The sequence below is a fragment of the Streptomyces sp. NPDC104367 genome (genome assembly GCF_055583825.1).
In genome coordinates, this window is record NZ_JBVJND010000048.1 from 1 (window position 1) to 56,809 (window position 56,809).

At 69.1% G+C, this 56,809-nt stretch carries 55 protein-coding genes and 1 pseudogene (1 of these 56 cut by a window edge); 8 read left to right on the plus strand and 48 right to left on the minus strand.

Annotated features, from left to right (window positions below; translation table 11 throughout):
- Window positions 1-517 precede the first annotated feature (517 nt).
- Window positions 518-1,960 (plus strand): DNA phosphorothioation-associated putative methyltransferase, encoded by a 1,443-nt coding sequence (locus ACZ619_RS41635; protein ID WP_469610960.1) that lies wholly within the window; start codon window positions 518-520, stop codon window positions 1,958-1,960.
- Between the two features lie 58 nt (window positions 1,961-2,018).
- Window positions 2,019-2,870, plus strand: a complete 852-nt coding sequence (locus ACZ619_RS41640) for a hypothetical protein (protein ID WP_469610866.1) — start codon at window positions 2,019-2,021, stop codon at window positions 2,868-2,870.
- A gap of 112 nt (window positions 2,871-2,982) precedes the next feature.
- Here the strand turns inward: ACZ619_RS41640 and ACZ619_RS41645 are convergent, their stop codons facing one another.
- From ACZ619_RS41645 to ACZ619_RS41665, 5 genes are all read right to left on the minus strand, one after another.
- Entirely contained in the window at window positions 2,983-3,783 is an 801-nt protein-coding gene (locus ACZ619_RS41645; protein ID WP_469610962.1) for an adenine nucleotide alpha hydrolase family protein, read from the minus strand.
- Window positions 3,784-3,995: 212 nt separating this feature from the next.
- Entirely contained in the window at window positions 3,996-4,640 is a 645-nt protein-coding gene (locus tag ACZ619_RS41650; RefSeq protein ID WP_469610868.1) for a hypothetical protein, read from the minus strand.
- A gap of 203 nt (window positions 4,641-4,843) precedes the next feature.
- Complete coding sequence (locus ACZ619_RS41655; RefSeq protein WP_469610870.1) at window positions 4,844-5,746, minus strand: phospholipase D family protein; 903 nt, start codon at window positions 5,744-5,746, stop codon at window positions 4,844-4,846.
- A gap of 2 nt (window positions 5,747-5,748) precedes the next feature.
- Window positions 5,749-7,617 (minus strand): ATP-binding protein, encoded by a 1,869-nt coding sequence (locus ACZ619_RS41660; RefSeq protein ID WP_469610871.1) that lies wholly within the window; start codon window positions 7,615-7,617, stop codon window positions 5,749-5,751.
- Window positions 7,614-9,242 (minus strand): DEAD/DEAH box helicase, encoded by a 1,629-nt coding sequence (locus tag ACZ619_RS41665; RefSeq protein ID WP_469610873.1) that lies wholly within the window; start codon window positions 9,240-9,242, stop codon window positions 7,614-7,616. Before ACZ619_RS41665 ends, ACZ619_RS41660 begins: the two co-directional genes overlap by 4 nt.
- A 453-nt stretch (window positions 9,243-9,695) precedes the next feature.
- Between ACZ619_RS41665 and ACZ619_RS41670 the strand changes: the two genes are divergently transcribed.
- From ACZ619_RS41670 to ACZ619_RS41695, 6 genes are all read left to right on the plus strand, one after another.
- The gene (locus ACZ619_RS41670; protein ID WP_469610875.1) at window positions 9,696-10,871 is read left to right on the plus strand and encodes a cysteine desulfurase family protein; all 1,176 of its coding nucleotides are present in this window, start codon (window positions 9,696-9,698) and stop codon (window positions 10,869-10,871) included.
- A gap of 59 nt (window positions 10,872-10,930) precedes the next feature.
- A complete protein-coding gene (locus ACZ619_RS41675) occupies window positions 10,931-12,043 on the plus strand; it encodes a DUF4007 family protein (RefSeq protein WP_469610877.1) in 1,113 nt (370 codons plus the stop codon).
- On the plus strand, window positions 12,040-15,615 hold the full coding sequence (locus ACZ619_RS41680; protein WP_469610879.1) for an ATP-binding protein: 3,576 nt from the start codon (window positions 12,040-12,042) through the stop codon (window positions 15,613-15,615). Before ACZ619_RS41675 ends, ACZ619_RS41680 begins: the two co-directional genes overlap by 4 nt.
- Window positions 15,612-16,445 (plus strand): phosphoadenosine phosphosulfate reductase domain-containing protein, encoded by an 834-nt coding sequence (locus ACZ619_RS41685; protein WP_469610881.1) that lies wholly within the window; start codon window positions 15,612-15,614, stop codon window positions 16,443-16,445. Before ACZ619_RS41680 ends, ACZ619_RS41685 begins: the two co-directional genes overlap by 4 nt.
- Before the next feature lie 392 nt (window positions 16,446-16,837).
- A complete protein-coding gene (locus ACZ619_RS41690) occupies window positions 16,838-17,017 on the plus strand; it encodes a hypothetical protein (RefSeq protein WP_469610883.1) in 180 nt (59 codons plus the stop codon).
- 48 nt (window positions 17,018-17,065) lie between these two features.
- Window positions 17,066-19,507 carry a DUF262 domain-containing protein gene (locus ACZ619_RS41695; protein WP_469610885.1) on the plus strand — a complete coding sequence of 814 codons (2,442 nt, stop codon included), beginning with the start codon at window positions 17,066-17,068 and terminating at the stop codon, window positions 19,505-19,507.
- Window positions 19,508-20,151: 644 nt separating this feature from the next.
- Here ACZ619_RS41695 and ACZ619_RS41700 read toward each other — a convergent pair.
- The 43 genes and pseudogenes from ACZ619_RS41700 to ACZ619_RS41910 all read right to left on the minus strand — a co-directional run.
- On the minus strand, window positions 20,152-22,212 hold the full coding sequence (locus ACZ619_RS41700; RefSeq protein WP_469610887.1) for a serine/threonine-protein kinase: 2,061 nt from the start codon (window positions 22,210-22,212) through the stop codon (window positions 20,152-20,154).
- Window positions 22,213-22,281: 69 nt separating this feature from the next.
- Window positions 22,282-22,524, minus strand: a pseudogene (locus tag ACZ619_RS41705) (glycosyltransferase); the annotation flags it as partial.
- A gap of 24 nt (window positions 22,525-22,548) precedes the next feature.
- A complete protein-coding gene (locus ACZ619_RS41710; protein ID WP_469610889.1) occupies window positions 22,549-23,922 on the minus strand; it encodes an SPDY domain-containing protein in 1,374 nt (457 codons plus the stop codon).
- A gap of 40 nt (window positions 23,923-23,962) precedes the next feature.
- Complete coding sequence (locus ACZ619_RS41715) at window positions 23,963-25,093, minus strand: DnaB-like helicase N-terminal domain-containing protein (protein ID WP_469610891.1); 1,131 nt, start codon at window positions 25,091-25,093, stop codon at window positions 23,963-23,965.
- Window positions 25,093-26,373, minus strand: a complete 1,281-nt coding sequence (locus ACZ619_RS41720; protein ID WP_469610892.1) for a DNA cytosine methyltransferase — start codon at window positions 26,371-26,373, stop codon at window positions 25,093-25,095. Before ACZ619_RS41720 ends, ACZ619_RS41715 begins: the two co-directional genes overlap by 1 nt.
- Window positions 26,370-26,798 carry a hypothetical protein gene (locus ACZ619_RS41725; RefSeq protein WP_469610894.1) on the minus strand — a complete coding sequence of 143 codons (429 nt, stop codon included), beginning with the start codon at window positions 26,796-26,798 and terminating at the stop codon, window positions 26,370-26,372. Before ACZ619_RS41725 ends, ACZ619_RS41720 begins: the two co-directional genes overlap by 4 nt.
- 120 nt (window positions 26,799-26,918) lie before the next feature.
- Window positions 26,919-27,701, minus strand: a complete 783-nt coding sequence (locus ACZ619_RS41730) for a hypothetical protein (protein WP_469610896.1) — start codon at window positions 27,699-27,701, stop codon at window positions 26,919-26,921.
- Between the two features lie 86 nt (window positions 27,702-27,787).
- Window positions 27,788-28,258, minus strand: a complete 471-nt coding sequence (locus tag ACZ619_RS41735) for a hypothetical protein (RefSeq protein ID WP_469610898.1) — start codon at window positions 28,256-28,258, stop codon at window positions 27,788-27,790.
- 66 nt (window positions 28,259-28,324) lie between these two features.
- A complete protein-coding gene (locus ACZ619_RS41740; protein WP_469610900.1) occupies window positions 28,325-28,828 on the minus strand; it encodes a hypothetical protein in 504 nt (167 codons plus the stop codon).
- Between the two features lie 47 nt (window positions 28,829-28,875).
- Entirely contained in the window at window positions 28,876-30,675 is a 1,800-nt protein-coding gene (locus ACZ619_RS41745; protein WP_469610963.1) for a type IV secretory system conjugative DNA transfer family protein, read from the minus strand.
- Between the two features lie 32 nt (window positions 30,676-30,707).
- Window positions 30,708-31,484 carry an SPDY domain-containing protein gene (locus tag ACZ619_RS41750; RefSeq protein WP_469610902.1) on the minus strand — a complete coding sequence of 259 codons (777 nt, stop codon included), beginning with the start codon at window positions 31,482-31,484 and terminating at the stop codon, window positions 30,708-30,710.
- 5 nt (window positions 31,485-31,489) lie between these two features.
- On the minus strand, window positions 31,490-32,104 hold the full coding sequence (locus ACZ619_RS41755) for a hypothetical protein (protein ID WP_469610904.1): 615 nt from the start codon (window positions 32,102-32,104) through the stop codon (window positions 31,490-31,492).
- A complete protein-coding gene (locus ACZ619_RS41760) occupies window positions 32,101-32,961 on the minus strand; it encodes an SPDY domain-containing protein (RefSeq protein WP_469610965.1) in 861 nt (286 codons plus the stop codon). Before ACZ619_RS41760 ends, ACZ619_RS41755 begins: the two co-directional genes overlap by 4 nt.
- Before the next feature lie 163 nt (window positions 32,962-33,124).
- Window positions 33,125-33,928, minus strand: a complete 804-nt coding sequence (locus ACZ619_RS41765) for an SPDY domain-containing protein (protein WP_469610967.1) — start codon at window positions 33,926-33,928, stop codon at window positions 33,125-33,127.
- The gene (locus ACZ619_RS41770; protein WP_469610906.1) at window positions 33,925-34,311 is read right to left on the minus strand and encodes a hypothetical protein; all 387 of its coding nucleotides are present in this window, start codon (window positions 34,309-34,311) and stop codon (window positions 33,925-33,927) included. The genes ACZ619_RS41765 and ACZ619_RS41770 overlap by 4 nt, the downstream gene beginning before the upstream one ends.
- Window positions 34,312-34,340: 29 nt before the next feature.
- Window positions 34,341-34,499, minus strand: coding sequence for a hypothetical protein (locus tag ACZ619_RS41775; RefSeq protein ID WP_469610908.1), 159 nt, complete (start codon window positions 34,497-34,499; stop codon window positions 34,341-34,343).
- Window positions 34,500-34,611: 112 nt separating this feature from the next.
- The gene (locus ACZ619_RS41780) at window positions 34,612-35,373 is read right to left on the minus strand and encodes an SPDY domain-containing protein (RefSeq protein WP_469610909.1); all 762 of its coding nucleotides are present in this window, start codon (window positions 35,371-35,373) and stop codon (window positions 34,612-34,614) included.
- 11 nt (window positions 35,374-35,384) lie between these two features.
- Complete coding sequence (locus tag ACZ619_RS41785) at window positions 35,385-36,143, minus strand: hypothetical protein (protein WP_469610911.1); 759 nt, start codon at window positions 36,141-36,143, stop codon at window positions 35,385-35,387.
- A gap of 32 nt (window positions 36,144-36,175) precedes the next feature.
- Complete coding sequence (locus ACZ619_RS41790) at window positions 36,176-37,078, minus strand: hypothetical protein (RefSeq protein WP_469610913.1); 903 nt, start codon at window positions 37,076-37,078, stop codon at window positions 36,176-36,178.
- Entirely contained in the window at window positions 37,075-37,851 is a 777-nt protein-coding gene (locus tag ACZ619_RS41795) for a hypothetical protein (protein WP_469610915.1), read from the minus strand. Before ACZ619_RS41795 ends, ACZ619_RS41790 begins: the two co-directional genes overlap by 4 nt.
- Window positions 37,848-38,270, minus strand: a complete 423-nt coding sequence (locus ACZ619_RS41800) for a hypothetical protein (RefSeq protein ID WP_469610917.1) — start codon at window positions 38,268-38,270, stop codon at window positions 37,848-37,850. The genes ACZ619_RS41795 and ACZ619_RS41800 overlap by 4 nt, the downstream gene beginning before the upstream one ends.
- Before the next feature lie 109 nt (window positions 38,271-38,379).
- Window positions 38,380-38,877, minus strand: a complete 498-nt coding sequence (locus tag ACZ619_RS41805; protein ID WP_469610919.1) for a hypothetical protein — start codon at window positions 38,875-38,877, stop codon at window positions 38,380-38,382.
- A 32-nt stretch (window positions 38,878-38,909) separates the two neighbouring features.
- Window positions 38,910-40,712 carry a hypothetical protein gene (locus ACZ619_RS41810; RefSeq protein WP_469610920.1) on the minus strand — a complete coding sequence of 601 codons (1,803 nt, stop codon included), beginning with the start codon at window positions 40,710-40,712 and terminating at the stop codon, window positions 38,910-38,912.
- The gene (locus ACZ619_RS41815; RefSeq protein ID WP_469610969.1) at window positions 40,709-41,851 is read right to left on the minus strand and encodes an AAA family ATPase; all 1,143 of its coding nucleotides are present in this window, start codon (window positions 41,849-41,851) and stop codon (window positions 40,709-40,711) included. The genes ACZ619_RS41810 and ACZ619_RS41815 overlap by 4 nt, the downstream gene beginning before the upstream one ends.
- A gap of 206 nt (window positions 41,852-42,057) precedes the next feature.
- Window positions 42,058-42,279: a hypothetical protein gene (locus tag ACZ619_RS41820; protein ID WP_469610971.1), complete on the minus strand. Its 222-nt coding sequence runs from the start codon at window positions 42,277-42,279 to the stop codon at window positions 42,058-42,060.
- A 289-nt stretch (window positions 42,280-42,568) separates the two neighbouring features.
- Complete coding sequence (locus tag ACZ619_RS41825; RefSeq protein ID WP_469610922.1) at window positions 42,569-42,919, minus strand: hypothetical protein; 351 nt, start codon at window positions 42,917-42,919, stop codon at window positions 42,569-42,571.
- Between the two features lie 128 nt (window positions 42,920-43,047).
- The gene (locus ACZ619_RS41830; RefSeq protein ID WP_469610924.1) at window positions 43,048-43,392 is read right to left on the minus strand and encodes a hypothetical protein; all 345 of its coding nucleotides are present in this window, start codon (window positions 43,390-43,392) and stop codon (window positions 43,048-43,050) included.
- 466 nt (window positions 43,393-43,858) lie between these two features.
- Complete coding sequence (locus ACZ619_RS41835; protein WP_469610926.1) at window positions 43,859-45,046, minus strand: hypothetical protein; 1,188 nt, start codon at window positions 45,044-45,046, stop codon at window positions 43,859-43,861.
- A 23-nt stretch (window positions 45,047-45,069) separates the two neighbouring features.
- Window positions 45,070-45,585 (minus strand): hypothetical protein, encoded by a 516-nt coding sequence (locus tag ACZ619_RS41840; protein WP_469610928.1) that lies wholly within the window; start codon window positions 45,583-45,585, stop codon window positions 45,070-45,072.
- Complete coding sequence (locus ACZ619_RS41845; RefSeq protein WP_469610973.1) at window positions 45,585-46,328, minus strand: glycosyltransferase; 744 nt, start codon at window positions 46,326-46,328, stop codon at window positions 45,585-45,587. The genes ACZ619_RS41840 and ACZ619_RS41845 overlap by 1 nt, the downstream gene beginning before the upstream one ends.
- A 75-nt stretch (window positions 46,329-46,403) precedes the next feature.
- On the minus strand, window positions 46,404-47,111 hold the full coding sequence (locus tag ACZ619_RS41850) for a hypothetical protein (protein ID WP_469610929.1): 708 nt from the start codon (window positions 47,109-47,111) through the stop codon (window positions 46,404-46,406).
- Entirely contained in the window at window positions 47,003-47,509 is a 507-nt protein-coding gene (locus ACZ619_RS41855) for a hypothetical protein (RefSeq protein WP_469610931.1), read from the minus strand. The genes ACZ619_RS41850 and ACZ619_RS41855 overlap by 109 nt, the downstream gene beginning before the upstream one ends.
- Before the next feature lie 84 nt (window positions 47,510-47,593).
- Complete coding sequence (locus tag ACZ619_RS41860) at window positions 47,594-48,127, minus strand: hypothetical protein (RefSeq protein WP_469610933.1); 534 nt, start codon at window positions 48,125-48,127, stop codon at window positions 47,594-47,596.
- The gene (locus tag ACZ619_RS41865) at window positions 48,124-48,867 is read right to left on the minus strand and encodes a hypothetical protein (protein ID WP_469610935.1); all 744 of its coding nucleotides are present in this window, start codon (window positions 48,865-48,867) and stop codon (window positions 48,124-48,126) included. The genes ACZ619_RS41860 and ACZ619_RS41865 overlap by 4 nt, the downstream gene beginning before the upstream one ends.
- Window positions 48,864-49,850 carry a DUF8094 domain-containing protein gene (locus tag ACZ619_RS41870; RefSeq protein WP_469610936.1) on the minus strand — a complete coding sequence of 329 codons (987 nt, stop codon included), beginning with the start codon at window positions 49,848-49,850 and terminating at the stop codon, window positions 48,864-48,866. Before ACZ619_RS41870 ends, ACZ619_RS41865 begins: the two co-directional genes overlap by 4 nt.
- Window positions 49,851-49,920: 70 nt before the next feature.
- The gene (locus ACZ619_RS41875; RefSeq protein WP_469610938.1) at window positions 49,921-50,430 is read right to left on the minus strand and encodes a hypothetical protein; all 510 of its coding nucleotides are present in this window, start codon (window positions 50,428-50,430) and stop codon (window positions 49,921-49,923) included.
- 49 nt (window positions 50,431-50,479) lie between these two features.
- A complete protein-coding gene (locus ACZ619_RS41880; RefSeq protein ID WP_469610940.1) occupies window positions 50,480-50,719 on the minus strand; it encodes a hypothetical protein in 240 nt (79 codons plus the stop codon).
- Window positions 50,720-50,855: 136 nt separating this feature from the next.
- A complete protein-coding gene (locus ACZ619_RS41885; RefSeq protein WP_469610942.1) occupies window positions 50,856-51,008 on the minus strand; it encodes a hypothetical protein in 153 nt (50 codons plus the stop codon).
- 102 nt (window positions 51,009-51,110) lie between these two features.
- A complete protein-coding gene (locus tag ACZ619_RS41890; RefSeq protein WP_469610944.1) occupies window positions 51,111-51,758 on the minus strand; it encodes a hypothetical protein in 648 nt (215 codons plus the stop codon).
- Window positions 51,759-51,776: 18 nt separating this feature from the next.
- On the minus strand, window positions 51,777-53,291 hold the full coding sequence (locus ACZ619_RS41895) for an ATP-binding protein (RefSeq protein WP_469610946.1): 1,515 nt from the start codon (window positions 53,289-53,291) through the stop codon (window positions 51,777-51,779).
- A gap of 167 nt (window positions 53,292-53,458) precedes the next feature.
- Window positions 53,459-53,929 carry a DUF6238 family protein gene (locus tag ACZ619_RS41900; RefSeq protein WP_469610948.1) on the minus strand — a complete coding sequence of 157 codons (471 nt, stop codon included), beginning with the start codon at window positions 53,927-53,929 and terminating at the stop codon, window positions 53,459-53,461.
- 57 nt (window positions 53,930-53,986) lie between these two features.
- On the minus strand, window positions 53,987-55,459 hold the full coding sequence (locus tag ACZ619_RS41905) for an SCO6880 family protein (protein WP_469610950.1): 1,473 nt from the start codon (window positions 55,457-55,459) through the stop codon (window positions 53,987-53,989).
- A gap of 89 nt (window positions 55,460-55,548) precedes the next feature.
- Window positions 55,549-56,809 carry the 3' portion of an SCO6881 family protein gene (locus ACZ619_RS41910; protein ID WP_469610952.1) on the minus strand. Its footprint extends 89 nt past the window's final position, so 1,261 of the gene's 1,350 nt are visible here — the last part of the coding sequence; its start codon lies beyond the right edge, outside the window — the gene reads right to left on this strand; it ends in the stop codon at window positions 55,549-55,551.

Consider the following 56,809-nt stretch of genomic DNA (forward strand, 5'->3'; position numbering starts at 1 on the left):
CGGCCCAGTCCTCCACTTTCAGCACCCTCCAGATCATCAAGGGGGGTTAATTCTGCGGGAGCACCTGGGGGTCATTCTTACGGGAGCAACGACACCATCGTCTTACCCCGTGCCGCGGACGCGTCGGAGGAGGACGAAGAGCAGTGTGAGGGGTGTCTGCCCCTTCTTCGACGTGCGTGGCCAGGTGCCTAGATCCTTGAGGGGCATTGCGACGGGCGCGTCCTGCGATGGAGCCCCGGAGACCGTCGTCTATCCGCGCGGCCTTGTCCGCCTCGTTCGCACGAGATTGACCACCTCGCTGGCTGGGGCCATACGGACCGTATACGGCCGGGTGTCCTGCCTATCCGCGTTGAGAGTTCGGCAGGCTGGTCGTGCCTGGAGCTACGACTCCTGACACAGATCGTGGTCCTGGCCAGTGAGGGGGCGAAGCGCGGCGTCAGCTGCATCTCCGAGGTGGGTGTCCCGTAAGGTTCGGTGCTGTCGCATGCTGACCTGTCCGTGGAATCAGGGGATGCCGATGACACAGCCGCTTTGGAGCAGCCAGAGGCATCGGACTGCCATTGGTCGTGTGGGCCTCTCGCTACCGGCTCGTCGGGCAGTCGGCGATCTCCAGCTGGAACCAGACACGGGAGTGCTGGACTACGGGTGCGGACGTGGCGGCGATGTACGGGCATTTGGGCACCTCGGCCTCGATGCCACAGGGTGGGACCCGGTGCATTTCCCGGACGGGCTCCGCAAGGCGGCCGAGGTGGTCCTGCTCACGTATGTCCTGAACGTCATCGAGGATCCCGCCGAACGACGAGACACGCTCCTGAGTGCCTGGGAACTCACGAAGTCCGTCCTCGTGGTGTCGGCACGGTTGAGGTGGGAGCGCAACCAGATCAAAGGCACGGAGTACGGCGACGGCATCCTCACCCAGCGCCGAACCTTCCAGCACCTCTACGCCGCCGGCGAGCTGCGCGACTACGTCGAGGAGGCAACCGGCGTCCGCTGCGTGTCGGCGGCACCGGGCATCGTCTACGCCTTCAAGGACGATGCGGCCCGCCTGAGTTACCTCGCCCGCCAGGTTGCCCCGGACGGGGGATGGTTGGCGTCCGAGGACACCGCCTCGGCGATCACCTCGGTCGTCGCCCATCTCGAACAGCGGGGCCGGATGCCTCAGCTTGAGGAAATGCCGCAGCCCACCATCCGACTGCTCGGCCACCTGCGCCCCGGTGAACTGAAGCGCCTTGCCGAGCAGGAAGCAGACCCCGTCAAGGTAGAACGGAGCGCCGAACGCGGAGCCCTCGACACACTGCTCTTCCTCGCCCTGGAGTTGTTCCATGGCCGCGGCCCTGTGAGCAGCCTGCCCCTGCCTGTACAGCTGGACATCCGTGCGTTCTTCCCCTCATACACTGAGGCATGCCAGCGCGCCGATCGTCTGCTGTTCAAGCTGCGCGACGACGCCTACATCCGCCGCGCGATGAACGGCTCGATCGCCGGCAAGTTCACCGCGACCGCCCTGTATGTGCACCGTCGGGCACTCCACCGGATCCCGGCCGTGCTGCGTTTGTACGAGCAGTGCGCGAGCGTCGCTGCCGGCCGTCCCGGAGAGTGGTCTGTCGTCAAACTCCGCCACCAGGGCCGTGGTGTCAGCTGGCTCGACTATCCCGAGTTCGACTCGGATCCCCACCCGCGTATCGCGGCCTCGTACGCCGTCGACCTGAAGACCCTCAAGTCCTCCTTCACTTCGTACGCGGACTCCACCAACCGTCCCCTGCTGCACCGCAAACACGAGTTCCTCGCCGAGGATGACCCCGACGCACCCAAGTACCGCAGGCTCACCGACGCCGAGGTGCGCGCCGGCTTGTACGAGAGCCCGCACCTGATCGGCACGGAAGAAGGCTGGGAACGCGAACTCGTACGCTGCGAACGGGAGTTGCGAGGCCACCGGCTCGTCCGGCGCACCACCAGCACCTGAGCATCACACCGGCTCTCGGCATGGAGCGATTGTCAGTGCCGTGTGCCACGCTGCACCCATGACCACTCCCCAGACGGAGGGCCCTTGCCTGCCCTCATATCGCACGCTGCCGACCCTCGCGCTGTCCGAGCCGGAGGACCACGTCCGTGAACTCACCGACTGGGTGGAGCACGCCTCCGCCGTCAATGGAGCCCCCGGGGCGCAGAACAGCTGGGACACGGCCTACAAGTGGCTGCGCCTCGCCCAGGGCCTGCGGACGGTGACGTTCGACATGTCGTACGACGACGGCGGCATGTGCTCGGCGGGCCTCGACTTCGACGCCGTCTGGACGGAGATGATGGAGGAGTGGCAGCAGCACCAGATCCGTCTCGGCTACCTGCGCGCGGCGCTCGAAGGATTCGTCCGGTTGCTGTACCCGGACACGGCAGAGCCGGGGCCGGCCGTCGAGTCGGCCGAGCAGCAGCTGCACCAACACGTCGGTGCCTGGCCTGTACACGCTCGCGCGGTCGCCGACCATCTGCGGACACACGCACCGGACGGTGTATCGGGCGTCGACACGTCGGTGGCGGCAGCGGTGACTCAGGCGATTGCCCTGCACGAGATGGCCGTCCGGGGATCTGCGTCCGTCCCCGAGCCGGACAGCGACGAGGATGGGAAGGTCTTTCCCACAGGGTACGCCGAGGTCTGCGCGGTCAAGGAAGCCTGCACGATGCTGATGCTGGGGATGCAGCTGCTCCTGGCGGCAGCGGTGAAGAAGGACCGCGTCGCTGAGTTCGACGACAAGTACCTCCTCGACGGCATGTGGATTCCCGACGCCTCAGGCGGCAGCCGCTGGGTAGACGGAGAGATGCCCTACGGCGAGTACCTCGCCGTTCTCCACCTGCAGCCCGGCGAGCCGCCCGAGCTCTGATTCCGCCACCTGCAGTGCCCCACGGCGGTATACCGGCAGTCCTGGAGCCAAACGGTGGGTGGGCCCGAAGCCATGGCTTCGGGCCCACCCACCGTGGCCTGCTCGGCACGTATCAGGTCATGCACCAGCCGGAATCGCATGCCCCCTCGTCCTCATCGGCGTCGACTTCCCCGGGATTCTTGTCGGGGATGGCTTGAGCGAGCGGGACCCCGTACCGCGTGAGATACACGGCATCCCGTCCGAGTGCGGCCCGCCGTCGGTTGATCGTCTCCTCCAGCCGGACCGACTGAGAGAACAACTCCGGCTCGTGCCGACGCTGGTGGCGCCAGGCGCCGACGGTACGGAAAGGGCAGAAGAAGCAGGAGCTCTTGGGCGGCACAGGCAGACTGGCCTCAGCGATGACACGCTCGCAGTCGTCCCGGCGAAGCCCGAGGTCGAGGAGAGGGTATTCGATGACCTCGTGTGCTTCCCGCCGCCGACGGTTGGCGCGATGGATTTCGTCGAGCGATATGCCGATGGCCACTGCCGCCGGGTCGTCGGCGGTGGCGCCGTGTTCCCGAAGCCACCGCCCGACTACCTTGATCTTGAAGTCGGCTGTGCAGTTGCGGCGACCAGGTGCGCCGTTGGCCATGCGGACCGGGATGGGAATCGACCGGGTGTCCGGCCGGTTCAGCCGCTGCATGAGCGTTTCAGTGGCCCCGTCGCGTCGGCGTCGCTTGAGCTCGTGGATGTCCAGTCCCACACGTGCCGCGTATGGGATGGCGATGTCGCGAACGTACGCGAGGGTCGCCGGGTGCTCGCTGTCGTCGCCGACGTTGGCGAAGAGGAAAGTGCGGAAGTCGATCTCCCCACGAGCGGCCAACACGAGCAGGGCGGTGCTCTGGACTCCGCCTCCGTAGGAAACGACCTTCATGGGACGGCGATTCAGCTCGGGGGTAGGAGTTTGAGGGGTGGCGTCGGTGGCGTCGTCGCTGTGGGCTCCGGTGGTCTGCTGCAAGATCGACATATGAGAGACAGTATGGACTCGGCCTGATGGAATCAAGTGTTTCTCTCGCAGCTGGCAGCGAACAACGGCAATTGCCGTGCACGGACGTCGGTAATCGCGTGTCGGGAGCGACGATCTAGCTAGCGCTGAGGCTTGATGACGACGGAGTAACCCTGGGCCAGCACTGATACGAGGAACTCGGAGGCGGCGGCCTCGTCGGCAGCGGAAAACGTCCGGGCACCGGGTAGCGGTTGCGGCGGTGGCGTGGCGGGGGCGCTGCGTCTGCGTCCGCGAGGTTTCTGAGGGGCGCGCTGCCCTGCGCGCAACTTGGCAACCTCGCCAAGGTCGATGGTTCGCTGCCGTTGGTGTGCGTCGTCCAGGACGGTCTCAAGGAGCCAGAGAGGGGAACCGGACAGGACCAGGTCGGCCTCGGCGATCTGTCGGCGGTTGCGCCACCGAGAGACGGCCTGCGCGTCTCTACCGAGGACGCGGCCTACCTCCTGGGTGCCGAGGATGACAGGTAGGTGCTCCTTGCCCTGTACGTCATGGCCGTTGGGGAAGCGATCCTTGTAGGACGCGAGTTGTTGATGATCAGCCCGGCGGTCGGTGTCATCGTTGATCTGGAGCACCGTCGTGAGCAACCAGTATGGATTCCCGGAAGCGACCAGGTCAGGCTCGGGAAGCGTGCCTTCTGTACGCCACTTCTGCGACGTCTGACGTTCGACCGTGAAGAGGGAAGCAATCTCAGAGTGCCCGAGCAAGTACGGGACCTGCGCTTGAGACATGAATACCTTCCCCACACCAACGATCCTGTTAGGTGACCGCCACGTGGGCACCGCCTTCTTGCCGGGCTGTCTGCAGAGATCCTAGGCGGGCCTGCCAGCACCCAGGCGTATCCGGTCGGGCGACGGTGGTGGCGCTCGTTGGGAAGCAGAGTGCCGAGGTCGGAGGCCGGCCCCAGAACCGAGGCCGGCGCGATTGCCGACGGTTAGGCCAGCTCTTGTCCGTGCCGGATTTCCCATGTCCCGACGTCGGTGTAGAAGCGACCGAAGTGTCGAAGCCATGCAGCGATGGTCTCGGTGGTCCTTCGGGCCTGCTCGTCGGTCATACCGGTCTGTTCCTGCAGGGCGTGCTGCAACTCCACATTACTCAGGCGGTCACCGGCCACGAGCGGATGGAGAGCGGGGATCTCTCGCAGTCGGCTCTCGACCAAGTCGGAGAACTCCGTCTCGGACAGGCCGGCCGGAATGCCGAGGAACGCGAGGTCCCGCAGGATGGCCGCTTCGACGGAGCGCCCGAACTGTGCACGCCCGCAGTAGTACGGGTAGAGGGCTTCCGGGCGTCGCGTGACGGGGTACCAGCCCTGCTGGGCTTCCGTATTTGGCTGGTCAGGGGCGGTCGGACGTTTTTCCTTGAGTAGATCAGCCTGACTTCTGACCATCGCTGCCATGTGGGGAGTGGCCTCGACCGCGCGAGCCTCGATCTCTGCGAGCACGCGGACGATTTCCGGATGGGCCGCGGGCGCTTCCACCAGGATCTCGATGTTGGCATTGGAGACGCGCCCGGTTGCCTTCCCGGTTAGGTTGGCGGACCCGACCAGGCAGCGCTCGCCAGCGAGGTACAGCTTGGCGTGCAGGGGCGGGCACAGCGCGACGCGCAGTCGCTTGTCCTCCTCGGCGAGCTCGATGATCTCTGGATCGGACACCCCGGCCGCCACCTCCGCGGGGACCCAGCGCGTGATGCACTCGATGTTCTCGACAGTGGCGGGGAGGGTGGACAACGCGGCCGCAAGGACCTCGCGCTTGATGAAAGGCGCCACGAGGGTTACCCGTCCATGGGCGCCCGCCATCAGCTCTTCGATCTGCCGCCAGATGTGGCCGGGTTCGAGCACGCTCAGTCGGCCTTCCCGTCCACGAAGTCGCGGGCGTACCGGCCCCATTCGCGGCGCGCGTCGGCGATACGCTCGCGGTCGCGGTCGGGGTAGGTCTCGTCTTCCATCCGGGCCCAGGAGAAGAGCAGCAGCTTGAAGGTGTCGGCGGCGCGGTCGAGCCGGTCGCGCAGGTCGTTGACATCCGCGTCCTCGGGTACGTCTTCGAGGACGGCCATGAGCTGGGCGTGCAGGGGGTGCTTCTCGTTGAAGATCACCTGCAGCATGCCAGCCATGAGGTCGATGCTGAAGAAAGCGGAGGTGTCCTGGAAGCTGGAGATCCACCGTGCGCGGAGATCCTTCTCCAGGGACTCATCGACCATGGACTGGGCGGTGTCCTCGTCCAGGTGGTGCCGCTGGGTGAGGGCCGCGACCTGTTCCTGCCGCTTGGCCTCGGGAGTCGTTCCTTCTTCCAATTCGTCGGTCTTGCCGGTGTAACCCTCCTCGCTGCGGCGCTTTACGGTGTCCGTGACCTTGGAGGCGACGTCATCGTCATGACGCTTCTTGCTCTTGCGGGTCCCGATCGTCTGTTGCTTCAGCTGGCGCCGGATCGCCGGCAGCAGTTTCTCTCCCAGGTAGAGCACGAGGTCGATCAGAGGAAGGCGCGGATCGCCGAGCTCCGCCAGACGCTCCTTGAAGTCCTTGAAGGACTCGCCGGCCTCGGCGTGGGCCTTCCAGTCGAAGTGGGCCAGGGAGGAGAAGACGGTGGCGCTCTGCTTGTTGTTGGTCACACCGAAGATGGGGTCGAGGGCCGGCGGAAACGCAACCTCGATACCCCACCACCGCTCCGTCGGGTCGTACCCAATGGCCCACGACGCGTCGAGGTCCAGTTCCCTGCCCTGGCGCACCAGCGAGATACCGACGTTGCGCCGGGCGTGCTTGCCCCAGGGCAGGATGCCGGAGTCGAGCGTACGACTGATGCCTTCCGGCCACGGATGGCCCTCGACGTCGGCACGGCGGGCCTCAGGCCGGGCGATGGAGGCCCGGACCGTGATGTTGTGCTTCTGGCCCTCGTAGAGCACAGGGAAGTGCATCACGCCAGGCTCGGACTCACTGCCCATGGCGAAGGGCATGAACATCTGCTTGATATGGAACGGCTCTGGCGTGGAAGTCGGCGCCATCAGGTAGAGCGGATCGTTGGGCACGGCGTGGTACTCGCCGTCCACGACCTTGCCCTCGCGGACGGGCGCCATTCGGATGTCGACGCGGCCCTTGTCGAGGTAGTGTCGGTAGACCCGGCCGATCAAATCGGCGGTGTTCTTCAGGGTGGCCGCGGCCCCGTACCAGTTGACTTTGTCCAGGTTGGTCCATACGACGAGTGTGCCGGTGTCCCCGAGCCCGTCACTGAGGTCCCGCCAGTAACCGGGCAGCGGATCGCGCGTGGGATCGGGGACGTCGTCGATCAGCCCCTTTTCGATCTCTTCCAGGCTGAGGTAGGTGTGCATGGCGTTGCCCGCGCCGTTCGTCCATGACCAGACGTCGAGCCGGGTGCACTGCGACATGCTGGAGTTGGGCAGCCCCATACCGAAACGCCCGATGCGGCCGGGGTCGGCGCCCTGTCCGTCGCCGTACTTCAGAGCACGCCGCAGCTGCGGGGGCTCCATGCCGTGACCGTTGTCGAGTACGGCGATGGTCTCCACACGATGGCTGGTCCGGGAACCGACCTGTACGGGGTTCTCGCAGGCGAAGACCTCCACGAGATTGGCCTTGGCGTCGATGCTGTTGTCGATCAGTTCGGCGAGGGCGTAGGCGGTGTTCTTGTAGCCGCTGTCCCGCATGGCTTTGACGGTTAGCGCGGGACTGACGATCCGGTAGTTGCTGCCGTCGCTGGTCACGCTGTCTCCCATACGTCTTCCCAGTTAGTGAATGCTTCGGCCACGTCGCCGAACCCGGGAAGTTCCGGGTTCACGACGGTGACGATTTCGCAGGTGTCCGTGCCGCCGGCCTTCGGACCGCGGATGACGCGGCCGACCATCTGGCTGTACAGGACCAGGGACTTTGTCGGCCGGGCAATCACTGCCGCGCTGGCCGCTGGTGCGTCGAAGCCGGTCGTCAAGACGCCGAAGTTGCACAGCACCATGGGGCGTCGACCAGCCCCTTTGAACCGTGAGATGACCTGGCTGCGATGCCGCGGGGAGGACTCACCTGTCACGAACTCGGCATCGAAGCCGGCAGCGGAGAGCACCGCTGCGATCAGCCGGCAGTGATCCACGGAGGCGGCGAACACCAGGATGCGCCGGTGCTGCTGCTGGAGCAGCTCCGTGATTGTCTGGACGATCTTGAGGTTCCACTGCTCGTCGCGCGCGAGCTCGGCCATCATGGCGGCCGGGATGTCGAACGACCGCGCAAGGAGCTGCTGCTCCTGGGCGGACAGGTGCATGCCAGCCTCGGACGCCACTGTCCGCATCAGCGGTTTGGCCAGGTAGCCCTGGTCGATCAGAGCTGTGACCGGGTTGGTGTAGCCCTCGATCTCCAGCATGACCTTCTGCCGGGAGAAGTAGTCGGAGAGTTCCTCATCCTTGGAAATGTCGGCCCACGTACGCCCCGGGGTGGCGGTCAGCCCGAGCAGGCTCGCATCATGCCGGATCGTCAGTTCATCCACCACCCGCTGGAACGTGGGCGCGATGATCTGGTGTGCTTCATCGAAGACCGTCAGCGTGCTGCGTGCTGCAAGAGTGGCCAGGAACTGCGGATCCGACTTGGCCGCCGAGACCGCCTTCTCCAGGCCGAGTACGATCAGCCCGTCGGCCATCTCTGCAAGGTCTACCGGGGCGCTGCCCCAGACGCGCAGGACGGGGACCGGCCGGTCGCCCACTTTCGACCAGGCGCGCTCGAACTCGACGGCGGCCTGCTCCAGCAACTCCTGTCCGTGGGCCAGCCACACCACCACGGTGGGCTCATGCTGCCGCAGATGGTCGCAGATCAGGCTCATGCCCGTTCGAGTCTTGCCCACGCCCGTGGGGAGGTGCAGCACCGTCCGCCGCGAGCCGTTGTACAGCAGTTCCTTGACCCGGGCCGCCGCATGACGCTGATGCGGGAACAAGCCGTACTCCGGACCCGTCTCCTGCTTGAACGCCGTCGGAAGGGGCGGCACCCGGTCGATCGTGAAGCCGAGGAACTCCAGGAGTTCACGGCGTTCGTCGGCCGTCCACTTCAGGCTCTGTAGATAGTCCAGCGGCGCACCTTCGTCCCCAAGCGAGCCCAGGCGCTGCGCGAGCTCGACCTGCTTGGGGCCCGGAATCAGGGCGAACAGGGCAGTACGCTCAGCAGCAACGGCAACCAGGCGCTCGGCGTCGATGGCGATTGGCGCGACAGCCCGAAGGCGGTCGTCGCCCGCCGTGCCCCCCTCGATCAGGTCTAGCAGAGCGCACAGCTGCTCACCGAGATGTGCCCGGATGTATGCCATAGGTGCGTCCGCGAGGAGTGCCTTGAAGGGCATCCCCGGCGACCAGGTCGTCACTGCCCCACCTGCCCGGCGGCAGGCTCCAGCCCGCACGCGTCCGCGGCCGAAGCGGCTGTCGTCATGAACTTCCACCCCCAGTTCGAGCACGCCAAGCACCGCCCCAGCGTTGCTGTGACCGCAACGCTGCAGCGTGCGGACCACACTAAAGGGGGCCACTGACAACGGGGGGCCAACAGGCGAAAAGTCCAGCCAGCAGAGGCATTTGACGGCTCTGCACCCGACGCGTTCGGCCAAGATGAGGATCTTGCTGCGGGCTATTTGCATCCATCCGTAATATGGAACACCTGTTCGGTAAATGGCTTGCGACACCACGCGTTCGAGTGATTCAAAGAGTGGATCTCGGCGCGCGGCTAGGATCATCGCGAGCTACTGGTGGAACCCCGGATGCGGGAGAGGCTTTCCGCCAGCAGTACATTGGTGTGCGACACGAGCGAGGCGGGGTGGCAGATAATGAGCGAGCCGAGTGGCTCCGATGTGTCCTATTTTGACTACAATGCCACTGCCCCGATCCGCCCTGAGGCCCTTGCGGCAGTTGTTGAGGTCATGCACTCGGTCGGCAATGCGTCAAGCATGCACCAACCGGGACGGCAGGCCGCTCATCGGGTCGACGTCGCCCGCCGTCAGCTAGCCGACCTTCTCGGCTGCTCGTCCGGCGAGATCATCTTCACGTCCGGAGCGACCGAAGCGAATAACTTGGCCCTCCGGGCCGCATTCACTGCTGGAAACCCCTTGGTTACAAGCCCCGTTGAGCACCCGGCCGTCCTGGAGACAGCCCGCGCGGTTACCGCTGGGAGCCCCGAGGATCTTGTACTGCTGCCGGTCGGCGGTGACGGCCTGGTGGATCTCGACGCCCTCGATCAGGTCTTTGCCGCGCGTCGTGGGGGCGTGGTCTCCCTGATGGCGGCGAACAACGAGACCGGCGTCCTCACCGATCTTCGTATCGCGGCCAAGGCAGCCCGTGAAGCCGGTGCGCTGATCCATACGGACGCCACGCAGATCATGGGACGCCTCCCCGTGGACGTTGCTGAACTTGACGTTGACCTCTTGTCGCTGTCGGCCCACAAGTTCGGGGGGCCGCAGGGAGCCGGCGCCCTGTATGTGCGGCGGGGGTCCTCCCTCCCGCACCGGCCGCTCCTTGTGGGCGGCGGACAGGAGCGGGGGTGGCGCGCTGGCACGCTGAATGTGGCGGGGATCATCGGCATGGGTGCGGCGGCTGAGGCTGCGGCGCGCGGACTCGGCGAGGAGGCCGAGCGTATTCAGGCGCTGCGCGACCGCTTCGAACGCCTTGTGGCTGACGCCCTGCCCGAGTCCCGGATCAACGGCCGACGAGATCGGCGCCTGCCGGGCGTGACGAGCGTCACCTTTCCCGGAGTGCCTGCGGACGCGGTCCTGGCCGCGATGCCCGAGGTCGCTGCCTCGGAGGGCAGCGCGTGCGCGTCCGGCGCTCCCACGCCGAGCCACGTGCTCCTGGCCATGGGCCTGTCGCGGGCGGACGCGGACAGCACGATCCGCTTCTCGCTGGGCTATGCCACCACGGAAGCCGAGATCGCGTACGCCGCGCAGGCCGTCAAACGCGCCGTGACGCAGGTTCGGGCCGCGATGGCCGAAGCCGACAGCCCCCGCTGACCGTTACCCCGTTTACCAACCTCGTTAGAGCAATCGCATTGGACACAGAGAGGTCCCAGATGTCAGACAGCCGGCTTGGGGAAGCCGCCCTTTTTGCCTTCGCGCGACACGAGACGTTCGCGCCCCGCTTCGGCTGGCTGCACAAGGCTTATCTGCAGGTCAAAGATGATCAGGGCGCGTTCCTCGCGGACGGTGCACCGGTGTCGTTCGGCGTGGGCAAGAACATGGTCAACGCCATGCGCTATTGGTCGCGCGCGTTCAAGCTGACCCGCGAGATCTCTCCGGGGACGGGGACACAGGCCAAGTTCTCCTATCCGACCTGGGAAGCACGTTGGCTCCTCGACCGGCATGGTGCGGACCCCTATCTGGAGGAGAACGGCAGCCTGTGGTTGCTGCACTGGTGGCTTGTTTCGTCCCGCCCCGGGGCCAAGAGTCACGCCCCGACTTGGTACACGGCATTCCACCTCGCGCCATTTTCCCGGTTCACGGTCGCGGACATGACCCAGGTGGTCACCCGGCATGTGAACTTCTCCTACAAGAAGAACCCGGAAGAGACGTCGATCGTCCGGGACATCGACTGCCTCACCAAGATGTACGCGCGCAGCGCCCCGGAGAAGGCCGGCTCGCCAGGCAGCTACGAGGACCTGCTTGCCTGTCCCTTCCGCGACCTTGACCTGCTCACCTTCGTCGGGACACGCGGCAAGGCCGAGTGGCAGTTCACCAGCGGGCACCGCACCTCGCTGCCCGCCCGGGTCCTGGCCTACGCCTGCCTCGACTACGCCGCCAAGTTCTCTCGCCAGGCCAACTCGATCTCCGTGGCGCGCCTCGCCAATGAGCCGGGCTCCCCGGGACGCGCCTTCCGCGTCCGGGAGAACGAGATCGTCACGGCGCTGCAAAAGGTCGCCGCCGACCACCCGAAGCTCAACCTGACCGAGGCCGTGGGGCAGCGCAGCCTTGCCTACACGACGGATCCCTTCGATCTGGCCTGGGAAATCCTCGACGAGCAGTACGACTTCGTTACCCGCCGCCCCGGCTTCCCCACCCGCGAAGAGTGGGCCGCCAAGTTCCCCGAGCTCGCCAAGGCCGAGCAGCAGGAACTCGAAGCGAAGTCCACCGACGCCACGGACACGGCCGACACCACCGACACACTCTTTGCTGAGGAGACCGCGTGACCACCGCAACCCCTGCGCGGACCCCCGGCAACCCGTCGAACTCCGACCCGCAGTTCCCCGCCGGCATCGAACTCGTCGGCTCCCAGATGCGCTCGACCAACCTCGAACGCGACGTCGAGGATGCTCTGCACGACCCTTATATCGGCGCCCGGGCGGTTGACGTTCTGGAACGCATCGCGAGCGCGCTGGCCGATCAACGCCGCACCCGCGCCTGGTCGTTCACCGGCCCCTACGGCTCCGGCAAGTCCACCCTGTCCAACATCATCGACGCGCTGCTGGGACGGGATGCCAATCGGCGCAGGGAGGCCGAGCGCATCCTCGAAGAGGCAAGTCCTGCCCTTGCCCACCGCCTTGCCACAGCACGCGACGCCATTACCCAGGAGGGGTTCCTTGGCGGCGTGGCCACCGCGCGCCGCGAATCCGTGGTCGCCACCCTCTCCCGAGCCCTGCACACAGCGGCAGCGCGACGTTGGGGCAAGCGCGTCCCGAAGGCGATTGCCACCGCCCTGGACGCGTGTGCCGACCCGGACCGGGCCGGGGCCAAGGAGATTCTCGGAGCTGTCACTGCGCTGACCGCGGACGGGCAGCAGCCACTGCTCCTGGTGATCGACGAGTTCGGCAAGACGCTGGAACACCTCGCCGGCCACAACGAGTTCGCGGACGCCCAGCACGACCTGTTCCTGCTGCAGGAACTTGCCGAGCGAGCGGCCGGACCCAACGGGCTGCCTGTCTATCTGATGACCTTGCAGCACTTGTCGTTCATGGACTACGCCTCACGGTCCAGTGAACTCAAGACCCGCGAATGGGCCAAGATCCAGGGACGCTTCGAAGACATCACTTTCGTCCCTCACCACGGCGACTCCCTGCACCTGCTACGCCGCCGCCTCGACCGCTCGGCCGTCAACTCTGCCGGTCAGGCACTGATCACCGCGTCCGCCGAGGCATCCGCTGAGATCTGGACCCAGCACGGTCTCGGCGTCCTAGCCGAACTCGGCCCCGACCACTTCGCGGACCTCTACCCACTGCACCCCATCACGGCCCTGGCCGCGCCGTCCCTTGCTGCCCAGATCGGCCAGCACGACCGCAGCCTGTCCGGCTTCCTCAACAGCGGGGAGCCCAACACCGTCCGCCACTCGCTGTCCCGGCACAGCGACCCGGAGGTGGACCATGCCAGCACGGTGCGGCTGCCGCAGCTGTACGACTACTTCCTCAATTCCGGGCGCACCACCCTGCTCGCTTCCGCCAACGCCAGCAAGTGGATCGAAGTCGACTCGCGCATCCGGGACGCCAACGGGCTCCCGGACGCTGACCAGGATGTACTGAAGACCATCGGCGTCCTCAACCTGATCGACTCCGACGGGGCCCTCAGTGCTACCGCGCCGATGATCCACTTCGCCCTCCACGACCCTACCGACGTCGCCGACCCCGACGCCTTCACCGCGCTCGAAGAGCGCCTCGCCGACCTCGTGCGCCGGGGGTTTGTCGTCCACCGAGAGTTCAGCGGCGAATACCGGGTCTGGCAGGGCACCGACGTCGACATCGACGGCCGACTCAAGGACATCATCAGTCACTTCGACGACGCTGCGGTCATCGACCGGCTCGGCAGCCTCGTCCCGCAGGCATTCGTAGCCGGCCGTCACAGCCAGGTGACTGGCATGATGCGCGTGTTCTACACCGCAGTCAGCGGCCCCGCGACCAAAACCGTGGCTGCCCCGGACGAGCTCAAGGAGCCTGCCGACGGCCTCGTCGTCTTCCACCTCGGCACCGACGGCGACCGGCCTGACGTCCACTCGCCTCTACCTGTACTCGTCGGTACCATCCCCGACCCCGACGTCGTGCTGACCACGGCCACCTACCTCGTCGCGCTGAAGGAACTCAGCACTCAGCAAGACATCGACCACGTCGCTCGACGGGAAGTCATCGAGCGGCTCGTGCAGGCCGAAGCCGAACTGCTGGAGCTGCTGCAGGACACCTTCTACCCCCCGTCCTCCCAAGCGTCCTGGAGTCTGTGGCACACCGGGATCGCCCCTGGCGAAGAACCCGCCGCCGCCGGCCTGACGGCCCGCAGCCTGAGCGGCCTGGTCTCCCTCGCCTGCGAATCGGTGTACCCGGACACCCCGCACATCCGCAACGAAATGCTCGGCCGACACGTCCTGACCAGCCAGGCCGCCCAGGCCCGCGGCATACTGCTGACGGCCATGCTCTCTGCCTCGGGCGAGGAAAACCTTGGCCTCACCGGGTACAGGGCCGAACGAGCCATCTACAGCGGTGTCCTGGCCTACCTCGGCCTGCACCGCGAAAACGGGGTGCAGGCCGAGATCCAGCACGAGAGCCTGCTCCCGTACGGCTTCTCCCCACCCGGCGAGGGCCACGAGCACGCTCAGCCCGCCTGGAACGCCCTCAACGAGGTACTGACCGGGGCCACTGACCGAGTCAACATGGAAGAGGTCATCCGTGTCCTGAAGAGCCCGCCCTTCGGGCTCAAGTCCGGCGTGATCCCGGTCTTCCTTGTCCCCGCCCTGGTCATCCGCCGCCACGACATCGCCCTGTTCGAGGAAGGCACTTACCTTCCCCGGCTGACCATCGACGCGGTCGAACGCCTCGTCAAGAGCGCAGCGCGCTTCGATGTGAAGTACACACCGGCTGGAGACGGACAGCGCGGCAGCATCATCAAGAAGCTGATGGTCTCGCTCGGCGTGGAGGCACCGCGGTCCAAGGCCCTGCGTAACCCAGACCTCCTCGCGGTGGCCAGCGCACTGATCACGCGCGTGGCCGACCTGCACAAGTACGCCCGCAACACGAAGAACATCTCCGCCGACGCGAGCACTGTACGCACGACGATCGTCCAGGCGAAGGACCCTGACGACCTGATCTTCCACGCATTGCCGAAGGCACTCGGCCTGCCAGAGATCCCGGCCCGTACCCGTGCCAACGCCGAAACGGCGAACACCTACGTCGAACGGCTCACTGCGGCAGCGGACGAACTCGTCGCCATCGACAGCCAGTTGCGCACCGAGGTCGTACGTGTTCTTGCCAAGGAGTTCCGCCTGCCGGCGGTTCTGCCGGAGCTGCGTACACAGCTCTCCGCCCGGCTGCGCGGCTTTGCCGGCGCGGTGCTGACCCCGGAACTGCGTGGCTTCGTCGACTTCGTCCTCAGCGATGACCTGGAAGACGACGACTGGCTTGAGCCCATCGTCGTACGCCTGACTAACCTCGCGCTCGGCGACTGGGACGACCGCGAGGCCAAGGTCTTCCCGCAGAAGGCCCGGTCGATGGCCTCCGCTCTCGACCGCGTCGGACATCTGCACCACGCCGGGAATGACGTCCGCGGCCGGGAAGAGAAACTCGACGCCCGGTTGTTGACCTTGACGGATAGCGCCGGCGTGGAACAACGCACCCTGATCTACGTACCGGAGCAGGCCCGCAGCGAGGCCGACGGCCTTGCTGCCGACGTCCTGAAGCAGGCAGAGAAGGCCCTCGGACCGGACGGAGCGAGGATCCTGCTCGCGGCCCTGGCCCAGCGGGTGACCGATGCCGCGGCAGCAGCGAGTGAAAGGAAGGCACAGGGATGACCGACGGAGCCGACACCCAGAAGGCCCGGCACGTACTCGGAATCTCCGGCGGCAAAGACTCCTCAGCACTCGCCGTCTACATGCGCAACCGAGTCCCGGAGATGGAGTACTTCTTCTGCGACACGGGCGCCGAACTGCCCGAGACCTACGAGTACCTCAACCGACTGGAGGCTGCCCTCGGCAAGTCCATCGTGAGGCTGAACGCCGACCGGGACTTCGACCACTGGATGGAGGTCTACCAGGGCACCCTGCCCAGCCCCCAGATGCGCTGGTGCACCAAGAACCTCAAGATCAAGCCCCTGGAAGACTGGGTCGGTGACGACAAGGTCATCTCCTACGTCGCCATCCGCGCCGACGAGAACCGCCTCGGCTATGTCAGCACCAAGCCGAACATCGATGCCGTCTTCCCCTTCCGCGAGGACGGTATCGACAAGGACGGCGTCATGCGCATCCTCGACGAGGCCGGCATCGGCTTGCCCGACTACTACGAGTGGCGCACACGCTCCGGCTGCTACTTCTGCTTCTTCCAACGCAAGCACGAATGGGTCGGCCTCAAGGAACGCCACCCCGACCTCTTCGACCGCGCTGTCGAGTACGAGGACAAGGTCCGCTACCGGCACACCGCCATGAAGGGCCGCAACTACACCTGGTCTCAGGGCGAGTCGCTCCCGGAGCTGATAGAGCGCAAGGACGAGATCGAGGCCAAGCATGAGGCAGCCCTTGACCGTGCGGCCAAGCGCATCAAGCCCAACCGCCCCCTGCTAGAGGTTCTTTCCGACGCGCTCGACTCCGACGACGACGAGGCCGGCTGCTCCGTCTGCCACCTCTGACGCGCAACCATATACAGCGGCCCCAGCAGCACGAGCTGGGGCCGCTGTTGCTTTCCCAACTCAATCAAGCTTGTCCCGCTCGCCGTTGCGCCCTTGCCCAGCCTCTGTCCCCGGCCACTCGAAGAGGCGCAGCCCACTCGCCCACGAGAAGTCGAGCTCCCCTGTGATGGAGTGATGCAACGTCACATGTGAGGCATCATGGGCGCATGTCGCTCCTGCTACCTCTGCCGACCACTCGTGTGCGACCATGAGTGACGCCTCACCCACCGGCACAGAACGGTAACGGAGAGAGATCGGGGACATGGGAAATCTAGAGAACTTTGATGCGGCGCGTTGTCAGTTTCTCGGTTCCTCGGTGAGCCCAGTCAGGGACTCTATATTTCTCCGTATCAGTGCGCGTGCAGCTGCAGCTACCCAAGATCAGACGCCTTCTCGATGGCGTCGTGCGCGGCCTTAATCGGCCTGCCGAGTTCGAGGGCCTGATCTGTTTCCTCGATGCTGTCATCGCGCTTCGCGACATCAACGACACGACCGTTGAGCCGAGTTGTGGGTCGCAGATCCTTCCAGCGTGATGCCGCATCCGATCTGACCGAACCCGCTGAACGAAACAGGGACTACGCATGCCTACGCAGGCCAAGGAAATATTCGAGGCTCAGAGTAAGAGCCTCCGCGAGCTGCTGTCTGATAACGGCCTGGGTCTCTACCTTCCGCCCTATCAGCGTCCGTATGGCTGGGGCAAAGACAAAGTCGAGAAACTGCTCGACGACACACTGCATGGCCTCAAGAATCTAGGTGAGTCGCCGGACAGCTTCACCTTCTTGGGGACCGTTATCACCATCCATGACGTCAACCACGTCACGGTGAAGCCGATCGTCAAGCCCGAGGTCCCGTCCAAGGTCCTTACCGTTATTGACGGGCAGCAGCGCCTGTCGAGCCTTCTTATCCTGCTCGTCGGCTTGCATAACCTCATTCGTCAGCGGGCGTGGGGGGTATTCAAAGGAAAGACGCCGGATCCGACCGATAGTGCTCGCACTGCCCTTTACGCGGAAACGATCAATATCCTCCAGATGCTTGGGGCGGCGTTCTACGAGCGAAAGAACTTCGGAACTACGCCGATCTACCCGCGCCTCATTCGAGCCTTTGTGGACCAGTGGGCCAAGGATGAGAAGCTCAAGCAGTATGAGTCGCCGATCGCCAACCTTATCTACAGGTACTCGGTGCTAGCCGACGGTGAGCTGCCATCTTCTAAGCCGACGGACTTCAAGCCGAAGGCGCGAGAGAATGCGGGTGACGGTGAAGCCGATCTCATCAAGAGGTTCAACGAGATCCGCAATGCGCTGACCAAGCTGTCGCAGCGAAAGTCTATCGAAGAGCTGGAGGATCTGCCGCCGCTGGCAACCCTTGCTACCGGCATCGAGTTCCAGCGTGCGCTCTTCAACCATGAACTCGACCCAGAGCTCTGCAATTGGTTGGGGCAGTTGCAGGACGAGCCCGAGGCTGAGCTGATGCGACTCGTCATGTTTGCTGCCTATGGCTTGAACCGCATTGCTTTGACGGTCGTGCAAGGTAAGGACGAGGACTACGCCTTCACGATCTTCGAGTCATTGAACACTACGGGTGAGCCTCTGACCGCCTTCGAGACCTTCCTCCCCCGGGTGGTCATGGCAGAAAAGATTGAGGACTACCAGGAATCGGGCGCATACGCGTACATGAAGGCGGTTCAGGGGTACCTCGACCATTTCGACGTCGGAGATAAGCTTCAGGCAGCAACCCGAGACCTGTTGGTCACTTTCGCGTTGGCAGAGACGGGGAAGAAGCTTTCCAAGCGTCTCCCGGATCAGCGGGTCTATATGCGCGATACCTTTGAGCGCCACAAGGACTCGGCTGGTGATCGGAGCGCGTACCTGCGCCACCTAAGCGACACCGCTGCCTTTATCGGGAATACCTGGGATCCTGCGGCCAACTCTCCTCGCACACTAGCCGGGCTAGAAGCGACCGCCATGACGGACACCGTGAAGTTGTGTCTGGCCTTCCTCAATTCGCTCAATCACACCATTGCCATCGCACCGCTCGTGCGCTTCTACTCCGAGGCTGTTCAGGCGGAAGAGGGGGAAGCGAGGGCCAAGAGCATCGCCGAGTTCGAGAAGGCGATCAAAGCGATCACTGCCTTCACGGTCTTCTGGCGGGCAACCCGCCGCGGCACGGGCAACATCGACAGTCAGTATCGGGCGGTAATGGCCGGCGACTCGCTGACGGGCATTGGACCACTCGCTCGGCAGTGGGCAGTGCCCGATGCATCAAAGCCTGATCCGATCGTCGACGCTGAGGCGCTGAAGAAGGAACTTGCGGCGCGTTTGTCGCACCCTAAGTATGGCGGCGTCCCGAACTTGGCGTCATTCTTGGCATTTGCTTCGGCGCTGCCACTCTATAGGATTAGCCGCCCGCTGACACGTTTCCTTCTTCTGGCGGCATACCATGACACAATCGAAGATCCGGGGAATCCAGGACTGATCATCCAGGGCAAGGCGGGGATCGCCTCGTGCTTCACCGCAGACGGTTGGGAGGACGATACGCACCTCACAATCGAACACATCGCACCGCAGCAGGCCACGGGTGGGTGGGACCAGGAGTTCTATGACGATAAGGAGACCGTCCACAAGCTGGGTAACCTTGTCTTGGCGCCAGGTGCTGCCAATACGTCCCTCAGCTCGCGGCCTTGGACCGAGAAGAAGGTTCTGTATGCGGCACTCGGTGCCCCGACGGCCGAGGACGCCAAGTCGATCCTTAACAGTTCTGGCTTGACTTTCGCGCAGACTACCGAAGATCTAGCGGCCATGTCGCGCTACCTCCCGCACCTGCGAGCGCTGGGTCAGCGTAAAGACGAGTGGAATCCGCAGTTCATGGATCAGCGTGCTGACGTCCTCCTGCGTCTGGCCTACGCTCGGCTCAAAGGCTGGCTCGACCTGGAGTTGTCTGACTCCAGCAGTGATCCGGTGGTCAAGATTGAGAACGATGAGCTCGACGGGAGCGAGAATTCCGATGGGGCGTCTGGAATGGCATAGGGCCGGAGTTCATGAGAGACCGGCCCGCTAGTATTCCCGTCTGGCTGGCTGAGAATGTGCACGGCCATTGCACGAGAAGCGGAACGGGAAAGCGTCGTGGCCCCACTCCACTCAGCAGTGGGAGGCTCGGTCGGCTGGTGTTGTAGGAACTGATCCAGATTGCCATCGGGATTGGCAACCACTGGCCTGCCGGCCGAGCCCTTAGCCGCGTGGAACCGTGCTTTGCCAGGTGGCGTTCCTTAGCGTCCGCTGAGGCGGGCTGCCGCTACTCTCGGCAGCCCGCGATCCGTCTCGGCGATTATTGAACGGGTTCGCCGAGAAACATATGTCTCTAAAAGTAGTTGCGGTGTCTTCACTTCGCTCAGGAGTTGTCGGCATCCGGTGTCCAGGGGCGGCCCAGCGAGGAGCCGGAGCGGTGGCTGTCACGGAATCGCGCGGGTGACGTTCCACCAGGCATAGCGACTTTGATGCCGCCGCTCACCCTCGTCCGTCACTACTACGAGACCCGCCGGGAGCTCCTGTACGCTGCCGGACTCCGGATGAAGCCGTGGTTCCGGCTCATCAACGACGAGCCGACTGCGGTCGTGGCGGAGGCTTCCTTGATCACTGCGGTGCTGAACCGCGCCAACTGCCGCGGGACCGGTCTACTGCTGGGCGATGGCCGCGCGAATCCGGTGATCGACGCGGAAGTTGTGCGCCAGGCGGCCGAAGTACGTCACGCAATCCGGGTGCTGTCGCAGCATCGCCGCCACTGAGCTGGCGGCGTCCCCGCTCAGGGTTGTCCACCAGGAGAAGCCCTCGGCTTGGCCGCTCTGGTCGTCCAGGAGGGGGATCCATTCGAACGCGCCACCGCAGGAAGCTTCCAGGAGGTCGAGCTCCCTCGCCTGGGCCGCCTCCTCGGCGATATCGGTTAGCCATCTGACGGTGGCGCCGAGTTCCTCGGAACCGTGGGAGACGTCGGAACCGAAGAGTGTCGCCATTGCAGACACGACCTCGACCGCACGAGCGGCGTCGGCCAGCAGATCCGCCATGATCGAGGCGACGGGAACCTTGATCAGGACGTCGAAATAGAGAGCCGCGTCGTCGGGATGCGTAGCGGCCAGCGTCAAGAGGTCCGACCCTGCCCCCGTCGACCCGGTGAGCAGTTCCCGCTGGAGGTGCTCGCCGCGCAGTGCAACGGGCTCTGCCGGCTCGTCCAGCTCTTGCGCGACGAAATCGAGCAAGGCGGACACTGTGGCCGGGCGTCGCTCCGGGTCCCTATGGGTCGCCTCCCGGACGATCGCACGCCAGGGGCCCGACTTGGGGAGCAACGGGACGTTCACGAGGGGCATGTCACCCGTGACGGCCCATCCGATGAACTGTCCCAGGCTGTAGATGTCGGCGGTGGGGCCCGCGCGGTGGGCGTCGCTGTAGTGCTCGGGGGCCGCGAAACCCTCGGAGCCGAGGAAGACCCCCACGCGGGTCCGCTGCGGATCGGTCGTCTGCCCCAGGGGCCGCCGCGCGATCCCCCAGTCCGCCAGGACCCAGCGGCCGTTCAGGCGCAGGACGTTGGCTGGCTTGATGTCCCGGTGTATCCACCCTATGCGGTGCGCCACCGCGAGGACCACGCAGAGCGATTCCAGCAGCTCCCGCAGGGCCGCATCATCGGAGAACTCCTCTCGGCAGTTCTCGGCGGTGGCCTCCGCGTACGGCATGACGAACCAGGTGTGCTTGGGATCGGAGTCCAGGATCGGCATCGCGTGCGGGTTTCCGGTCAGGTTGCGCCCGAATTCGATCTCTCGCTTCATACGGGCAACTTGACGTGCGGACGGATTCTTACTCTTCAGCTTCTTCAGGATGACAACCCTGCCGCTGGGCTTGTGCACCGCCTCGAAAACATCTGCCTGCCCGCCGTCGGCGAGGGGCAGCCGCTCACACCGGTAGTCCTTGCGCTCGCCCCGCCCGGAGGCGCTGACCGACTCTCCCGTTCGTGGCGCGACCAGCGGCTTGCCAGCGATCTCCTCCAGTTCCCCGGCTTCCGAAAAAAGGGTGATCCGGTCGCTCGTGTGGGCGATGGCATCCGCGAGGCTCGCCAAAGCCGACGAGTTCGCGTCCGTCGGCCGCCGGGGAGCGACGACGTTCTGGTAGACCTCCGCGGGATCGAACCCCTCGGCGAGGTACTTGAGCACCTCGCCCTGGTCCTCGGGAAGCAGCGGCTGGAAGGCGTCGAACTGCGCTCTGTCCGTGATGGTGCGGATGGCCTCCTGGGTCTGGCCGTCGATGCCCAGCTCTGTGAGGATGGTGGCGGAGAACTGAGCGAAGAGAGTCGTCGGAGCGTCGGAGGCGGGCTGCGAAGTGATCAGTCGCTCCATGGCCTCGACGTTGCGCACCTCCAGGCTTCCCATCGCGGAGTTCACGGAGAAGAGCCGGGTGGCGGCCCACTGCAGGGCCGCGTCGTGCGGCAGCACCTTAAGGAGGAGAAAGGTCTCACTTCCGTCGTCGGGCGCGAGGAGCACTCCCCTCCAGAAGGCCGTGATGCGTATCGTCCTCATCCGCGGATCACGGGCCATGCGTGCGACGGACAGCCCCAGCCCCTTGTCCGCGTACAGCTCCGCCACCGTCAGCGACTGGAACTTGGCCATCGCCTTGCGAACCCCGGTCCGGACGGGCTTGTCCAACTGCTCGTAGTCGGTCCAGAAGGTGTGCAGGAGGGCGAGCTGCGGCAAGGGCAAGTCTCCTACCCGGGAGGCTGGTTGTCCGGCTCTCCAGCGTATCGCCCGGGCGTCGCTGGGAAGTCAGGCCGTTCGCCGGTCCGGCGCCGCCTCCGGGCGCACGTACGTCTGCCCCTTCCGCGCCGCGCCCCGGTCTCGGTGACACAGCACCACCGAGTCCACCGTCATCAGGAGATTTAGGAACGCGGTGAACGGCAGCAGCGGAGCGAGCCACAGCGGCTGGCGGTAGTAGCGGAGCATCGGCACATACGTCTCCCCCGTAACCGCCCACGCGGGACCGCCTGCCCACACCGCCACAGCGTCCCCACCGTCAGGGTGAGGTCGGCTGAGTCAGCGGCGTTGGTTCCGTAGAGGAGTAACCGGTTGGGAATCGGGCGCCCGCTCGGTACTGATCCGATGGGCGGGCCGAACTACTTGGCCGGAGACTCTTTGGCGGGTTCCAGTGCCGTGCGCAAGCTCCTCGGTGAGATCAGCGAGGAGTCCGGCGGGGGTGTAGGTGGACGAGTGGATGGTCCAGGTTGGCCGGTCGGGGTTGGGGCCAGCCCAGAAGGTCCAGGTGGGCAGGGGACTGTGGGGGTTGTGGGCAGCAAGAGCATCGAACTGGAGGCCAGCGTCGCCTTGTTGGGTCTGCCAGCGCAGCCAGCGTCCGTCCAGGGTGGGCTTCCAGCCGGCGGCGGTGAGCGGCTGGGTGGCTTGGCTGACGTGCTTGTCGGTGATCGGGCTTCCGAGCGCTGTTTCCCACGCCTCCCCGGCGCCTAGGGCGTCGAGGAGGGTCTTGAGAACGGGGGTGGGAACGGTGGGTGTGAGGATCATGTGCCACATGCGTTCGCCGACGGGGCTCTCGTAGGCGGCCATCGTCCATCGCGTATCGCGGGGACCTGCATTGTGGTCGAAGAGGATCCGCAGAGTGAGGGACTCGTGGGTTGCGACGGTGGTGTGGTCTTCCCAGGTCCGGTACTTCTCCCAATCGCCCTGGTGGTCGAGGAAGGTGTTCAACAGCGCGTTGTGGTTGCCGGGGTCGGCGGCGTAGACGGGAACGTGCTCCAGGGACGACGCTGCCTGAGCGGGCACGGGTCCGAGGTCGAGGCTGGTGCGGGCGTGAGCGGCCTGGCGTTCGGTATCGGTGATGGGCGCGGGGCCGGGGCGCAGGGTGTCACCGTGGGCGCGAACGAAGGCGGCTTGGGCTTCGGCGGGCGTGTCGAAGGTGCCGGCGACCAAGCGGAGATGGTCCTCGCCGTGCAGGTAGACGCTGGTGCCGCTGTCGCGGTAGGTGCCGACCGCCACGACGGTGCCACCGTCCTCGGCATGGGCGTGGATGAGCAGGCGGTCCTTGCGGATGTCGTCGTAGATCAGTTGCGCCTCATTTGAGACGTCGCGGATCTCGCTGCGGGTGAGCCGGGACATGGGGTGGTTGGCCCAGGACCACTCCTCGTTGTCGGAGATGGCTTCGCGCAGTTCGGGGGTGATCACTGTGGTGACGCCTGTGACGGCCAATGATTTCTCGGCTCGGCCGGCCCAGTACGGCTCCTCACGGTCGATCCGGACCAGGACCAAGGTGTGCTCGTCGTAGGGCTCGAAGCCCAACTCGGTCAGAAGCGGACGGGTGAGGTGGTGGTCGGAACCGGTGACGGTCGCGACGACGGCGCTGGCGTGGGCCGGGTGTGTATCGAAGACGACGCGTGCGCCAAGGGGAGCGTCGGGCATGGGAAGTTGGCTGCTCCTTTCGGGCTGGACCGGCTGCGGATCATCGGTGGATTCGGACGCTGGTCAGGGTGGGTTGGTGGGGCGGACTGGCCGCCCGGGGCATGGGTGTCGCGCGCGCCGACTGCCCGCTGGCCGGACGAGGGCGTGGCGTGATCGCGCTCTTCCAGCGGGTGCGCAAGGCTTGGAGGTCGGCCAAAGCCCGACGACTGCCGGTGATCAGCTGATGGGGAGTATTGGCGGGGTCGTCGGTGTAGGCGGTGATCCGCGTCGCGACGGTGTGGGCGCGGGCGAGCAGCGCACGCAGGAGGACCGTCTCGCCCCAGTACTCGGGTGGCCCAGCCGGTGTCGAGAGCAGGCTGATCAGGTCGCGGGAGGCGAAGGTGTCGGTAAGCAGGCCACGGTGCTGTGCCTCGCCGAGGACGGTGACCGGGTCGACCATGTCGCCGCGGTGCACGAGCGCGGTCACGCAGCTCCAGAGCGCGCCGTGCAGGGGCAGGACGAAGTCGTCTGCCAGCAGCCACCGCATGTGCCGTACCTCCTGCGGATAGGCGGTGGCGGTGGCGAGCAGGAGGCGCTCCTCGCCGAGGTCCTCCTCGGCGGCCGGGCGTATGGCTCTAACGGGCGGCTGGGTGCGGGGCAGGGAGCCGGGGTGCGCGGCGAACTGGCCGGCCAGGTCGTCCAGGACGCGGCTGAGAACGTCGGCCTGGGCGAGGAGGTCGGTCGCAGGGTCCGGCCCAGCGGCTTCGGCGGCGGTCAGGGCGAGGCGTTCGGCGTGCCGGGCGACCAGGCGGCGGGCGTGGTCGGCACGGATCATGCGCGCGTATGCGGCTATGTGTCTGGGCTCGGGGCAGAACTGGATGAGTCCGTGGATGTACGAGGCGGTCAGGCCCGGGGCGTTCGGTAGGGCGTGTGCCAGGACCTGGTTGAGCCAGGCGGTGTCCTTGGTGTGGTCCTCGGGATCGGGCGGCGGCAGGGCGCGGATCGCGGTGAACAGGGTGGCGCGGTGGTGGCTGTCGAAGTGGTCGGCGTCCAACGGGCCGGTGTCGGCCAGACGAGCCGGCTGGAGGAGGAGGGCGCCGAGCAGGGCCTGCTCGGCGTAGTGGACCGGGCGCGGCGATCGGACCCGTTCCAGGTCTGGCTCGTCCTCGTCGAAGCTGGAAGTGCGGGGCATCAGGCGGCGAGCGTGAAGTCGTCGGGGTTGAACGGCGTGCCCAGGTGGGGGGCGAGTAGGTGCGCGGCCAGGCGCGGGGGGACGGCGTTGCCGATCTGGGAGAACTGCTGGCCCTTGTTGCCCTGCCACGGGTAGTCGGGTGGGAAGGTCTGAAGAATGCCCGCCTCCTGGGCGGTGATCCTGATCGGGGGCGGTACGGCAACCGCTTCGCTGCCTTCGGCCGTGTCCGTGGGCTCGGCGATCCAGGCGCACTCGTTGGGGCGGTGTCCAAAGAACAGCGTCCCGGCTGGCTCGGACAGCGGTCGAACCGTGGCGTTGGTCTGATTGTTGCTGCGTAGCGACCATGCCCAGCGGCGTGTCCCGGCAGTGCCCACGAGCGCCGGTGCCTCGGAAGTCCGGTCGTTATGCGCGCCGTGGTATCCGGCTGGCCCGGCGTCCTCCCGGCGGGTTGCCGTGACGGTGGACGTGCTGGTACGGGGCATCCACATACCGCGGTCGCGGGCGTAGGTGAGGGTTTTGCGCGAGCCGGAGGGGAATGGCTCGGGCCCGCCTCCCGGGCCGCCGCCGGCACATACGGTGGGTACCGGAGCGTCGGTCCGGCCCCATCCGAGTGCTTCGGCCATCGACACCCACCGTGCTCGTCCGGGCCCGAACAGTCCCTCGGGCTCGGCGGCGTGGGCGTGTGTGGGCGGAGGCGGCCCGGCGGTGCGGACGCGGGAGGCGAGCAGGATCGCTCGCTTGCGGGTCTGGGGGACGCCGTAGTCGGCGGCATTCAGGATCCCGGTCCACACCGAGAAGCCCCAGCCGCGCAGGACGGCCGCGTACTGCTTCCACAGCGGCAGGACGTCGGGAACCTCCTCCATCGCCACCCATTCGGGTTCGCCCACGGCGTTCAGCGCGTGCAGATAACGCATTGGCTCGGCGGCCAGCAGCGAGCGCGCGTCCGCGCAGGACGCAAGGAGCTGCTCGCGGGTATCGCGTCCGGCAGCGAGGTCGGCGACGGCCTGGTGGACAAGCGGCTGGTCCACCAAGCCGAGCCGCTTGCCGGCCATGCTCCACGCCTGACACGGCGGAGAAGCGATCAGCCCGATCACCCGGCCGGAGAAGATCCACACAGGGTAGGCGGCGACATCGGTGCGGATCGTCAACTGGCCAGCCCGCGCACGGGTTTTGCAGGCCCACTCGTCCCATTCCAGGCCCACGTCGCGCGTGCCAAGGACGGTGAGCGCGTGGCTCCAGCCGCCGGGGCCGGCGAACAGGTCGAGAACGATCCGTCTCATTTGGCGGGCCCGAAGCCGACCTGCACCGGCTCTGTTTCGACTCCGCGACAGGCCCACGGCGAGCAGCCGTCGACCACCCCGGTCTCCAACTCCTCCACGACAGCGTCGCGGTCGTCGAGCTCCTGCTGGCGCACCGCCCACTCAGCGGCGGTGACTTGATCGATGGGCGCTTGGTCAAGGGGGACGCGGGAGCGATGCAGGAACGCCTGCCCGAGCAGCCGGTTCCCTGTGCACCAGGGGGCGAGGTCGAGGGCGTTGCTTCGGATGTTTCCCGAAGAGACTCGGAGGACGGGTATGCCGACCGGTTCGGCTATTTCGCGTTCGAGCCGGTCGAGATGACGGTAGACGGCCTGTGGCTCCCAGCCGGTGTCAACGACCGCGAAATCAACTTTGGGGAGAGCGCCGTTCGCGGAGAGGGCGAGCATGGCGCTGGACTGAATGCCGGCGCCCAGCGAGATGCGTATAGACGGGGGAGAGGAGGAAATCAGGTATTCCTTGCGTGAACGAGGCAGCAGACTGGCGCCGACAGGCGGCGGGCGACACTGTCAGCGGTGTGCGCGGGCCGCAGTGCTGGCCGCGGCCGGGCTGGCTACCGGCTTGCTGAGGGGCGGTGGGGATGTGATGGCGGTGCTGAGGGCGGAGATTCCGAGACCGGTGAGCCGCGCGCGGTCGCGCGGTGGGCCGCCCGGCAAGAAGGGGGCCGCGGACGCGGACTCGTGGAAGACCAGGCCGTTAGCTTCCAGCTGGCCCAGCAGGTCGGCGTCCACAGACGTTCCGTGGTGGTAGACGAACCGGTCCCCGTTGCGTCTGGTGACGGCGATGTGGCCGCGGCCGACTTCGAGCAGCGCCTCGCGACGCGTCCAGGTCATGCCGGGCACGGTGGTGGTGCTGTGAGCCCTGCTCGGGAGTCTGCCCGCGATGACCATCGCGGAGTCGATGACGGTCAAGGGCGCGAGCGCCGTGAGTTCGCGGGCCAGCTGCACGTACTGGCCGACTCCGTGCCGGGGGTTCAGGCGGTGGCGCTGTGCCTCGTCCGGGGCCGGGATGTGCTGTGCGGCGGTGAGGTAGCGGGTGGCTCCACTGGTCAGGTGGGCGAGTTGCTTCAGCCGCACGACGGCGCTCTTGATCGAGTCGATGGCGGGCAGGGGCTGCTGGCGGACTGCCTTGATGCCGGCGAGGGCCTCGCGCTCCAGCCGCCGGGCAGAGGCGGCGTAGGAGTCCGGGGCGGGTTGAGGGGGACTGCCGGAGAGCAGGGTGTCGAGCAGGTCGTTGTGATGGGTGTAGAGGTCGGCGAGCGTCAGCAGCCGTTCCACGGGCGTCAGTGACACGGGCACGTCTACGTCGAACAGGGGGGCATCGGAAGGTGTTGTCATCGTGGGGAGATCGTCAAGGGCGGTGGGGGCCGCATCTGCGGTCATGAGTGGCGCCGTACGGCCGGGGTCGGTGCGGCCACTGCGGTGGTCGTGCTCGGTGGTGGTGTGGGACGGCGGGGCGTGCCGAGGCTGGCACGGGCCGCGGCCAGGGCCTGGCCGGCGTCGTCGAGGTGGACGCGAAGGCGACCGCGGGGGCCGATCGTGTCGTGCTGATTCTGGAGCGTGGCCTGTGGGCCGCGATGGGCGAGGGCGACGAGCGGGGTAAGGGCCTGGGTGTAGTGCGCGATGGCCCGCCCCAGATGCGCGGTCGTCCCTCCCAGGACCGCGGCCAGAGGGAAACCGGCGATGCCTGGAGCGAGCTGGTATTCGACGTCCGCGGCCATACGGGCGGCCAGGTGGCAGAGCAGGCCGATGTGCCGGGTGGCGGTGAACAGGCCGTTCCCGTCACCGGTGATGCGATGGTCGCGCAGGTCGGCGATCACGGCATCCACAGCTTCGTACGGCTGCTTCAAGTCGTCGAGGTCGGCGGGCCGTAGGTGTGGATGGGGGCCTCTGCGAGTGAGCTGAGTGGTCCGGGGTCAGTGGCGGGCCGTCTGCGCCGACCCGGTTGGCGGGAGCGCGGGCGTGGTGGTCGGGTAGAGGTTGATGCGTGCCGGGGTGCGCAGGGCGGACAGGGGCTGGCCGGAGGCGGCCATACGCCAGAACGACCAGCCGGTCCGGTTCGCCGACGCGATGTCCGGCCGCAGAGCGCGGATCATGGCTGCCGACGGGCCACTGGGACTCTTGTAGGTGCCCTGTCCCGGGCCGTGGGGGACCGTGACGTTGGCGGTGGCCGGGTCGAAGAGGGCGTCGATGCGGGTGTTGGCGTACCGGGCATAGACGGGAATTGCCGGTGGTGGCGGTGTGGCCAGTGCGGCATGGGCACGCCGGGCGTCAGCCTGTTCGGTCGTGGAGTGTTCGAAGTGGGCGAGGAGGCGGTGGAAGACGCCTTGCGGTGTGGTGCTCCAGGCACGGGCGAGCAGCGTGATGGCCTGGTGAGTGGGGGGATTGAGTTCGACGGGGGCTTGTTCGTGGTGGGGCATGCCGGATCGGGTTTCGTCAGGGGTGCGCGGGAAGGGGACGTCAGGGCTCATGCGGCCTGGCCGAAGTCGTCTTGTGACGGAGCGGCCTTGGCGACGGCGCGTTCGGTGATGGCCTTGGACGCGTGGGCGGAGGCGGCTGAGAGTTCGCTCGCGCCGGGTTCGAGGTACCAGGGGCGCAGGTCGAGCATGGCGGCGCGCATGCCGGTGGCGAAGCAGAGGGCGGTGCCCTTGGGCAGGGCGCGGATGGCGTCGGCGGCCAGGATGCGCTCCTGCCGCATCGACACGGAGGTGGACGTGCCGGAGTCGGAGGTTGAGGTGGAGGTGGTCTCGACGTCGTGGTCGCCGATGAGACGGCTGAGCTTGTCGGCGAAGTCGGGGTCGTCGATTCCGGAGCCGATGACCTTGATCGTGGAGGCGCTCCACATGGCGTCCATGCCGGCGTCGCCCCACACCTTCTGGCCCTGCCGGTAGCTCTGCAGGATCGTGATGGGGATGATGCCGCGGCTGCCCAGGTGGGAGTAGAGGTCTGGCAGGTCGCTGATCTTGCAGACGTTGGCGGCCTCGTCGAGGATCGCGAGCATCGGCGGGTCGAGGCGTCCGCCGGAGCGTTCGGCCTGGGTGGTCGCCGCCCGCATGACGGCGTCGGCGCACGCGGCGATGAGAGCCGAGGCGCCGCCACCGCCGTCCTTCGACAGCAGATACAGCGTGTCCTTCGAGGTGACGAACTCGCATGGCTTGAATTCCGCCACGTTCTTCTGAGGCGTCACCCAGGCGGCGATCTCGCTGTTGAGGAGGGCGGCGGCGTACTGGCGGGCGGTCTCGTAGATGCCGTCCCTCGTTTCCGGCGGGCCCTCGACCGTGCCCTTGAGCTGGGAGGCGACAGCGGTGAAGGAATGATCGCGCAGGATGTCCAGCGGGGTGCGGTCGGCTGGGAAGGCCAGCCAGGTCATGACGTCGGTGATGGGCCGCTCGTCGAGTGCGGCGGCGAGGAACAGCTGGGAGAGGATGTTGGATCCGGCCTTGGACCAGAAGTCGCCCTGCTGGGAGGCATCCACCGAGGCGGCCAGGAAGTGCCCGGCCAGCCGCCCGGCCCCGTCGAGGGTGGTGGCATCCGCGAGCGGGTTCCACCACATCTGCCGGGCGGCGTGGGCGATCTGCTGCGGGTCCATCGACCACACCCGTCCCACCGTGGCGCGGGCGTCGAGAGTGGCGGTGTAGGCGTCACCGGCGGCCTTGTTCGAGGTCAGCAAGACCGCACCGGGGGCCGCCAGGATGGACGGGATCGCCAGCGAGGTGGTCTTTCCGCTGCGCGGCGCCATGATCGCCACGGCGACGTCCTCGTATCCCATCCGGACCTCGTGCCGGGTCCCTTGCAGGTTGCCGAGGAGAATGCCGGTGTCGGCCGGGGCGATGTGCTTGGCATTTTTCAGGCTTGGCCGCAATGAGCGCGCCTTGGAGGTGATCGCCTTGGCCATCAGCGGCTCGATGTCCTTCGGCTTCGCCATGGCGGCGACCTTCTTTTGCCCGCCGCCGGCGTTCTTGTGCCGCGACCAGACGACAGCGGCGGTCAGCGCGAGCGCGGTCAGTACGGCAACGGGGATGATGCGGGTGGCCCAGAGCAGGGACGCCTGTCCGGCCTGGGGCCACAGCCGGGCAGGATGGAGCAGGGCCTGGACCGGCTGGTACGGCGCCCAGGGGGCTGAGGCGGTGATCCGGGCGGTGAGGTTGCCGCACAGCCAGGCGAGGTTGGCCAGGGGGACGGCGATGGCGAGGGCGCCGAGGAGGACCTTGAAGGCGACGTCGTAGCCGTCGTTGCTGGAGGAGGGCGAGGTGTTGGGCAAGGGCAGGAGTCCAGAAGGAGATAAGGCACGGGGCCGGGTCAGCGCGTACGGCGCGGTGGGGGCTCACGCCGGTGCGGCGACACGGCCGGGGCCGGACGGGAGCGTCGGGCGGCGAGGTCTTGGACGCGCTGTTCCAGCGGATCCAGCCCGGTGTCCGGGTGCGGCGGTGCGGGGACGGTCTGCAGGTGGGGGCGTACGAAGAGGGGAAGCGTGGCCGGGTCGCGGCGCAGCGCCGTGGTGTTGGTGAGGGCGCGTGCGAGGGCGGTGACCAGGGGCAGTGGGGTGTCGCCGCTGAGGTGGGCGCGCCAGATCACCGTGTCGGGGTCGCCGGGCAGGGTCGTGGTGATGAACCAGCTGCCCGGCCACGGACCGTGGTCGGCGCGTTCGGCATGCTGGAGGCCGTCGGGGGACGAAGCGGCGAGGTCGGAGTGCTCCAGCCAGCCGGCTGTGTACAGGATCTCGAAGGGATCGTTCCCCTCCACCGATGTGGTGGCGGGGTCGGTGAGGGCGTCGGTGAACGCGGCGAGGATCTCCACCGGGATCCGGGCTGTGAACCGCGCGTACCAGGCGGGGTGTTCGCCGGTGGCGGCGTGGAGCATCGTCCACCACGGCTCGTCCGGGTCCGGATACAGGCTCAGTTCGGCCCGCTGGTCGCGTCGGACCAGGTGGACGTACGGGGAAAGCGGCAGGTGGTCGTAGCGCCATCCGTCGGCTTGGTGGAGGGCTGCGGTGATCCAGCGCGGGTCCCCGCTGCCGGCCAGGCAGGGCGGGGAGACGAGGACCTCGTCCACCGCGTCGTGCGGCAGGAAACGCATCCGCTTCACCTCCAGGCCGCCGGTGCCGGGCTCGCGGACACCGTCGGCGCGGGTCGGGGCGCGACGGCCTCCAGGCGGGGCGGGGCGGCTTGGGCAGTGGCATGGATGGCGAGGATCGCCGGGGTGTGCAGGGCGAGCTCGTTCAGCGCGTGCCACGCCTCGGCGTTGCGGGCGGCGACTAGGTCGTCGTACGCCGCCGTCCCCGGCCCGTCGGATGGCGGCAGGCCATCGAGGCGGGCGCTGACCTCGGCCTCGATGGCGTCGAGCTGGTTGAGGGCGTCGTTGGCCGCGGTCAGATGCCACGGCCAGGCTGGCTGGACCATACGGGCGGGCAGGTGCTGGAGCTGGACGGCGGCGGTGGAGACCAGTTCGCGGGCGAAGGGACGGATGAGGGCGGCAGCCTCCCAGGTGTCGGCGTCTCGCCGTGCTGCGCGCCGTCCGTAGGACTCGTCGTCGTAGGGCTGGCAGTCGGGGTCGGTGTGCTGGTCGGAGTAGGCGTCCCAGGCGTCGAGGATCTGCTCGCTGGTGTGCACGAACGCGGCGAGCTGGTCGAGGCGCTGTTGATGGAGGACGCTCGGGCAGGAAGGAGGGGAGGTCAGGGAGAGGTTTTCCTTGCTCATCGGGGGCGCGCCGCCGTCGGCACCGAGGCCGGGATGGGGGCGGCCGAGGTGGGGGCGGCAACCGGACGTCGGCGGCGGGCGGCGCGGATGCGGGCCTGGATATCCTTGATGCGCTGCTGGTGGGCGTCGGCGATGACACTGCCGGTGCGGTGGGTCCGCTCGTGGTGGACGCCGAACGGCCAGCCGTGCTGACCCCAACCGCGAAGGAGCGGTTCGGTGCTAGTCAAAGCGGTGATGAAACCGGCGACGGCGTGCGCGGGCGTGTGCTGGTCGAACCAGCCGTCCCACACCGCAGGCCCGTCAAGAGCGCTCTCGCCGTCGGCCGCGGGGTACTTCTTCACGCGGATGCGCCAGGTGAAGGAGGCGAACTCGATGTCGTCGGGCCGGCTGTGTTCGACGACCACCCGCCGATCCGGCGAGAGAGCTTCGTGCCCGGTGCCGTTCTCGCTCTGGGTGACGCTCCAGCCAATCTCGTGGAAGAAGTCCCACGGGTCGGGCGCCTCGAAGGGCACGGGGGTGGGTGTCAGGAGCGTGTCGGTGAGTCCGGCGAGGATCTCGGCCGGGACCTGCCGACTGAACGAGGCGGACCAGGTGGTGGATTGGGGTGGCTTGGCGGTCACGTGCCACCAGCGGCTCCGCGTGGATTGGCTCGCCACTTCCAGGCGGGCCGAGTGGTCCGGGCTGGTGAGCCGGGTCTCCGGGCAGGCCGGGTCGGAGGTGACGCTCCAGCCGGCGGCGAGCAGAGCATGGGTGATGTGGCGGGCATCGCCGGGACCGGCGAGATACCGGGGGCTGGTGACGTGGAGGAAATGCGACTCGTGGTCGCGTTGGAAGGCGGCGAGTTGCCGCTCGGTCACCGACAAGTGGCGGACCTTCCCGCCTGCTGGTTGAGGGGCATACGGTCTGGGCCTTGTACGAGTGCGGGCAACGCATGGCCGAACTGGGCGCCGACCGTGGCGGTGCCAGGGCAGGAGCGCACGCGTCCGGGCGTGGCTGTTTCCCCATGGAGCGTTGGCGGGTTCACCGGGTTCGGCCTGACTGCCCGGCGTACGGGCGCGCTCCGGGCGGGGTGCGGGACCGGTTGGTGGCGAAGGAGTGACGGGCCCATGTGGCGGCTCGGGCGGCGGTGATCCTCGCCTGCTGCCACGCGCCGAGCTGGGACGGCAGGACGGACACCGAGGTGGTGCGGATCCGCTGGGAGGGCGGAATGTGGCCGAGGGGCCGCATCACCGGCTCCGGGTCGCAGAGTGCCGTGCTGAACGCCTGGACCAGCTGCATCGGCGTGGTCGGCGTGAACATCGCCTCCCACACCAGGCCGTGTTCGTTACGGGCACCGGCCCACCAGTGTGCCTGTCCGGGACCGGACTGGTGGAAGCGGACGAAGGCGTCGCCGTCCGGGCTGCGGGCGGTGAAGTGCCGACCTTGCTCAGTCTCCCAGCCTTGTTGCAGCAGGGGTTCCCACACGTTGGGTGCGTGCGCCGTGCGCTCGGCGAACAGGGCGTCGGTGAGACCGGCGACGATCTCGACAGGCGTCTGCCGGCCGAAGGTGGCATGCCACGCTTCCTGGTGCGCGGTCTGTTTTCCGCGGATGGCCCAGCCGCCGGGCTGGGTGAACGGGTCGTATCCGATGCTCACGGACTTGTCCGGGCTGTCGAAGACGAGAGGTCCACCGGCCTTGGACTTGTCCTTCCAGCCGGAGGCGCGCAGGTACTCGGTCACGTGGCGCACGTCGCCGCCGCCGGCCAGATGGCGGGGTTCGACGAGGTAGTGCTGCTGGGCCTGCTGACCGGCGCCCCAGCCTGTCCACTGCTGCTTCCTGCTCAGTGGCTCCTCCTGACGATCATGGCGGAGGGGACAGGCTTCGCCGGCGTGGTGCCGGCTGCGGACGGCGTCCCGAGCTGCTTGAGGGCGTCGGTGTGCCCGTCGAGTTCCGCGCTGATGTGCCCCAGTTCGTTGGCGCAGCGGCCCATCGCGAGCCACACCTCGGGCGGGAGCGAGCCCCGGTGTGCCTGCCCTTGGGCGAAGCGGGATCCGGTGGCGATCAGGTCGGTCACCAGGGCCAGGACGCCGTCGTCGTAGGTGAGGACCGTGCCGAGGATCTCGGCCGCTTGGCGTGGGGTGGCCTGGGCGAGCTGGTCGTTGAGGGTCTTGAGCAGGCTGGCGATGTCCTCGGCGAGGCGTACGGGGTGGGACGGAGGGGCGGTCATGGGCCTCCTGAACGGGCCGGGTCAGACGGCTAGATGTGGTGGCGACTGCGGTCGCTGTCGATGAGAAAGTCCACGTCCCGGCGGCGGGCTTCGTCGAGGGCGGCCTCGGGGTGCCCGCCGGCCAGCAGATGGGCCCGGGCGCGGGGGCTGGGGGTGACGGCGCGCAGGTAGCGGCGGAAGAGGACCACGGCCAGGCGGGGCGGGCGCTCAGCGGTGATGGGCGCAGGAGTGCGACCTGGTGTGCGAGGGACGTGAGGCTCCCGGGGTGAGAGTGACGAGCGGAGGGCGGTGAGGGGGCGGTCAGCGCATGCGGGCGGCGTTGGGGCGGACGGTCGAGGGCGGCAACCTGGAGGCCGGTGTGCTGGAGAGGCGGTGGCGGCGAGCCTCAGCGATCCGTGCTTCGAGCAGCGCTTGTTCGTCGTCCCAGCCGAAAGCGGTCTGGGTACGGCGGGTGTGGGGCCCGCAGCGGTACATCGGTATCCCGATGGCCATCCGCGGCAGCGGGTCGGGACTGGCGAGGCTGCGGGTGAACGCGGCGACGAGCCGGGGCGGGGTGTGGGCGGTGAAGGCGGCGGTCCACCAGGTGTATCCGTCGACCGTGCAGGCCGCGTGCCACGCGTGCGGCGATGGACCGGCCGCGTTCTCCTGGGTGAAGCGGACCAGTCCGTCCGGTGACACTGCCGCGATCGCGTCGGCTTCGGTGTCCCTGGTCCAGCCGGCGGCGTACAGGGGACGGAGGGTGTCGGGGCGGTGGCGAGTATCGGGCCGCAGCATGGTCTCCACGAGGGCGGTGACGTACTCGACGGGGAGATGGGCGCCGAGGGTTGCGGTCCAGTGCCGCCCGTCTGCGCGGGTGGTGTGCAGGTACCAGGTCCAGGTGCCCCGGCGGTCGAGGCCGACGTGCTGGTAGCCGTCGGGGCTGGCCAGGAGGGTGTGGTAGTCGATCGTGGATGCGTCGCGCCAGCCGTGGCCGCGCAGCAGCCAGTCGGTCAGGTGCTCCCAGTCGTTGCCACCGGCGAGGTAGCCGGGTGCCGCCAGGACGTAGGGCGTCGGGAGGGGCACAGGGGATCGGGTCAGCGGCTGTGGTGCGGGGCTGTCACCGGCGGGTTCGGCGGCATGGTCGCGGCCGTGCCGAGGGCGGGCCGGGCGGGCGGATGGCGCAGGACGACGCTGACGCCGAGCTGGGACAGGCGGTGGCCGGCCGCTCGTACGGACGCGGCCTGGCGGGCGGAGTCGTCGCCGGACAGGACGAACACGCCGCGTGCGGTGTCGAGGGCGAAGCCGGCCTCGGTCAGGGCCCCGGTGATGTCGTCGCGGTCGGGCTGCTCGACGACAAGCGTGTCGTCCGACCAAGTCATCGCCAAGGGTTCCGGCTCGGCGGACGATGGCCCCGTGAGGCGGGCGGCATTGGCGTGGACCTGGGCCAGGGCCTTGTCGTAGCGGGGGAGAAGGTCGTAGTGGATGTCCTCGGCGGCGCTGAACGGATCGGCGGCCACCGCGATGCCGTCAGGCTCGCGGACGCCACGGAAGGCTTCGGCCGGTGCGTCGGCGGGGGCCATGGCGGCGATCAGGTAGCCCTCGCCGGGCCCCGGACGCTTCGCGACGAACAGGCGGGTGCCGTCCTCGCGGGTCAGTACGGCGCAGTGGTCCACGCCGCGCCGGGCCAGGGTGTCGGCGACCTCGTTCATGTCCCACACCTGGTCGGTGAGGGCGCCGTGGCCGGTCGCGCTGCCGCGGTCCGGGTGGTACGTGCTGGTCCAGGCGCCGGGAAGTTCGCCAGCGAGGACGGCGGCGAAGGAGCCGAGGCCGGTGTCGGGGGTGGGGTCGTGCATGGTCTCCTCGGAAGAAACTAGAGGGTGTGGGGTCAGCGGCGGCCGTTGGCCGGGGCCGGCGCTGCGGGCGCGATGACGGGGCTGGTGGCCGTCCGGGCCGTGGTGGGCAGCGTGGCGGCGGTGGCGTCGAGGTCCTGCTGGATGCCGTGCAAGCGGCGGGCAATCAGCTCCAGTTGGTGTCTCGCGGCCGGGCCGTAGGTGTGCGGGAGGCGGCCGAGACGGTGGGCCGTGTGCTCGACGAGGCCGCGCACGGTCGCGAGTGGCCCGGTGTTCTCGTCGGTGAGCTGTCGCAGCAGTCCGCCGAGTTGTGCGGTGGCGTCCAGGGCGCCGGGCGAAGGACGGTTGACCGCTGCGGTGGCGCGCTGTGCGAACCGGGCGCTCTGCCCGGGATCCGGGCCGCCGTCCTGGGGAGCGCGGAGCCCGAGTTCGGCCTCGATGCGCCGGCACTCGACAGCCAGGAGCGCGGGCAGCCGGTGGTGCTGTGTGGTCCAGGTGCCGTCCGCGCGGATGAGGTTGGCGAGCAGGTCGAGGCGGCCGGGCTGCGCCTGGAGGGCGATCCAGCGGCAGCCCCGGTCGTCCCCCGGCCGCTGGATAGCCGCTATGCGGGCGAGCCGGTGGGCGATCTCGGACCACTCCGGACCGGCGAGCACGCGGTCGGCGGGGTGCAGGCGGATGTCCGCGTGCCAGATGGCGCGACGGTCGTCCTGCGGACTGACGGCGAACGCGTGCCATCTGCTGGGGTCGTCCAGGCGGTCGGCCCACTCGGCGGATGTCCACGTCTTCTGCTCGTCGTTGGGCGTGCAATGGTCCAGCCCCGGCCAGTGGGCGACCACTGTGTACTCGGTCAGTCCCTCGTGGTCGCTGACCGGTTGGCCGAGGGCCTCGGCGAGCGGCCCGGAGGCCATGGAGTCGCGCGGACGGATATGGATGATCATCGGGAGCCGGGCTTCCTGCCCTGAGGGGCGAGTGGGGTCAGGTTGAATGCGGCGGTGATCAGGGTGTGTTCGCGCACCAGGTCCGCGTGGACGGCCGGCTGTCCCGGCGGCAGGAGTTCCAGGGCACGATCGATGGCCGCGTGTGACTGGGGGTAGTGGCCCAGCGCGCGCAGTGCCGACGCCTTGCGGAACTGCGCGATCGGATCACTGTCGCCGCGGTCGGGCAGTCGGTCCACGAGGGCGAGCAGCGTGTCCGCGCGGCCGGGCAGCAGGCCGCCCAGCCACACCCCGTGCAGCAGGACGTGCAGCGTCGCGGGGTGATCCGAGGTAGCGGCGAGGATCTTCTCGATCACGGCCAGACCGTCCGAGCGGAACTGGCCCAGGCGCGCGAAGGCATACAGCGCCCAGCTGTACGGGTCCGCGTCGAGCACGCTCAACGGGAACTGGCTCAGAAGGGATTCGATGGAGCGGCACCGGAAGTCGTAGCGCAGGGCGCTCAGGTAGAGGTGCCGGTACGTCCGCGCCACGATCGGGCCGGGGCCGTGGGCGGTGACGTGCTCGGCGGTGAGCAGGATGAGCGCGCTGTTCCCGGTGGCGCGGGCCTGCCAGGCGACGTCGGCGCACACCTCGGCCGACTCCTGCCAGGTCGCGTCCAGATCACGCAGGGCCTCCGCCAGCCGCACATGCCACTGGGTTTCGGTGACCGTCTCGACGGCGATCGACGCCGCACGCGCCAACGCCGCGGTGCGCTCCGGGGCACAGGCGGGGGTCATCGCCCGCCTCGGGCATCGGCGGCGTGCACCACCTGGTTGAGGGGCGTGAGCGCGTACCAGCCGCAGTCGACGGCCCCGTCGGCGCTGGCGAGGCGCGGCAGGAGGTAAGTCCGCAGCGCCTGCCGGTAGATGAGGCAGTCGGCGCAGCGGCGGGAGCGATGAACGAGGTAACGCGGGTGCGCGGTGACATAGGTGCGCGCCCCGCCGGCCGGGTCGAACAGCCGCCACCCGTCCTCGTCGGTCGGCGTGTGCCACGAGGGCGCGACGACCCGGTAGACGTCCCCCCACAGGTCGTGGCCGGAGGCGCCCTTGAGGATCACGACCTCGTCGCCGGGCCGGAAGTGCTGGTGGGTGATGTCCCGTTCGGGCGTGACGATGTCACCAGGGGCATGGAGGGGACGGGAGACGGCGTCGGGCACAGCAGGGAGTTCCTTCCACGAGCAGGTGCAGACAGGCGGTGGGAGGAACAAGACTCCGGAGAATCCCCGGTTTCGGTAACCGGGGATCGTCGGGTATAAGGACTCGCCTCTACCGGAACGGGTTCTCGGTTCCGATGTCGTCGGATGTGGCGGCGTCCAGGAGTTCGGGCAGGTCAGTGGCCTCGGCATCCCTCTGGTCGATCCACCATCCGGCGCGTGTGAGGGTGCGGATCGTGTTCTCCAGGACGGCCCAGTCGGTCTCGTCCCAGCTGCCCTCGGTCACCAGCGCGCGGTAGGCCGCGGTGACGAGCTGGTGGCGGGAGCGTTCACCCCAGGCGAGGGCTCTCTCGGGTCCTTCGAGTGGCGCCATGTCGAACTGCGCGGTCCACTCGGCGGCGGCCCGCTGCTCCTCGGCGCGCTTGGCGGCCAGCCACTCCTCCTTGCCGGCGCCGTCCTCGTCACGGGCGGCCTTCCAGCAGGCAGAGCAGTCACGTTCCTGCAGCCAGCGGGCGAAGGAGGCGCGCCGGTCGGCCGGACGGCCGGAAAGATCATGCGAAACTTCGTGTCCGCATACGTGAATTATGGTCCAGGTCTTACGGATTGCCACGTGGTTGTTCCTGCTTTCTGTCTTCTGTGTTGTCAGCGTGTCCTGCGGATGGCGTCTGTGGCCGCCGTGGCGATGGCGGCGGGGGCGCTGGAGGGCTGGGGCAGGTGCAGCAAGGTGGTCCCCGGCAAGTGGTGGGAGTTCGCGGTGAGGGTGAGTTGGAGTACGGCGCAGCCGGCGGTCGTGAGCTGCTTGACGCGGGTGACGGCTTGAGCGGTCTCGTCGGGGGTGTAGATGGCGTCGGTGACGATCACGAGGAGGCGGCCGGCGCCGGGGCGGCTGAGTTCGAGGCCGTGGTCGAGCGCGTCCAGGGCGTTGGCGAGGTTGTGACTACTGCCGTTGGCACCGAACGTCGTCACGCGCTCCGGTGCCCGGTGGGTGGGTCGGGTCAATGCGGTCAGATGCGTGTCGTAGGCGATGGTGGCGGTAAGGGAGTCGGGGTCGGTCAGGGCTGCTGCGCGTGCCACGATCCAGGCAGCGGACGCGACGGGCGCGCAGGCGGCACTCATGGAGCCGGAGACGTCGACGGCGATACCCACACGCAGCGGTGGGGTGGGGGAGTTCCGGCGGCGGGTGTGGGTGAACGGTTCCGCGGTGGGGACCGACCCGGCCGCGCGCTGAGCGTCGCGGGCGAGGGCCGCGCGCATGTTGAGGCGGCCTGGCGGGGTGGGGCTGGTGGTCCGCTCCTCGGTCCGCTCGCGGTAGGCGGCGGCACGCAGGGCGCGGCTCAGGCGCGCGGCGGCACTCTGCTCGGCGGCGGTGGGCCTGCGGGTGCCGGTGACCGGGTTGCCGTAGGGCGCCGGTGTGCCGTCGCGGGCGACGGTGGTGCCACGGGCGTTGAAGACCGACTTGGCGGTGGCGGCGGCTTTGCGTCGCTGGCCGGCCCGCTGGACGCGGTCCTGAGCCTGCGCCTTGGACTGCGCGGCCATGGCGTTGGTCGCTGCGTCCTGTGCCGCGAGGTCGGCGGCGTCGGTGGCTGCCGTGCTGTCCATAACGACCCCCACGGCGCCGGACAGCAGATCGGTGAGGTTCTCCGGCACGGGCAGGGCGGGGGCCGCGGTGTCCAGAGCGTCGCACCATTCTTTCGCGTGCGCGAGCATGGTCGTGGCGTCGTGGTCGGCGCACTGGTGGGCTGCGGTCCAGATGCGGGTGAGTGTGGCCAGCAGGTCTGCGCCCAGCACCTTTTCACACAGATCGGCGACGGCCCTGCTCTCGCCGGCGTCCAGGATGCCGACGTCACGGCGGCCGAGGACCAGGGCCGCAACGGCGGCAGCGTGCTCGATCCCCTGGAGGGTGGTGGGGTGGGCGATGTCGGGCATGACCAGGGTTCGGGCACTGGTGCGCAGGTATGTACGGTCCGTGGGCCGCCGGTTCAGGTGTGCGCCTTCGACACGGCTCTCCTCCAGCAGGAGCGCGGCCTCGACGACACGGGGGTCCGCTCCGGCAGGCGCCGTCCAGACGGAGTGGGCCGCGTGCGCGGCCTCGTGGACGAACACGCCCCAGGCGGCGGGATACCGCTCCTCGTCGCCCACGATCCGCGGATGGATCTCGTGGGGCTCAAGCGGGGCGAACAGGCCGGCGTCGAACTCGACCTCGCCCAGAGTGGGGAAGAACGCGGCCGGTGCGCCGCTGCGCGTGCCGGGGCGGCAGGTGACGAGGAGGTCCTGGCGGCCGGAGAGGGCGACCAGCCGATCGCCGAGTTCGGCTCCCACGCGCAGCCACAAGTGCGGGGAGGAACGGGGTTGCGCGGGCGGGGCGCCGTCGTCGTCCCATCGCGCGAGGTCGGCGTCGTCGTCCGGCGTGGTGGCGGGAGACTGGACGTGGTGGTGGGCGCTCATCGCGAGCGGCCCCGGTGCGCGGAGCCGGTGCTCCCCGGGGGCTGCCGGACGGCCGAGGCGGAAAGCTGCTTGCCGAGGGTGAGGGGAGCGACCTCCTTGACGCCGGCAGCCTTGATGACGGCAGCGGCGACGGCGTCGCGATCCTCCACAGGGGCGATGCCGACCAGGTTCGCGAGCGCGGCCTTGGTGCCGAGGACGGCCTCGGTTTTCTGGTAGCTGAGCAGCTCTCGCAGTTGGGGGGCCCAGCCCAGCTCGCCGAGTTCGACTTGGCGGGAGAGGTGCCGGGCGACCCGGACCACCCGGGCATCGACCCTCAGCGCCAGGGCGAGGTCATAGTCCGTGCCGATCTGGATCTGCACGCTGAACCGGCTCGCGAGCGCCTCCGTCAAAACCGCCCCGTGGACGCCGGGATTGTGGCCCGCCACCACGTAGAAGCCCGGCTCGGCCTTGATGGTCTCGCCCTTGTGGGCCTTGACCTGGATCTGCCTGCGCCCGTCCATCGCGGGATACAACGCCGCCAGGACCTTCGGTGAGATCAAGGTGGCGTCGTCGATCAGCAGGGCGCGGCCCTCGGTCATCGCGGTGACCAGCGGCCCGTACTGGAAGACGTAGGCTCCCGCGTCGTCCTGTGTGTACTCGCCGATCAGGTCGCCGACCGTGGTGTCGCCGTCACCGGCGACGGTGAGCAGGTCCTCGAACGCCGCCTCGACCAGACTCGTCTTGCCGGTGCCCGGAGGGCCGTAGAGCAGCACCGGCACGTCGGCGTCGCGCAAGCGATTCAACGCCTCGACGTCGGGCAGATCGGCCAGCTCCCGGGGGTGGTAGACCTGGCCTCCCGCGCGGCGGATCGGGCCGGTCTGCCGGGGCGTGGCTGCTGCGGGAATGGTCGTGCGGGCCGTGGCTGCCTGGGCGCGGGGAGAGTGGGTGCCCGGTGGGCTGATCACAGCGGTCTGCGCGGCTGCGGCGGTTTTCGCGTTCGCGCGGAACTCGGGTTGTCCGGTTCCGCCTTGGTCGGCCTCGCCGCGTCGCACCAGGGTGAGGGCGGCGTTGCGGACGGCGCCGTGGGAGTGGCCCAGCTGCCTGGCCATGTCCCCGATGGTGAGCGTGTCCGCCGGCCGGTCGGCCAGCAGTCGGGCCACCTTGGCCCGTAGTTCGCCGCCCTTGGTGCGCGCTGGACTGGTAGGCGTTCCGGGTGTGGCCAAAACGAGGATCCTTCAACAGGTGCGGGTGCGGGTGCGGGTGCGGGCGGGGTTGGCGATGCGCTGGAGAGGCTGGCCGCTCTCGGGGCGGATCACGGACTGTGCCGACATCGGCGACCGGGCCAACCGGGGCGTACCGTCGGCGCTCACCGGCCGACCGAGGGCTCGGTCCAGGTGCACGGGATGGCCGGCGACGAGCAGCTCGCTGGCCGCCGAGCAGGCCCGTGCGCCTGCTCCGTACCGGGTTCCGTCGCCCGGCAGGCGCAGCCTGGCGTCTCTTCGAAGCCGGACTGGAGCAGGATCCGCCGGGCGGCGGCGTTGTAGCCGGTGGTGGTGATCTCGCCGGTGATGGTGTGCCGGATCGGCATGAACGGCTCTGCTGGTGCTTCGGGCAAGGCGGGTCTCCTATCGGTGGTGGCGGGAAAGCGGTGGGGTGTTGGGCGAAGGCGAGGCGGGCCCGGAGCTTCCAGCACATCAACGGTGCGTGGCTGGACCACGAACGATGGGCACTGACTGCCGACATGCTCCAGGGCGGGCCTCACCGCCCCGCAGCTACCTGACTCGCCTTTCCGCACGTTCCGATAGCTGGGTGTACCAACAACGGCCATGTACGGGGGATCCTCCTTGTGAGGGTGGTGGTGTGGGGTGCCGGTGGATTCAGGCGGTGCGGGGGTGTGTGTGGAGTTCGGTGAACTGCGCGGCGGCGCGGTCGAGGAGGTCGATCTGGCGCCGCGAGGTGCGGCGGGCGGCGGCGGCAAGGACGCGGTTGATGCGCGGGTCGAGGGTGCTGACGGCGTCCAGTCCGGCGGCGCGGGCGACGGTCAGGCGCAGCTCGGCGTCGAGCCAGGACAAGTGCTCGGCGGCGGGCGCCGGGACGTCATCGCCGGGAAAGCCGGTCAGGTAACCGCTGCTGGCGGAGGACAAGATCTCGCGCAGGGGGATGTTGTCGGCGGCCATCCAGCGGCCGTGTTCCAGCAGCGTGAGGATGGCGCAGCGCATCAGGGTCATCTCGTCGCGCTGCGGCGCAGTGCAGACCGGGCAGGCATCGTCGTGGCAGTTCCAGGCGGGTGCGGTCGAGCGGGGTATGGCGGAAGGTCCGTTCTGGGAAGATGAGTTGGCTAGAGCGGGATGCCAGGTCAGTGACGTGGACGCCGCGTGGTGCTGGCGGGCGAGGGCTGCGTGGTCATAGCGGTTTTCGCGCGGCGCGGCGGCGCTGATGCGTCGGCCAGGGTGGATCGCAGGTCGGGGGCGAGGTCGACGCGGTACCGGGCCGCGGTGAGCATCTCGGCCGCCCAGGTGGCGTGTTCGTTTTCCCACAGGTGTCCCCGGTCGAACGGCAGGCGGATCCAGACGCCGCGCAGCATGGGGTAGGTGTCGAATCCGGCGCGGGCCAGGACGCTGGCGGCGAAGGTGTCGACCGGACCGTCGACTTCGACTTCGCCGCCCAGGCCACGGGTGATGCGGATCGCTGCGTCGCTCATCGGTTCCGCCATCCTCCGGCTGCCCGCGCTCGGCGGTCCACGGGCACGGAGGCGGTCTGCGGTACAGACAAGGGGAGGGATGCTGCCGGGGCGGTGTGGGTCTGCGGGGAGCGGGTGGCCGCGGCCTGCGCGATGCGGGTGCGGCGTTCCAACGGGCTGTTGGTTACGCCGGTGTGGGGCGGGCCGGGAGCACCGGCCGGGGTGAGGGTGGCGGCGGTGTCCACTGGGTAGCCAAGACGGCGCAGATCCCAGACCGCCTGGCGGGCGCGGCGCAGACCGTCGCGTTCGGGACGGGGGAGATGGTACCGGCCGATGGTGCCGGGGATGGGCTCGAAATGCTCGCTGGTGAGGGGCCAGTCGGCCAGATGGCTGGGGATCTGGGGACCGGCTTCCGCGACGTAGCGGTGTTCGGGGTGGGTGGTGAAGCGGAAGTGGCCGGACAGAGACGAATCCTTCAGTCGTGCGTTCAGCGGCGTGCTGGGGTGGCTGGGGGCGTGGGCGGCGGCGTGGGGCGGGCGGTGAGCAGCCGCGGGCTGGGCGCGGACAGGGCTGCCGGTCCGCCCGGCACGGCGGCACGGACCTGGCGCTCGAACGTTTCGCCGTCGGCAAGCCAGGTCTCGATCGCAGGCAGCACGGCGAGGCCGAGGCGGCCCCGAATCTGGCGCCATTCGTGGGCGGGCAGCGCCTTGGGGATTGCGTACAGGTCGTTCCGCGTGTCGTTCCACTCGTTCCAGGCGTCCTCGCTGTCGGCGAGTGCCTCGCGCAGGCGGCTCATTGCGGCGGCGTCCTGGGGCCACGGGGTGGCCCTGGGGCGGCACCGGGTCAGCAGGCCGGGAGCGTGTTCGAGGACCTGGCTGAAGGAGAGCCAGGCCCAGTCGGCGAAGTCCCGTTCCATTCCGGCGACCAGGTGTGTGCCGCTGAGCGGGATGCCGTCGCTGTAGCGGCCGGATTCCTTGATCGCCTTCAGGGCCTGGTGTTCTTCACGGATCCGTTCCAGTGCTCTCAGGACGGTGTTCAGGTCCCGGTGGTGCAGGGCGCGGCGGTAGGCGGGCAGGAACGTGTACGTGACGGCGTGTGCGGCAAGGCCCGGATCGGCGGGCAGCACGATGCTGTGCGGCGTGGTGGGGTCGTCGTGCGGGTCCTCCTTCTCGTGCTCGGTGAGAGCCCCGAGGAGGTAGCCGCTGCGGTGACCGGGACGTTCGATCAGCAGCAGCTCGGTGCCGGCGGTGTTCTTCAGCACGGACGCGAACTGGATGCGGTGCTCCACGAGGGCGCGGTATATGTCGCCGGCGTCCCATAGTCCGTACCAGAGGTCTTCCTGCGACAGCGGGTGGCTGTAGATCTCCAGTGTCGCGCTCCACGTGCCGGGCAGCCGGGAGGCGATCTCGGTTCCGATGTCGCCGAGGTAGGGCCAGGGACTGGGGGTGATGGTGGCGCCGTGTTGGTGGGCGTGGTGCACCAGGGCGCTGGCGGTGGATCGGGTGGCCTCGGGGTCGGTCAGCGGGGCGGCGAACACCCCGTTGGGCAGGCGGTTGAATCCGGCGTCTTGGAGGGCGTGGTGGGCTTGTTGGTACTCCTCGCCGGACGCGATGGCGACCAGGCCCAGGGCGCGGCTGGTGGTGAGGGTGATCTGGGCGGGAGGGTTCGGCGGCAACTCGGCTTTCCTGGGAGGGGAGTTCAGGGACGGACCCGCTGCGGCGGCTGCGCGACGGCGGGCGGCCGGGTGGCGCGTGGCGCGGCCGGACCAGCGGGGGGCGGGGCCGTGAGCAGGTCGGCGGCGGTATTGCGCAGCCGGGCACGGGCCGCGACATACTTCTCGGCCGTCAGCATCCGCAGAACCTGCGAGTCGTTGCGCAGGTGTGTGAGGGCGAGGTCGGGTACCGCCTCGCGCTGGAAGCCGGTCGTTACGTAGGTCAACGCGTCGGCCAGGGTGTCCAGAGCGTGCGCCATGCCCGCGGTGGCCCGGGCGAGCCGGACCAGGAACAGGCGTTCCGGCGCGTGGACCGTGGCTGGGGCGGTGAACCGTTCCTGGGCACGTTCAACGGCGTGCCGCAGATGGTGGGACAGCATGACGATGTCGTCGGCGAGCGTCACCAGGTCGACGGCCTCGGGCCCGGTGGGAAACTCGGCGGCCAGCTCGTCCAGACGCCGGGCCAGGTGATCGAGGGTGCTCTGGGAGACGCAGGAGACCATCACACCACCCCGGCCGCATCGCTCGTCGCCGGGACGCGGAGGGCGGCTCGCAGGCTGCGCCCGTAGTTCCACGCATGCCGGCGGGCTGCCGACTCCATTACTTCGTGGGTCTCTTGACGGGTCATCTGGCCTGGGTGTTTGCGGTAGCGGTAGACCGGCACGGGCAGCAGGACGCCGGGCGCGAGGCAGGTGACGCCGATCGCGGCCATGTAGTCCTCGCCCTGGACCAGGCCGCCCATCGGGGCGGCCCGCACCAGATCGGTGCGCGCGAGGATCGTGGTCGGCCCGATCGGGATGGTGTCGGACGGCGTCTTCCAGTACGTCCACACGTCGCCGGCCGCGTGCCGGCCCGGCGGCGTCGGGCACCGCCACAGGGTCGTGGTCCCGTCCGCGTGGAGATCCTGGCTGTATCCGGCGCACCAGCCCACCCCGGTTTCCTCCAGGGCGTGCAGTCGCAGCGCGATGGCATCGTCGGTGAACTCGTCATCGTCGTCGGCCCAGTTGACGTACTCGGTGCGTACCTCGTTGAGCGCCAGGTTGCGGGAGCATGCTGCACCGACCGGGCGCGGAAGGGCGAGGACGCGGACGCGTGGGTCGGCAGCAAGGGCGGCGGGAAGCCGGGCCGGATCGGCGCCGTCGAGGGCGACAACGGCCTCCCAGGGGACGCCTTGTCGGCACAGGCTGGCATGCATGGACACGAGGAACGCCAGCCGGTCCGTGCGGAGTTGGGTGGCGATGACCACGGTGATCTTCGAGTGGGGGCGCGGGGACAGAGGGTTCTCCAGGCGGGCAGCGGATCGGTGCACGGCTGCCGGGGGCTATCGGCGGACGGCCCTGTTCGGGGTCGGCGCGGTGACGGGCACGGTGGTGGACAAGTGGGGCATGAAGCGCGGCGGGACGATCGGGGCCGGGGAGTCCGGATGCCACGTGCCCGGATCGGCGAGGATGACGCTGCGCGGGTCGGTGTCCCATGCGACGAGGGGACCGCGGTTGCACGCCCTGAGGGCGATCACTTCGATGCCGTGCGGGTGCAAGACGTAGGCCCAGTCCAGGCCGTCGGTGCCGTTCTGCGTGATGAGTTCATGCTCGGCCGGGGCGCCGCCGGTGGTGTACACGTTGGTGAGGTGGCGGCTGGGGTACTCCTGGCCCCCGGTCAGCGAGAGGCGCACGGGGGCGGGGGTGCCGTCGAGGAGGTCGGTGCCCAGTTCCTCCCAGCCGTGGTGGACCTCGTCGATCAGGTGCCGGGCCATCGCCTCCAGGTCACCGGCGAAGCGGTGCTGGTAGGCGGCCAGCAGCAGCGGGAGTTTGCTGTCGGGGTAGCCGTCGAAGTGGACGTACATGCCGGCATAGCCGTCGGCGGTGGGGCGGGCGATGACCGCGCGGGTGGACAGATCAGTCTCCAGAGGGGTCGGGCGGGTCAGTGTGAGCGGGTACGCGGTGCCGGTGCCGCGGCGGGGGCCGGTGCGGTGGTCCGCGCGGTGGCTGGGGGTGGTGTGGTGGCCGGGATCGGCTGGCTGGGCTTCCACAGGCACGAGGTGTCGCGGAGCCGGACGCGGGGGTCGGTGCTCCACGCGACGAGCGGACCGCGCTCCGCGCCGGGAGCGCTGATCACTTCGATGCCGTGCGGGTGCAGTACATATCCCCAGTTCAGACGGGAAGCCGTCCGCTCCGTGTAGAGCAGCGGCGGCTCGGTGGGCCGGGCCGGGTAGCGCGTGCCAGGCTCGTCGCGGCCGACGGCGAGGCGCTCGCGCAGGGCGTCGGGGGCGCCGTCGAGGAGGTCGGTGCCGAGGCGGGACCAGCCCTGGGGCGCGCCGTCGATGAGGTAGGCGGCCATCGCCTCGGTGTCGCCGGCGAACCGGTGCTGGTACGCGGCGAGCAACAGCGGCAGGTGATGGCTGGGATAGCCGTCCCAGTGGACGTACACCCCGGCGTAGCCGGCTCCGGTGGGACGGGCGATGAAGGAACGGGTGGCCAGAAGTGCTCCAGGCTCGTTTCGGCGGTGCGTCGTTCAGAGGCGGCGACGCACCGGCCAGGTGTCGCTGGCGGCGGCCCGGCCGTGCTGCTCGGCCACCGTGGACGCCGGTGCGCACGCCGTGGTGGGTGTGTCGGCGACGGGCACGGTGACGGCGGCGAGCGCACGTTTAAGGCTGCGCAGGGCGGCGGCATGCCCGAGGGTGACGCTGAGCCGGCTCTCCGCCGGAGCGGGGGTGCCGGTGCGAGGCGCGAGCCGGTGGGCATCGGTGAGGCCGGTCACCGTGGTGCTCAGGTGGCTTGCGGCGCGGTGGGTGTGCGCGAGCGCGGCAGCCAGCTGGGTCAGGAAGTCGCCTCCCGCACGGGTCGTTGCGAGCGGGAGGCCGGAGGACTGACGCAGCTCGTCGACGAGGCCGCCGGCCAGGTTGTGCACGGCGACGAGCTGTTCCAGTAGGGGAACGAGGGCTTCGTGCAGCGGGCCCGTCTGCGGCAGGTCAAGATGCTGGGCGGTCTGCTGGATGCGGCGTCTGCAGCGGTCCAGACCGATGGTGATGACATCGCTGTTGTTCACCGGTGCCTGCCCCGAGACTGGTTGGCGGCGGGTTGCACGGGATCGCTGGCCGCGCGGGCCGGGGGGTGCGCTGCTCGGGATACCACGGTGAAACCGAGGCTCTCCAGACGGGCGGTGCTTGCGGCGAGCCGGCCGGCGGCCTTCTGCGGCGGGAGGCGCTTGGGCAGGTGGCACTCGCCGGTGGTCGGGTCGAGGAGGAAGCCGCCGTGTGCGAGGAGTTCGATCAGGGCGCGGGCATAGGGCGCGGAGATACGCGGCCGGGCCTCGGCGTCGAACCTGACGTCCACCCGGAGCGGTCCGGTGCTGGCGCGGCGCCAGGCGGCCAGCGTCGTGACGCGGTAGTCGAGCAGGAGGTGCCGGCGGCGTACGGTGTCTGCCGCGCGGGCGGGATCGGCGCGAACGGCCAGGCCGCGCGGGGCGGGAAATCCCCCCACGTGCTCGTGGCCGGTGGCGGCGGGCAGCATCGGCAGCACCAGGAACTGGCCTGGGCGGTAGGGCCGGGGCATGACGTACAGCTGCCTGCCGTCGAAGGAGGTCAGGATGGTGCGGCGGAGGTCGGCGGTCTCGAAGGCGGTGTAGGCCATGGGGCCGCTGTCCCAGATCCGGTGGCTGGCGGGGTCTTCGGCGAGGGGCGTGGTCGCCGGGTCGGGCTGCCACCGGCCGGGCAGCCGTTCGGCGAGCGAGGCGGCGAAGGCGGTGATGGGCAAGGGAGGGTTCACGTCCGGGGCGTTGGTGGTCATGCGGTGGCGTTGGTGCGGCGGCAGGTGTAGCCGATCAGCGTCGACTTGCCCGGCGTGAGCGGGACGGTGGCGGCGTCGGAGCAGGTGAACGTGTAGGTGAACGTCGGCGAGTTGGTGGTGCCGAGCCAGGCGCGGTCGTCCTTGCCCGGGATGATCTCCAGGCCGGCGTCGACCGCGTCGTGCTGGGTGTGCGTGTGGGAGAAGACCACGAGTGCCCGGCCGTCGGTGGTCTTCAGCGCGTAGCTGTCGGGGAACTGGGTGGCGGCCAGGGAGAAGGTGGTGGTGCCGCGGGTGCCGAACTTGGTGCCGGTCTTGTCGTGCACCTTGATCTGGCGGGCGGATGCCTTGGAGGAGGCGAAGACCTTCTTACCGCTGGTGACGCCGCCGGTGGCGAAGTTGTCGCCGACAGCCGTGCGCAGCACATCGACAGGGGCGGCCACGTTCTGGGCGGAGGTCGCATCCACGGCGGTGGCGTAGCCCTGGGTGTCCAGGGCGAACTTCGGCAGCTGCTTGGGGTCGTTGAGGTCGACGGTGGTGACCATCTCCCACCGCTTCGTCTCCGTCTGCTCGGCCATGATCAGTACGCGGGTGTACTGCTGCTTCTCGCCGCTGCGCGAAACAGCGGCAAACCACTTGGGCTGGCCGGCGGTGAACCGCGGAATGTAGACGTCGGTGGCATCCAGGTCGTACGACCACGGCTTGTACGTCTCGCGGTCGGCCTTGGGCAGGCCCTCGTTCTCCTTGTAGTCCGCGACCGACTGCGCGTACAGCGGGCCGTCCTCGACGGTGTCGAGGGCGCTGCGGCTGGAGTGCGCGTTCGCCTCATTGTTGATCTTGGAGTAGCGGGCGATCTGGGCGAGGGCCTGCTTCGTCGTCAGCGCCGGCTGCGGGGCCGGGGCGGAAGAGGCGGTGCGCGTGGCCTTGGTGGAGGTGCTGGTGTCGGAGGAGTGGCTGCAGGCGGACGCGGTCAGGGCGACGGACACGGCGGTGAGCAGCAGGGCGGTGCGGCGGGTTGTGCTGTGCGGGGGGATGAGGGCGCTCCAGGGGCGGGGGTCAGCGGGAACGGGACGGGGTGGTGGCGGCCGACGGGGAGGGCACGCCGGTCGCGGCTGGTGGTGTGCGGGTGTCGGCGGCGGCGCGTAGCTGCTTGGCGGCCCGGGCGAGGTGGATACGGCTGTCACCGACACGGTCCACGAGCCGTTGCTGCTCGGTGGCGAGCGCCCGGGTATGGGCGGGGCTGGGGGCTCGGTCGGCGAGGTCGGCGAGTTGGCCGAGGTGACGGACGGCGGCGCCGAGGGCGGCGAGCGCGCGAGCGGTGGGTTCGGCGGCGCTCGCGAGCGCGAGGGTCGTGTGCCGGACCGTGGCCGTGGACGGGGCCGGGGCGTGGGAGGCGGCCCGGTGACGAAAGGCGCTCTCGCCGACCAGGAATCCCAGCAGACGGGCCAGGTGGCGGACTTCGTCGTCCAGGATCTCGCTCAGCGCGGGATCCGGGCGGATCTGATCGGGGAGCGGAAGCTGGTCGGAGACGCTGTTGAGCCGGTCGGCCAGGTCGTGCAGCAGCATCCGCTGATCGGGATCGGACAGCGGCAACTCCTTGATAGCCGGGCGATCTCTACCGCCGGGAAGCGGACTGTGGGGCCGAGGCCACCCCCGCCTTGTTTGCGGCTGCCGATGCAGCAGCGGGAGCCGGGAGGGGCGCGGCGCGGCGGAAGTTGACCCCGATACCGGCGGCCATCAGCCGCCGGACAGCGAGCTGGACCAGCAGGACGCGCTCCGTGGCGCTGTAGGAGGCTGGCAGCACGCAGGCGAACTCGTTCGGGCGGTACCGGAAGCGGCAGCCGAACAGCGTCATGCGCGCTTCTTCGGGCACCGCGTCGTACGGTGCGCCCACCACGCCGTCCGGGTACCAGACGAGTGTGAGGGTCTGTGCCGTCTCGGGCGCGGGCCTGCGGCGCGGCGACCTGACTGAAGGGCGTGTCCGATGGATGTCACGCGCCGTGGCGCGTGGGCTGATAGAGGCGGTGGTGCCGGTGCCGGCCGCGGTGCCGCCGAAGAAGAGGGGCCCAGGTGAACTGGTAGTCGTCGGAGGAGTCGATGAACCCGTTCTCCATCTGGGCCTCGCGGTCGGCGAGATGGGACATCAGGCCGTCGTGGTCGGCTTGGCACTGGCGATAGCCGGCCGATTGCTCACCGGGAAGGCCCGAAGGACGGGGCAGGTGGGATTCCTTGGACGGAGGACGGGGTTACCGACGGCGGGATGCGCGGCTGGCAGGAGCGCTGGGTGCGGCCGGGCGGATCGGGGCCTGGCCTGCGTGGTGCGCCGGTTGGGCGGTGACATCGGCGGGGGCTGTCACCTGCCGGTAGGCATGGATGACTTCTGTGAGGCGCTCGATGGCGTCGGCGCGGCGTGCGGCCAGGATGTCGATCTGCGTGGCGCTGTTCTGCAGGACGCCCAGCGAGTTGATGCTCGCCTTCCCGGTGGCGACGCGCGTCAGAGTGGAGGCCGCGGACTGGGCGGCGTCGGTGAGTTGTTCGCTCACGTGGTCCAGATGACGGGCGGCCACGACCACGAGCCGGGCAACGACGTCCTCGGCGGAGTCGCCCGTGTGGCGCCGGCCGAGGCCCTGCGGCGAGGTGCCGAGGGCCTCGATCACCATCTGGGAGCCGACGGTCGGTGGGAGAGCCGGGCCTTCAGCCAGGGTGATGTGGGTCAGACGGACGCCGTCGCCCAGGGAGACTTCCGCTCCGGCTTCGCAGGCTTCGACATCAGCGAGCTGTGCGCGGGCATGATCGAGGTCCCGGGCGCGCACGATGAAGTGCAGTGTGCCGTCCTGAGCGACGGCGAAGGAGCGCAGGGGCTCGGTCGGGCTGGGCTGTGCAGCGTCGGTCACGGGGTTTCCGTTCGGGGTTCAGCGCAACCGGGCGTCGGTGTCGAAGAGCGACAGCTCGTGCGGATGGAGGAGGTGCTGGACGATGAAAGATCGTCCGGCGACCTTCCACAGGCCGCGCCCCCGGTTGAGATGGGCGAGCGCGTCGCTTTCCACCGAGGTGAGGCCCAGCAGGGCTGCTGCGGCGTGGAGTTGGTCGGTTTCCTGCCGGTAGATGATGCGGGTGGAACAGTCGGCGAGGAGCCCTTCGGCGAGGGCGCGTCCGCGTGATCCGGCGTCGCCGGCGGTGAGCAGGTCGGACAGCCGGTGGATGACCATGAGGTTGGCGATGCCCAGGCCGCGGCTGAGTTTCCACTGGGACTGCATGCGCTGCAGCAGGCCGGGGTGGCGCATCAGGCGCCACGCCTCGTCGTAGACGATCCATCTCCGGCCCCCGTTCGGATCGGACAGGGCGGATTCCATCCACGCGGATGCGCAGGTCATGGCGAGGACGAGCGCGGTGTCGTCGCCGGCGCCGCCCAGGCGGGACAAGTCGATGGTGAGCATCGAAGAGTTGGGATCGAACGTGACGGTGCTCGGAGCGTCGAACATCCCGGCCAGGTCGCCGTGGACGAGGCGGCGCATGGCGTGGGCGAGGTCGCGGGAGGCGTCGCCAAGGCGGCCGGACATGACGCCGCCAGCCGCGTTGAGTTCGTCGGGGTTGTTGAGAGTGGCGGCGATGTCGCCAAGCAGCGGGGTACGTCCGGCCGCGGCGGCCCGGGTGACGACGGCGTCCAGCGCGACGTCGAGGCCGGTGTGCTCCATCGGCAGCAGTTCCCGCCCGAGCACGGTACGGGCCAGCGAGCCGAGCAGCAGCAGACGGCGCTTGCGGATCTCGCCCGCCCAGTCGGCCTCCGAGACGCCGTTCGGCCGGGGAGCTGCGTCCAGCGGGTTCAGCTTGCCAGGCAGTCCCGGCCCGAGCGCGATCGAGGTGCCGCCCAGCGCCTGCGCCACCGGCGTCCATTCCCCCTTAGGATCACACGGGACATAGACCCGGTATCCGAAGGCGATCGACCGCAGCGCGAAGGACTTCGCGAGCGCCGACTTGCCCTGACCGATCACCCCGGCCAGCAGCACATTCGGGTTGGTGAAGCCCTCGATCTTGCCGTACAGGGCGAACGGATCGAAGCAGAACGACGCCTCCGCATGGACGTCGCGGCCGATGTAGATGCCCTCGGCCCCCAGCCCGCCCTCAGCGAGGAACGGATACGCCCCGGACGCGGTGGCGGTGGTCATACGGTGGGCGGGCAGCTTGAGCCTGCTGTGGCGGGCGGACGCGGGGCCGGGCCGCCCGGCGGACGGGAAGAGGGGAGGGGGCATCTCCTGCTCCTCCGCGGCGGCGCCACCGGCGCGGGCGGCTGCTTCGGCGCGGGCTTTCGCGGCGGCCTCGGCGAGCTGACGGCGGGCGGCTTGGCGGGAGGCACGGTCGCTGCCGTGCGGTGTGAACAGGGGGCTGGCGCTGGCGCGGCGGGCACGGCGTGCGGGCCGGTGACTCATGACGGGGCGGCTTTCACGAAGGCGGCGGGTCTGGACGCGGTCCGGGGGTCAGACGACCGGCGAGGCGCTGGCCGGGGCCGCGGTGCCAGCGAGCGCGGCGAGAACGACGGCGGCGGAGGTGGAGCGCTTCAGGGCGCGCAATTTCGGGGCCTTTCGGTGGTGCGGGGTTACCGGCTGCACGTGGTGGTGTGGCCGTGCAGCGGGGTGTTGAGGTCGCTGGGGGTGGTTTTGCGGCGGACGATGTGACCTGCGGCGAGGTGGCGCCGGCAGATGGTCAGGATGGGGGGACCTTCGGACAGCCGCTCGGGGTGGCAGCCCGTGTCCGCCGGGGGCCCGTCCGCGACGGGCAGGAGGTGGTAGGCGTCGTGCACCGCGGCGGCAGCCTGGAACAACCGGGTGTGCGCGGTGGCCAGATGGCGGCCGGCGGCGGGATGCGGCGGCCGGGAGGTCTCGACGAGCTGGTCGAGCAGCTGATGCAGTGCGGTCAGATGCGCGTGCAGGACGTCGAGGTGCACGCGGTCCGCTGGCGAGGAGACCGGCTCCGTGCGGGTGGTGAGGGTGCGGGCGTGGTGGCGGATACCGGCGCTGGCGGCCCGCAGATACGGGTACGCGTCGCCGACCGGGAGGGCAGAGGTCAAAGGGGGAAGAGTTCCTTCCAGCCGTGGCGGCAGGACGTCGGCGGCACCGGAGAGGGGTTAGAGGGCGGTGCGGGCGAGGGGGAGGGCGCCGAGTGTGAAGGCGGCGGGCTGCTGGTAGAGGAGTCGGCGCAGGTCGACCTGGGCGGTGACGGCGGCGGTCTCGATCTGTGCGCACGCGGCATCGAGCAGGGTGTCGGTCTCGGCGGACACGGTGAGCAGACCGGTCAGGGCGACGTCGGCGTGGCCGGCGATGAGCTGGCGTTCGCGGGTTTTGACGTCGGCGTACTCGACGGAGTCGGCTTCGGAATCGACCTGTCCGCGGCGGGAGCGCTCGGTGGCATCCGCGATGATCGCTGCCTTGGTGCGCTGGACGTCGCGGAGCGCGGACTCGATGCCCTGCGGTACGTAGATGAGGGAGAGGGCGCGGCGGACCCCGGCGGTGAACATCACGGGGTGGAGGAACCCGGCGCTGGTTTCGGTGCGGGGCCAGTCCTCGACCCAGTAGGTGGCGTGTCTGGCGGTGTCGGTGGCGAGCCGGTCGTACTCCTCGACCTGGACCACTGGCCCGGCGACGGCCGGGTCGGCCTCGGCCCGCCCGGAGGTGGACCACTGCTGCAGCGCGGACAGCGCGCTGGGGTCGTAGGCGGTGCGGACGACGGCGGCGATCTCGCGGGCCGTGAGCCAGTTGGTCACCATCAGTCCGGCACTGCGCGCGGCCTGTGCGACCGATGCCGTGGTCTGCTCCATCACGGTGAACGCGCCGGGCAGCCCGCCGCCGGCCTGGGAGACCATTCGCTTGGCGGCCTTGAGGTCGAGGGAGATCGCCAGGTACGTCTCGTGCGGAGCCGCGGCAGGGCCTGCGGAGGCGACCAGGTCGCCGTAGATCTGTCCGGCGACCGGGGCGTTGGGGCGGCCCTGCCGGGTCCAGTGGCGGGCGAGGGTGTCACCGGAGTCGGGGACGGTGCGTTCCAGGACCTGCACGGTGGCGACGTGTCCGGTGCGGGCGACACCGGCCAGGGCCCGCCCCCAGCTGCTGACGTTGTGGTTCTGGGCGGCCGGGTCGAGAAGCGCGAAGGCGCGTGAGGAGACGCGGGCGACGGCGGTCAGGGTCTGCTGATGCGGGTCGTGTACGGCGGCGGCGCCGTTGGCGGAGTCGCCGGGGGTGACGACGCGCAGGGAGGCGGCGGTGCCGGGCAGGTGGAGGATGCCGTCCTGGCGGGGCCGGGTGACCGGCCGGGCCAGCCACAGACTCTGGCCGGTACGCCGCCGCTGGGCGAAGCGCCAGACGATCGGCGCCCAGTCGATCAGCGAGCGGCCGTGCCGGCGGACGGCGACCAGGGCGATGACCGTGGCCCACAGCGGGGTGAGGGCGAGGGCGCCGAGCAGCCCGGTGGACACCACTGTCACCAGGAGCAGCACCAACGCGCCTGAGATGAGGACGAGTTGGGGCAGGGACAGGCCGAGCAGAATGCCGCGCCGGGACCGGTGGGGGAATTTGACGGTGAGCGGGGTGACGGTGAGATCAGACAAGGGCCGCTTTCGGTGGTGCGCGGGGCGGTGGCCGGGGCGGCACGCGGCGAGGACGTACACGTCGTGTGCCGCCCCGGAGGCGGGCAAGGTCACAGACCGGTGGGCGGCGGCGTTCCGCTCGCGCCGGCGGTGCCGGTCGGGTTCGGCGAGGGCGGGGCCCCCTGCGGTGGTGGAGCCGAGGCGCCGGCACCGGGCTGCGACATGAAGCCGCTGCCGCTGGAGGGCGATCCCGGAGCGCCCCCCTGTCCGGGGGCACCGCCGATCCGGCCATTGGTGCCGTCACGGGGGCTGGTCGGCGGGGGCTGAACTGCCTTGTCCAGACCGCTCTTGGTCCCCTCGGCTGTGGATGACGGCGCGCTCGGGCTGCCGCCTTCCTTGCCGGAGCCCGGCGTGGGGTGCGCGGCGATGTCGCCGGGGAAGCCGCCCGGAACCGATTCCGGGCCCTGAGGAGCGGCTCCCGCTCCGGCCGCGGCTCCTCCGGTGGCAACCGCGGCGGCGGCCTTGCGCCCGGCACGCTCGGCATGCTGGCGGGCGATCTGCGCGCCCGCGCCGCCGGAGCGGTGCAGCGTTTCCGCATCGGAGCCCTCGGACGCGGCCCAGTGCACGAACTTGAAGGTCGCGTAGGGGCACAGCAGCACCAAGGCCATGATGACGATACCGGCCATCACGTCGGCGAGGGCGGCGATGCCGTCCTTGGCCTCGGTCTTGCCCATCGCCGCGATCCCGAGCACGAAGATCACGGTCATCAGAAGCTTGGAGACGACGAGGGTGGCGGTGGCTTCGATCCAGCCCTTGCGCCAGCGCCGGGCGGCTTCCCAGCCGCCGCCGGCTCCGGCGAAGACGGCGAGGGTGACCATGACGAGGATGCCGACCTTGCGGACCATCATCACGCACCAGTAGAGGATGGCGCCGATCGCGGCGCCGACACCGACGAAGACGGTGACGAGCCAGCCCAGGCCGGACAGGGAGGCGATCTGTCCCACCTTGACGATGCGCCGCACCGCCGTGGCGATGTCGAGGTTGGCGGCCTTGAGGAGTCCGTCGGAGAGGGCGTCGACGACTTCGATGGCGACGGTGGTGAAGGCGATCGCGGTGAACGCGAACAGCACGCCGGTGGCGGTGCCGGTGAATGCCTGGGCGAGGGCCTGGCCGTCGCGACGGATCGCGGCGCGTACCAGCTGGGCGCAGAACGTGCCGACCAGCATGATCAGGCCGATCGGGAGGATCATCTCGTAGTTGTCGCGGAACCACGTTGCATTCAGGTCGACCTGGGTGGTGGTGTTGACCGCCTCGGCGGCCAGGTCGGCTGCGGCTGCGGCGAGCTCGCCCGCGCTCTTGGCCATCCAGTTG

What these genes read in the sequence shown, in the direction of transcription:
- ACZ619_RS41635 (WP_469610960.1), top strand. Translation starts at nt 518, where the DNA reads ATGACACAGCCGCTTTGGAGCAGCCAGAGGCATCGGACTGCCATTGGT.
- ACZ619_RS41640 (WP_469610866.1), top strand. Translation starts at nt 2,019, where the DNA reads ATGACCACTCCCCAGACGGAGGGCCCTTGCCTGCCCTCATATCGCACG.
- ACZ619_RS41645 (WP_469610962.1), bottom strand. Translation starts at nt 3,783, where the DNA reads ATGAAGGTCGTTTCCTACGGAGGCGGAGTCCAGAGCACCGCCCTGCTC.
- ACZ619_RS41650 (WP_469610868.1), bottom strand. Translation starts at nt 4,640, where the DNA reads ATGTCTCAAGCGCAGGTCCCGTACTTGCTCGGGCACTCTGAGATTGCT.
- ACZ619_RS41670 (WP_469610875.1), top strand. Translation starts at nt 9,696, where the DNA reads ATGAGCGAGCCGAGTGGCTCCGATGTGTCCTATTTTGACTACAATGCC.
- ACZ619_RS41675 (WP_469610877.1), top strand. Translation starts at nt 10,931, where the DNA reads ATGTCAGACAGCCGGCTTGGGGAAGCCGCCCTTTTTGCCTTCGCGCGA.
- ACZ619_RS41685 (WP_469610881.1), top strand. Translation starts at nt 15,612, where the DNA reads ATGACCGACGGAGCCGACACCCAGAAGGCCCGGCACGTACTCGGAATC.
- ACZ619_RS41695 (WP_469610885.1), top strand. Translation starts at nt 17,066, where the DNA reads ATGCCTACGCAGGCCAAGGAAATATTCGAGGCTCAGAGTAAGAGCCTC.
- ACZ619_RS41710 (WP_469610889.1), bottom strand. Translation starts at nt 23,922, where the DNA reads ATGCCCGACGCTCCCCTTGGCGCACGCGTCGTCTTCGATACACACCCG.
- ACZ619_RS41715 (WP_469610891.1), bottom strand. Translation starts at nt 25,093, where the DNA reads ATGCCCCGCACTTCCAGCTTCGACGAGGACGAGCCAGACCTGGAACGG.
- ACZ619_RS41720 (WP_469610892.1), bottom strand. Translation starts at nt 26,373, where the DNA reads ATGAGACGGATCGTTCTCGACCTGTTCGCCGGCCCCGGCGGCTGGAGC.
- ACZ619_RS41725 (WP_469610894.1), bottom strand. Translation starts at nt 26,798, where the DNA reads ATGCTCGCCCTCTCCGCGAACGGCGCTCTCCCCAAAGTTGATTTCGCG.
- ACZ619_RS41740 (WP_469610900.1), bottom strand. Translation starts at nt 28,828, where the DNA reads ATGCCCCACCACGAACAAGCCCCCGTCGAACTCAATCCCCCCACTCAC.
- ACZ619_RS41750 (WP_469610902.1), bottom strand. Translation starts at nt 31,484, where the DNA reads ATGCGTTTCCTGCCGCACGACGCGGTGGACGAGGTCCTCGTCTCCCCG.
- ACZ619_RS41755 (WP_469610904.1), bottom strand. Translation starts at nt 32,104, where the DNA reads ATGAGCAAGGAAAACCTCTCCCTGACCTCCCCTCCTTCCTGCCCGAGC.
- ACZ619_RS41770 (WP_469610906.1), bottom strand. Translation starts at nt 34,311, where the DNA reads ATGACCGCCCCTCCGTCCCACCCCGTACGCCTCGCCGAGGACATCGCC.
- ACZ619_RS41785 (WP_469610911.1), bottom strand. Translation starts at nt 36,143, where the DNA reads ATGCACGACCCCACCCCCGACACCGGCCTCGGCTCCTTCGCCGCCGTC.
- ACZ619_RS41790 (WP_469610913.1), bottom strand. Translation starts at nt 37,078, where the DNA reads ATGATCATCCATATCCGTCCGCGCGACTCCATGGCCTCCGGGCCGCTC.
- ACZ619_RS41795 (WP_469610915.1), bottom strand. Translation starts at nt 37,851, where the DNA reads ATGACCCCCGCCTGTGCCCCGGAGCGCACCGCGGCGTTGGCGCGTGCG.
- ACZ619_RS41810 (WP_469610920.1), bottom strand. Translation starts at nt 40,712, where the DNA reads ATGAGCGCCCACCACCACGTCCAGTCTCCCGCCACCACGCCGGACGAC.
- ACZ619_RS41820 (WP_469610971.1), bottom strand. Translation starts at nt 42,279, where the DNA reads ATGCCGATCCGGCACACCATCACCGGCGAGATCACCACCACCGGCTAC.
- ACZ619_RS41825 (WP_469610922.1), bottom strand. Translation starts at nt 42,919, where the DNA reads ATGACCCTGATGCGCTGCGCCATCCTCACGCTGCTGGAACACGGCCGC.
- ACZ619_RS41830 (WP_469610924.1), bottom strand. Translation starts at nt 43,392, where the DNA reads ATGAGCGACGCAGCGATCCGCATCACCCGTGGCCTGGGCGGCGAAGTC.
- ACZ619_RS41840 (WP_469610928.1), bottom strand. Translation starts at nt 45,585, where the DNA reads ATGGTCTCCTGCGTCTCCCAGAGCACCCTCGATCACCTGGCCCGGCGT.
- ACZ619_RS41865 (WP_469610935.1), bottom strand. Translation starts at nt 48,867, where the DNA reads ATGACCACCAACGCCCCGGACGTGAACCCTCCCTTGCCCATCACCGCC.
- ACZ619_RS41875 (WP_469610938.1), bottom strand. Translation starts at nt 50,430, where the DNA reads ATGCTGCTGCACGACCTGGCCGACCGGCTCAACAGCGTCTCCGACCAG.
- ACZ619_RS41880 (WP_469610940.1), bottom strand. Translation starts at nt 50,719, where the DNA reads ATGACGCTGTTCGGCTGCCGCTTCCGGTACCGCCCGAACGAGTTCGCC.
- ACZ619_RS41885 (WP_469610942.1), bottom strand. Translation starts at nt 51,008, where the DNA reads ATGTCCCATCTCGCCGACCGCGAGGCCCAGATGGAGAACGGGTTCATC.
- ACZ619_RS41895 (WP_469610946.1), bottom strand. Translation starts at nt 53,291, where the DNA reads ATGAGTCACCGGCCCGCACGCCGTGCCCGCCGCGCCAGCGCCAGCCCC.